The organism is Devosia pacifica, from assembly GCF_014652635.1.
Lineage (GTDB): Bacteria > Pseudomonadota > Alphaproteobacteria > Rhizobiales > Devosiaceae > Devosia > Devosia pacifica.
On record NZ_BMZE01000004.1, the window covers coordinates 229,980 to 286,126 of the forward strand.

Below are 56,147 nucleotides of genomic sequence, written 5' to 3' on the forward strand. Positions count from 1 at the left end.
CGTCATACGCTGCCGGATTATGCGGGCCCGGGAACCAGACATTGGCGTCGGGCAGTTGCATCGAAGCGGGCAGGGAAGCGTTCAGGCGCCGTTGTATGTCATCACGCGCAAACCGGCGGCACGAATTGTGCGCCTCTGCATCGATATAGGTAAAGTTTCCATCTGGCGCCTGCTCGACATATTCGTCCATCATAACCAGAACCAGCGCGCGAAGGCTCTGTGGGTGCCGCGCCAGCCTCTCGGCCATGGCCTTATAGAGCGGGGTAGGGGTGCGGCCGGTGGGGCAGCCGAGCAGATATTTGCGGTTCTCGGAAGTCGCGACGTCCACTGCCTCGAGAATTGTATCAGCGAGTTGGGCCGCGTGTTCCGCAACTGGTCGGATTGAGATGTCTGGCACGGGTGACCTCAGCTTGCTGGCGCGGCGACACTGGCGCGCTTGATAAGGCGGCATTCGAGCTCGACACGTCGCGTTGGCGCCGTCGGATCGAAGGGCTCTATCAGCCGCTCTTCGAGCAGGCGAAGCGCCACGGACCCGATATGATTGACCGGCACTTCCACCGTTGAAAGTGGCGGCGAGCTCATTTCGGCATGCATCACATTGTCGAAGCCGACGAGTGAGACATCCTCCGGCACGCGGATGCCGGCCCTGCGCAGCACGTTTAGCGCGTGTAGCGCTACGTTGTCGGCAGCACAGAAAATCGCAGTGATCTTCTCACGCCGAACAATTTCAACGAGTTTTTCGGACAGCACCTGTTCGGCCAGCGCCAGATCCCAGGTCTGAAAGGAGAGCACCGAGGCCTCGTGCGCGGGTATGCCTACCTGCGCCATGGCATCGTGGAATCCGTCACGCCGCCGCGCGATCGTCGTGCGACCACCCCACGTGACGTGCAGCACCCGCCGATGCCCGAGCTCTGTCAACCAGCGCACCGCGCGACCGGCGGCGAAGCGGTTCTGCGGCGATACCGTATCGAGATTCATGTTCGGGTCTTCGCCGTTGACGAGGACCGTTGGTGGAAGCTGATTGCGAACAGCTGCCAGCGGCTCGAGCAACTCCGGGCGATCGTCGTGCATCAGCATCACGGCGTCGCAGGCATTGCTCGCCGCCGCCTGGACGATACCTTCTGCGGTGAGATTTTCACCGGGAGGAGAGTGTGGCACCAAAGCGATGTTCAGTTCGGCGCAGCGCGTTCTGAATGCCGAGAGGATGTTCCAGAGAAACAGGTTCGCCTCAGTTTGCGCCAGGCCATAAGCTGGCACCGCCAGCAGCAGCTTGGACAGCGTGCCCGTATTGGCCCGCTGCCTGCGCATGCCGAGGTAACCGAGCTCCTGCGCTACCCGCATCACCCTGGCACGCACCTCGTCGGAGATGCGTGCCGTACCGTTCATCACGTGCGAGACCGTGCTGATCGAAACCTCGGCTTCCCGCGCGATCTCTTTGAGACCGACTTTGGCCCGCGGCTTTAGCGCAGCATCGCTGTTGGGTTCGTCCACGGTCACACTCGCTCTACTTGATGCCGGTATTGGCAATACCGGCCGTGATATAGCGTTGCAGGAACACGAAGATCACGGTGACCGGAGCAAGGCTGAGCATGGTCATCGCAAGGATGTAGTGCCACTGCGTCGTAAACTGCCCCTGGAACGCATTGAGGCCGACCTGAAGCGTGAAGTTGTCCGGCCGGATCAAAACAATCAGTGGCCACAGGAAGTCGTTCCAGCGCCAGATCACCGAGAAGATCGCCAGCACCGCGAGGGCAGGGGCCGTCAGCGGCAGTACGACGCGCCAGAAGATACGGAACTCGCTGGCGGCATCGATACGCGCCGCCTCGATCAGTTCATCTGGAATCGTCAGCATGTACTGGCGCAGCAGGAACACCCCCGTTGGCGTAGCAATCGTCGGCAGGATCACGCCCCACAGATTGTCGATCATGTTCAGCCCGACCACCACGAGGAAGGCAGGCACGATCACGACAGAGAGCGGAATCATCAGGGTCGAAATGATGATGATGAACATCGCGTTCCGCCCCCTGAACTTGTACTTCGATAAGGCAAAGGCGGCCATGGAGTTGAGCAACAACGTCAATATCGTCGCCATTGTCGTCACGAAGACAGAGTTCTTCAGGTAGGTCAGAAAGTTGAAGCGCTCGAGAGGGTCCGTATAGTTCGTCGGCGCGATCGACAGGCTTTCGACCGGGGAAATGGCGCTGGTCGGGACGTTAATGGTCTCTCCCGGGTTCTCCGGGTCAACCATCTGCGCCTGAATGCCAATACGACGGATCAGAGCCAGTTCGCGCGTATCCCCGTCGATCTCCGCTTCCCAAAGGCCAAGAGAACTGTCGTAGCCCTCAACCTGGATCTGAACCGGTGCAACCGGCAGGAAACTCGGCGGGAAACGCTGGATCTCGCTCGGCTGCTTGAGCGATGAAACCGCCGCCCATGCGATGGGGATCGCCACGATCAGCGTGCCGACGAGCAGCCAGAACCAGGATAGCCAGTCGGTGAGGTCCGGGCCGTTCTTGCCTCGGGTGCGGCTGAGAAAGTTTACAATGGAAGACATGGATTACTCCGCTTTCTTCGCCAGCCCGAGCTGGATGAGAGTAAGAATGAGCAGCACGACACCCATTGCAACAGAAGCGGCCGAGGCAAGGCCATACAACCTGATGTCGCTGGCAAACGCAGTTTCATAGATGTACTGCACCAGGAAGGTGTTTGCGGTGCCGGGTCCGCCTCCATTGGTAAGCACATAGGCTTCGTCAAACACCTGCACCGAGCGGATCATCAGGAGGACGAGGACGACGACGAGGTTCGGCATCAGCATCGGCAGGGTGATGTTGGTGAACACGCGCCACCGCGGCGTTCCGTCGATGGCGGCAGCTTCATAAATGTCGCGCGGAATTGCCTGCAGACCGGCAAGGATGATGAGAGTGTAAAAGCCCATCTGAAACCAGATCGACACGCCGATCACCCAGAACCTCGACCAGAACACATCGAGCATGAAGATGATGCGCTCCATGCCGATATCGACCAGCAGCGAGTTCAGCAGGCCGTTGGTATCAAGGAACCAGCGCCATACGAGACCAACCACCACCGGCGACAGCAGCACCGGATAAAAGAAGACCGCGCGGAAGAAACCGCGTCCCTTGGTAATCTTGTCGAGCACAAGTGCTGTTATCAGTGACACGGCAAGCATGCCGGAAACGGTAAGCAGCACGTACCAGACGGTATTCTGCACCGCGATCCAGAACATCGACTCCCGGCAGCTATAGGGCGAGAGGAAGTTCTCGCACGAGAACAGCCGAGTGAAATTGTCGAGACCGATGAATGGGCGGTCAGTAAGCACAATCTCTGTACCGCCGGTGAAGGCATAGAACACCAGCAGACCAATCGGCAAGAACGTGAAAACCCCGAAAATCACGAGGTTCGGCAGCATGAACACCCATGGCATTCGCCGACCGCCGATCACGCGCTCGATCAGGTTGAACGGGATTTCGATGATGCTGACGAGCCAGCCAACAAGCGTGCCCAGCAGCGATTTGACCTGGGTCACTGGCTCGCTCCCTTCTGCATGGCCGTCGTCGTGGGAATGCGGTTCTCGTCGGAAGCGCGGAAGACATGAAGCCGTTCGGCAGGCAGGTTGAACGAAAGTTCAACACCGGAATCGGTTTCATAGTGGTGCTGGACGTGCAGCGTGATCAGCTCTTCAACACCGGCAAGACGGCCATAGATGAACGTCTCCGTGCCAAGGCTTTCCTGGTATTCCACCGTCAGCCGGAACGGGCCTTCACCCACCTCCGTATGGGACGGGCGGACACCGATCACCAGCTTTTCGCCGTCCTTGACGCTGTCTGAGGGAATTGGCAGCGCAATCTCGCCGAGCCCGGTGGTATCGGCTGTAACGGTGCCCCCGGACGTGCTCGTCACGGTGGCATCGAAGAAGTTCATCTTCGGCGAGCCGATAAAGCCTGCAACGAACAGATTTGCTGGGGTGTCAAAAAGTTCGAGCGGCGTGCCGACCTGCTCCATGATGCCGTCATGCATGACGACAATCCTGTCGGCCATCGTCATCGCCTCGACCTGGTCGTGGGTGACGTATACCATCGTCGACTTGAGCTGGCGGTGCAGCTTGATGATCTCGCCGCGCGTCTGGACGCGCAGCTTGGCGTCGAGATTCGACAGCGGCTCGTCGAACAGGAACATTGAGGGTTCACGCACGATGGCGCGGCCAATGGCGACGCGCTGGCGCTGGCCGCCCGACAACGCTTTCGGGCGCCGGTCGAGCAGCTTCTCAAGCCCTAGCATGTCAGCCGCGCGCGACACCCGGTCGTTGATTTCCTTGCGGTCCATGCGCAGGTTCTCAAGGCCGAATGCCAGGTTCTTGCGCACCGACATATGCGGATAAAGCGCATAGGACTGGAAGACCATTGCGATACGGCGCTGCGCCGGCGACCTGCGGGTGACGTTTTCGTCGCCAACGAAGATGTCGCCCTTGGTGACATCCTCGAGCCCCGCGATAAGGCGCAGCAGGGTGGATTTGCCGCAACCCGAAGGGCCAACGAGAACGACGAATTCGCCGTCTTTTACCTTCAGGCTGACATCCTTGATGACTTCGACATTGCCGAAGTTCTTGACGACGTGATCAATGCTCAGACTGGCCAATGCTCAGACTCCTGGTCGGTCACGGCCTACTGGCCGGAGGCTGTGGTGTTGCCCCAGACAATTTGCGGGTCGGGGGTCAGTGTTTCGAATGGGGTGGCGACGCCGTTGATGCTGAAGCCGGAGCTCCAGCCAAGCGCCAATTCTGTGCCGTCTTCGGTGCGGACTGCGATCTGGCCGTGCGCATCGGAGATGGTGGGTGTCGCAGCCATGCTAGCAGTGACGAAGTCTTTGAACCCGGAGGCGCCAGCGCCGCTTGAGACGCGAACGACAAATCCGGACCGTGTCCCTTTGGCGCGGAACTCGCGCCCGGCTGTTGCTCCGGCATCGATTGCGACCAGGGGGCGGGAAGCCCATATCGCGGCATAGCCATCGCCACTGCGGGCGAAGAGCCACTGGCCGTCGAGCGTCAGCTCATCAAGCCCATCGGCAGCAGCGAACGCATGGACGAAGTCCATTTCCGGATTATCGCCGAGATCGTAGAGCATCAGCGCGGTATCTCTATACTGGTTCACAAGTGGCAGAATGCCGTTGCCGGACCAGAACGAGGGCCGCTTGACGCCCCATGGGTCGGGCTCACCCGGATGGTTCACCCACAGCCGCGCCATCGGATGCCCGGCCAGCCGCACGTCGACGACATGCTGCTGGTGGCCCTTTTTGCCGGGCGCGTGCTCGACCACGCTCGACAACATCGCGCCGGCATTCTTGTAGAGCACCAGCTTGCCGTTATTGTCGTGGCCCTGCGTATAGCGCGCCTCGATTCCGGTGGCGTTTTCCCAAAGCGCGGCGCGGCTGCCTTCTTCAGGAGCGCTGTAGTCGCTCAGGCAATAGAGCGGCAATGCAGCCACGCCCGGGTTCAACCAGCCTTCGCCGAAGGCCACCCGTGCAAACGGCGCGAGTTCTGTCAGCGGCCCGGCGCGCAGTTCCTTGTCATAGGCGCGGCCCTGTGATCCTGCCGGAACGCCCTTGAGTGTGTGGAGGCCGGTCATGATGAACAGCTTGTCGAGGAGCTTGCGGCAGCGCTCCCTCAGCGTGCCGTCGCACCACTGGTAGAGCCCGAAGATGCCAATGAAGTCGATCGGGTAGTACGCAGCCGAATTCCATTCGACAAAGCCATGCTCTTCGACCGCATCGAACCATAACCCGAGCCGCTCTTCAGCAACTGCCTGCTGCTCGCGACCGGTACGGCCAGAGCAGGTAAAGGTGTCATCGGGGAACAGACCGCCGGCGATATATTGCGACACGTGGAAGCAAAGCGTGTGGTTCTCACTCCAGAACCACATCACATCATTGCCGGGCTCATCCACCCAGTAACGCCAGCCGAGCACCGCGTGCCGGATACGCTGCTGAAACCGGGCGGGAATGTCTTCGCGGAACATCCCCCACGCCCATAGCAAGGGTACCATGATGAAATCGGAGCAGTCTTCGCGCCGTTCGATCGACTCCAGCGTCGCCGTCAGGATCGCCTGAACCGCCACATCGTCGCGCGTGCCGGTGGCAAACAGCGCCAAAAGCCGCCCCATGCGCGGATCGCCATGCTCGGCGGCAAAGGCCAGTGCCTCGGCCTTGCGCTTGGCCTCAGTGTCCGCACCGGCGCCCGGCTTCACGGCGCGCAGGAAGGCGGCATCGATGACGCGCGAAATCGTTACATCGCCAACATGGAATGTCAGCGAAACCCAGTGATAGCCTTCGCGGATATCACGGGCAGGGCCGAGATCGAGCGTCTTCTGCCCGGCCTTGAGAACGAGTTCCTTGTCTAAAAGCGTCGCCCGGTCGTGCTGATGCGAAACCACCTTGACCGCAACCGGCACGTCGAAATCTGGAGCCTCGTCAAAAGCCAGGACGAACGGCTCATCAACGAAATAGTCCCGTGTCGGCCGAACGTCGGCCGCCATGCTGCGAACGCGCGCAATACGCTGCGGATCCGTTTGCGCCGAGATGCCGACTTCGAGCGGCGCTGTGCCGGTGTAGCGCAGTTCGACCAGCCAGTTGGTATCGCGCTCGAAAAGATCTTCCATATGCAGAAGGATCTCATTGTCGCCTTCAGCCAGCGGCAGCTGAATTTCGCACGAGTGCTGGGTGTTGCGTTCGAACGGTTCGAAGCGCGCTATCTCGCGCCCGTTCATCCAGATGCGCGCGCCTCCGCATGTCGATAGCGTAAAGGCATAGTCGCCTGCTTGGCTGGCAGAGATCGTTGTCCTGAGCCAGCGGCGGCAATGCCTGGGCGTATAGCAAAACCCGTTGAACTCGATACGCGGATTGTCGAGCGGAGCATAAAAGCCGTCACGTACCCAGTATTCAGGCGGCGAAATGGCGCGCCCCTTCATCTCGGTCAGAAAAGCAGACCGGCATGGCAAGTGGCCGGTTCCGGTAAAGCCGTTCCGAAAGACGTACTGCACCGGATCATCGGCGGGAGCAGGAAGACCGGAAAAGTCCGCCTCGATCACCGGACCCAGCTCCCACAATGCAACCGGTCCGCCATTTTCGAGGGCGGTCTGATAGCGTGAATGCGACATTCGATGCCTTTACTAAAATAGTTTCATGACAGCCGCCATGAGTGCGGCGCATACAAGTCTTGTTCTAGGCACATGTCAATGCTAGGAAGAGACAGCTAACGAGAGTTTGCTAAAATTTTTGCACTAGCAGTATTGGAGGACTGCATGTCGACCACCTTTAAGCGCGCCCTGATGGGCGCTGCCGCGATCACGGCCATCTCGGCTGCCACTGTTTCCGCTCAGGAAGCACAGCTGACATTCCTGTATACCGACGACAATCCGGCCAACACCGAGCGTGTTGAGGAGCTGACCCAGCAGTTCAACGAGGAACATCCGGACATCAATGTCGAGTTTATCTCGACCGGCTATGACGCCGTGATGCGCCAGCTTCCGATGCAGCTCGCTGTCGGCGAAGGTCCGGATATCGCGAAGGTCGCAGACCGCACGCTGAGCCGCTACGCGCTCGACCTGCGTCCTTACCTCGACGACGCCGACGCCTTCGCCGAGCTTTATGGCCAGGGCCTGTCGACGATGCGTGAAGGCGAGCCTGCCGATTCCGACAGCATCAACGGCATCATCTGGACCCAGACCTTCAACCTGCCGTTCGTCAACGTCACCCTGTTCGAGCAGGCCGGTGTCGAACTGCCGCAGCCCGGCGCGACGCTCGACGAAATCGTTCAGGCATCGGTTGAAGTTGCCGAGGCGACCGGCGTTGCTATCCCGTTCACCCTCGATCGCTCAGGCCACCGTATGGCGGGCCCCTTGCTGTCGTCCGGTTCCGAGATGATCAACGAGAACGGCGAGTATACCTTCCCCGATGAGGCTGCACAGGGCGTTATCGAACAGCTTTACGGCTACACCGAGACCGGTGCGTTCCCGAAGGAAATGTGGGGTGCCGCTGGCGGCGCTGCCTACAAGTCCATGGGTGAAGAGTTTGCCAACGCCAATGCCGTCACCTACCTCGCCGGCAACTGGATGGTCGGTACGTTTGACGACATGATCGGCGACGCCTTCCAGTGGACGGCGATTCAGGCACCTTGCGGCCCAGCAGGCTGCGTTGCGATGCCCGGTGGCACGTCGATCATGGCCTTCGAGCACACCGATTACCCGGAGGCTGCGGCCGAGTTCATGCACTATATCGGTAGCGCAGACGTTCAGCGCCAGCTCGCCGAAGAGTTCATCCTGATCCCGGGTGCCGATGTTGGTGATCTGCAGTACCAGACCGACAACGAGAACGTTCAGAATGCGATGACGGTGTTCAACAACAACCGTGATACGCCGATCCCGCAGGCTTACCAGCTCAACACCGCAACTGGTAACACCGCGTTCTTCAACACCATCGTGCAGCGCATGTCGCAGCTGATCGTCGGGGAGCTCACCCTTGAGCAGACCTACGAGACGCTGGAAAGCGACATGGCCGACATCAACGCCGAAATCTCTTCCGAAGAGTAGTCAGGTGTGTGACCGGGAGCATCGCTCCCGGTCATCTTGTTTTTGGCGTCCACCTTTCGGTGGGCGCATTTTTCTGTGGCGCGGCGCCGCAGCGGAGGCACGATGCAAGAAAAGCTCAGGGTGGCGGTCGTCGGATGCGGGATCGGCGAAGAACACCTGACCGATGGATTTTCACTGGCCCGTGATGTGTTTGACGTTGTCGCACTCTGCGATCTTGACGCGCAGCGGCTGGCAAGTGTGGCCGAGCGTCACGGCATCGATCGAACGACGACGCGCTTTGAAGATCTTCTGGCAATGCCGGATGTCGACGTCATCGATATCTGCACGCCTCCCACCGTTCACTTTGATCAGATCAAGGCTGTGCTTGCAGCCGGCAAGCACGTCATTTGCGAAAAGCCGTTGGTCGGCTCGCTGCGCGAGATCGACGAGATCATCGAGATCGAAAAGGCGTCCGCTGGCGCGTTGATGCCGATCTTCCAATACCGCTTCGGGCAGGGTGTACAGCAGGCCAAGCGCATCATCGATGCCGATTTGGCAGGGCGTCCTTTCTTCGTGTCTGCCGAAACGTTCTGGTCTCGCGATCAGGCATACTATGCCAACCCATGGCGCGGCCGCTGGGCCAGCGAGCTGGGTGGCGTGCTGATGACTCAGGCAATCCATATTCATGACCTCGTGACCTACCTCATGGGGCCGGTCGATCGCCTGTTCGGGCGCATCGCAACACGGGTGAACCAGATCGAGGTGGACGATTGCGCCACCGCGTCGCTGCAGTTCAAGAACGGCGCTCTCGGGTCTTTTAGCGCCACCCTTGGTTCGAGTGATCAGATCAGCCGCATTCGCCTGATGTTCGAGAACGTGACGATTGAAAGCGATCACAATGCCTATCGGCCTGGTCGCCAGCCGTGGCGCTTTCTTCCCAAAACCGCCGAGATCGAGTCGGCGATCGCTTCGGAACTCGAGGGTGTCACCGCCACGCCTGCGGGCTTTGAAGCACAGTTTCGCGGCTTCTTCGATCATGTGGTCAAAGGACGACCATTGCCGGTTACGCTCCGCGATTCCCGTCAGTCGCTCGAGATCGCCAGCGCGTTCTACCATTCAGCATTTGACTGTACCGACATCGTGTTGCCGATTGAGAGAGGGCACGCCGTCTATGACGGGTGGACTCAACAATGGACCGACCGCAAACAGGCCGTCTGATGCCGCACGACAACGCCTTTATCCGCTACATTCACTCTCAACCCAAGATCGTCGCGGAATGCCTCGCTGCAGGTCGCCAGGCCTTCCCCGTCTGGGACCAGAAGCCGCTGCAGCGGATCGCGCTGGTAGGCTCGGGATCGTCTCTTAATGCGCTGATGTGCATTGCACCGTCCTTGTCGACGGGCCGGGATATTGCCTTGCTCAATCCGCTGGATTTTATGGATCGCGTCGAGCGTAAGGCTGGCTATGACCTCGTGGTGGTGCTGTCGCAGTCCGGCAAGAGCGCGACCAGCATTGCCGCCGCACAGGCCGCCGTTGATGCCGGCTTCAACACGATTGTTCTGACAGCGGACGGCAATGCGCCGATCAGTGATGTGGGCGCCAAACTTGTGCCCATGCCCATCGGCGATGAGGCGATTGGTCCAAAGACTGTCGGGTATACGGGCTCGGTCGCGACCCTGATCGCGCTGGTCGAGGCAATGGGCGCGCCTGCGGTGATCAGCCCGGAAGATGTGGAAGCCGCACTGCAAGCGACTTTGGACAGCGCCGGCGCTGCCGTGGACGAAGCGGCATCCGCTCTGGAAGATGTCGACCATCTGATGTTCGCCTCTCGCGGACGGCATCTCGGCACGGCAACAGAAGCGGCGCTCAAGATCGCCGAAACGACCGGTGTGCCGGCTGCAGCCTATCCCACGGAAGAGTTGCTGCATGGCCGGTTGCACATGATGAGCAAAAAGAGCTGTGCCATCCTATTGGCCGACACGCCAATCGATCTTGAAATGGCCGAGCAAACGAGAACAGCACTCGAGAGCTATGATCTGTCCTGCTGGGTGGTTGACCTGACAGCCAGCGGCAAAGGACACGGGCCCGCTCTTTCCAGCACCACGCTGAGTGCCCCGATGGACCTGTTGAGTGCGATCGTGCCATTCCAGTTGTTGGCAAATGCGATGGCGGTGAAGCGAGGGCTAGACCCCTCGGCCATGCCTTATCCGGATATGTCTCAGCGCCTGTCGATCAAGCGGATGTCGCGATGAGCCTTGCGGTTGGGATCGATATCGGGGGCACCGGAATCAAGTACAGCCTCGTCACAGAAGTCGGCGAGGTACGGCGACGCCACTACCATCCTTTGCAACGTGGCGTTGCCTATAGCGAGCTGCTGTCTGAAATGGCTGGCACCGTGGCCAGTCTTGCCGCAGACGCCTCGGACAAGATCATCGGAATCGGATTGGCGACCCCAGGGCATATCGAACGCATCGGCTATACATTCGTCGACGGAGGGGAAAACCTGCCAGCGCTTGGCGAAGGCAGGATCGTACCAGATCTGGCCGATGCCACCGATCTGCCGGTGGCTATCGAAAACGATGGTCTGGCTGCTGCCATGGGAGAGATGATGTTCGGCGCCGGGCAGGGCGTCGAAAATTTCGCCATGCTCACCCTCGGCACCGGGGTCGGAGGCGGGTTGATCTGCGGTGGGCGTCCGAATCACGGTCCCGGACGCCAGCCGCCCGAGTTCGGCGCCATCGTTCTCGATATTGCCGGCCCACCTAACACCCACGGCCAGCCCGGAACGCTCGAGGCGTTCGCCGGCAAGGCCGGTTTCGCTGCCGCTTTCGCCCGGCAAGGGCTGATAGGCGATGACTTGAGGGCACACTTCGCGCTGGCCGGGCAGGGTCATGAACCAGCGGTTCGGGCGGTCGATGCCGTGGCGCTACGAATTGCGCAGGCAATCGGCATCATCACCAACATCGCCAATATTGAGATCTGCATCATCGGTGGTGGAGTTTCGGGTGCCGGCCCGGTGCTGTTCGAGGCGATAGAGCGACATCTGCCGCACTACACTTGGCCGGCTCTCTATCCGAACGTCAGAATCGTCTCAGCGAAGAATGGCAATGACGCCGGCACGCTGGGTGCTGCGGCCTTGGCCTTCGACGCCAATGCACAACCTGGCTGAAGGCTAGATCGCAAGATACTCGTGGCGCAAATCGGCATTGTCCAGCACCTCCTTTGCCGAGCCGGTGAACGCCACTTCCCCCGTATCGAGGATAACCGCGCGATCCGAAAGTCTCAGCGCGGCGACCGCATTCTGCTCGACAATGATCGTCGTGATCCCGAGTGGCTTGATGGCGTTGAGGATGCCTTCTATCTCCTGAACGATAACGGGCGCCAGGCCTTCATAGGGTTCGTCGAGTAGTAGCAGTTTGATATCTCGCGCAAGAGCGCGCGCGATCGCCAGCATCTGCTGCTCGCCGCCTGACAGCGTCACACCGTCTTGTCGCCGTCGCTCCGCAAGGCGCGGAAAGTGCTCGTAGATTCGCTCCAGCGGCCAGCCATGCCCCGGCGCGACCTGCGCCAGTGCGAGGTTTTCTTCAACCGTCAGTCCCTGAATGATCCGGCGATCTTCCGGTACAAGTTGAATACCCGTGCGCGACGCCTCATGCGGCTTCATCTGGTGCACCGGTTTGCCCTCGATCCAGATCTCACCGGATTTCAGCTGCGGCGTACCGGTGCGGGCGATGGTGCGCAGTGTCGATGTCTTGCCGGCGCCATTGCGTCCGAGCAGCGCCAGAATCTCGCCCTTGCGGATCTCGAACGAGATGCCCTGCACGATATAGCTCTCGCCATAATAGGCATGGACATCCCTGACGGAGAAGAAGGCCGCTGATCGGTCGGCGGCAGCACTGTCAGCCACAAATTCGTCCTTCATCGTCATTGCGCTCATCAATGGGCACCCCCGAGATAGGCTTCCTGCACCCGCGGATCGCCGCGCACCGCGTCTGGTGCGCCTTCAGCAATGATCCTGCCGCCCGCGAGAACCGAAATCTTGTCTGCCAGCGAAAACACCACATGCATGTCGTGCTCGATGATCACCTTGGTCATGCCACGGCTCTTGATCTTCTTGAGCAGCTCGATGGTGGTGTTGGTATCGTGCCGGCTCATGCCCGCGGTCGGCTCGTCGAGCAGCAGCAGGCGGGGCTTCTGGATCAGGCACATCGCAAGCTCCAGCCGCCTTTTGTCGCCGCGCGACAGGGATGCGGCGTGAAGATGCCGTCGTTCGATCATCCCGACATCGGCAAGCGCCTCTTCGGCCTCTTCGCGTAAGGCGGCCTCGTTCGCCAGCGGATTCAGCATGCGGATGCGAAACGCACCATCACGCTTTGCGAATGCCGGCGTCATGACGTTTTGAAGCACGGAAAGATCCGGGAAGATTTCAGGGGTCTGGAAAACACGCGCGACCCCCATCTGGTTGATCTCATGTGGCTTCTTGCCTGTCAGCACCTGTCCATCGAACACCACCGCGCCGCTCGAGGGCGCGAGACGGCCCACGATCACGTTGAGAAGTGTCGACTTGCCGGCGCCGTTCGGCCCGATGATCGCATGCGTCTTGCCCTCTTCGACCTCGAGGTCGATATCGGCCAGAGCGTGCAGGCCAGCGAAACGCTTATGGACATCCGCAACGTGCAGAACTGTGTTGTTGGAATACTGCATTGCGCTCTCCTATTCCGCAGCGCTGGTGCTGAAGCGCGTTCGCCGGTTGTCGCGGCGGTTCGCCACGGCGGAGCGGATCCGGCGCACGCCCTCCATGATCCCGCCTGGCAGGAAGACAACGATGAGCACGAACACCAGGCCGAGCGTCAGGTGCCAGCCCTCGCCGACAAACTTCGAGGTCACGGCAACAACGATGTCCTCAACCCCGTCCGGCAGCCATGAGAACGTTGCGTGCAGCATTCCCTCGTTGAAGGCGGAGAAGATGTTTTCGAGGTATTTGATCAGCCACGCGCCGATCACCGGGCCCACCAGTGTGCCAACGCCACCAAGAATGGTCATCAGCACCACTTCGCCGGATGCGGTCCATTCCATCCGTTCCGCGCCAGCCAGCGGGTCCGTCACCGCCAGTAGGCCCCCGGCGAGACCCGCGTACATGCCCGAAATCACAAAGGCGGTGAGGGCATAGGGCCGCGTGTTGAAGCCTGTGTAACTCATGCGCGTCTGGTTGGACTTGATGGCACGCAACATCATGCCGAACGGCGAGGCGAACACTTTCTGTGCAATGAAGAATGCGACGAGCAGCAGCACGGCACAGAGATAGAATCCGCCAATACCGCCAAGCGGCTGGCCGAAGATACTGGGCGAGGGGAGTCCGGCAGTCCGTTCCATGAACATCATGTCGATCACGCGCGGATCGTTGTTCGTCAGTTGCAGTGCCGTCTCGCCGTTGGTGATGGGCGTCAGCACCGAGTAGGCGAGGTTGTAGCTCATCTGCGCAAAAGCGAGGGTGAGAATGGCGAAGTAGATTCCTGATCGCCTCAGGCTCACGAAGCCGATGCCGAGCGCGAACACCCCCGACATCAGCACCGCAAAGATCAGCGCCGGGATCGCATCCATGGTGAACAGCTTGAACGACCAGACAGCGGTGTAGGAACCGACGCCCAGGAACGCCGCATGGCCGAAGCTGAGATACCCCGTCAGCCCAAACAGGATGTTGAACCCCACGGCGAAGATCGCAAAGATCGCGAACTTCTGCATCAGCCCGGGATAGGCCGCACCGAATGGGGTCAGCCAGATCGGCATTGTCAGCACCACGATGGCAAAGACCGCGAACAGGATGACGTCCTGGCGGGGAAGACGAAGCACGTTCATCGCTCAAGACTCCATGACGCCGCGGCGGCCCATCAGTCCGCGCGGGCGAACCAGTAGAATGACCACTGCCAGCAGGTAGATGATGATCTGGTCGATGCCGGGTATGAGGTTTTTGATCGCCGTCATCGAGGCAAAGGACTGCAATATGCCGAGCAGGAACCCGGCAGCGACAGCGCCCGGCAGCGATCCCATGCCGCCGACCACCACAACGACGAAAGACAGCACCAGAAATTCCATGCCGAGGTGATAGTTTGGCGGCAGGAGCGGCGTGTACATCACGCCCGCGAGGCCCGCGACCACTGCGGCCAAGCCGAACATCAGGGTGAAACGCCTGTCTATGTCGATCCCCAGCAGCCGCACCGTTTCACGGTCCGCCATGCCGGCGCGCACCACCATTCCGAAGGTTGTGAAGCGAAGAAAGGCAAAGACCGCAGAGAGAATGCCGATCGAAAACAGGAAGTAGACCAGCCGCCACCAGGGATATGTCACGGCCCCGGGCGTGAGGCCCAGCCACGAGCCCACATCCGCCGCGCCGCGAAACGTACTCGGCATTGGCTGCGGGATCGGGTTGGGCCCGAAGAAGGTCTTGACCAGCTCCTGCAGAACGATCGCCAGACCGAACGTGACGAGGATCTGCTCGGCATGCGGACGGTTATAGAAATGCTTGATCAGCCCGCGTTCCATGACGATGCCGATGATCAGCATCACCGGGATCGCCAGCAGGATCGATAGCGGCACCGAATAGTCGATGATCACCGCGCCCCAGTCACCGAGGTATTGCTGTGCAATCGGTGTCCGGATCTCGAGCGGCGAGCCCCAGGGCGAAAGTTGCTCCGGGTCTGTTGTGACGATCTCGTAAGTAATCAGTTCGCGAAACGCCACGGCACAGAAAGCGCCAAGCATGAACAGCGCGCCATGCGCGAAATTGACGACCCCGAGCGTGCCGAACACCAGGGTAAGCCCGAGGGCAATCAGCGCATAGGCACCGCCCTTGTCGAGGCCGTTGAGCAATTGAGCGAAGATCGCTTCCATCCGCCACTCCACTGAGAGAAATTACCCGGCCGCCATGGCAGCCGGGCAGTCAGCTTCTACTTGAGGATCAGCACATTGCCGGATCGTAAGGCCCAAGCTCGCCCTCGAAGAAATCGGGCGCATAGGTAACGTTGTCCCGTGAGGCGGTGGAGACGACTTCGAGCAGATCGAATTCGTTTGACGGGTTCTCCTTGCCCTGCACCACGAAGACGTCCTTGAAGCACTGATGGTCGGCGCCGCGATAGAGCGTCGGCCCATTGCCGAGCCCGTCGAATTCGTAGTCCTCGAGCGCGCGGATCACTTCGGGCGGGTAGAACGTGCCGGCCCGTTCCGCAGCATCGGCATAGAGCAGCGTCTGCACGTAGGATGTATGCGCGGCCTGTGATGGTGGCCGGCCATACTTTGCGCCGAACGAGTTGGTGAAAGCCTTGCTGCCTTCATCCTGCTGGCTCCAGTACCAGTTCGAGGTACCAAAAACGCCCTGCATGGCGTTGCCGGCGCCGGCCGCCATCAGGTCGGACACCAGCGGCAGCACGATCTGGAAGTTCTTGCCGTTTGCCTGGCGGTCCTTGAGGCCGAATTGCACCGCCTGCGTCAGCGAGTTGACGCCATCAAACCCGTAATGGTTGAGGATCAGCACGTCGGCGCCCGAATTAAGCACGGGTGTGATGTATTGCGAGAAGTCGCCGGCGCCGACAGGCGTGCGGACGGTCTCTGCAGTTTCCCAGCCGAGCGCCTCGGTAGCGGCGATCATCGATTCTTCCTGGGTCCAGCCCCAGGTATAATCGGCAGTCAAATGGTAGGCGCGTCGATCGGTGCCGTATGCATCGCCGAGCTGCGGCCCGAGGCCGATACCGGACTGATAGGCGTTGAAGAAATGCCGGAAGCCATAGCGGCGGCGATCCTTGCCGGTGGTATCGTTCGAGTGCGTCAGCGCCGCCATGAAGATCACGCCCATTTCCTGGCAGAGACCCTGTACGGCAATGGCAACACCGGATGAGGACCCGCCCGATATCATCAGCGCCCCGTCGCGCTCGATCATGCGGCGGGCAGAGTCACGGGCCGCATCGGACTGGGTCTGCGTGTCACCCGTCACATAAGCGACGCGCTTGCCGAGAATGCCGTTGCCGGTCAGCGCATCGGACGAGAAATGCGGGATCATCCCGCCATCGCCTTCGCCGTTGAGATGCTCGACCGCCAGTTCGAACGCGCGCAGCTCGTCGGCGCCCTCATCGGCATAGGCGCCGGTCAGTGGCACGTTGAAACCGAGCGTTACAGTGTCCCCGGTTGGGGCGTTGCAGAATTCCTGAGCGAAGGCACTACGTGAAAAGATATAGGGGGAAACTCCGGTCGCCAGCACGCCGGCAAGGCCGGTCTTGATGAGCCGGCGACGGCTGATGCCCTTCTTGAAATTCGTCATATGGTCCTCCTCCAAAAGCCGATGCGGTCCGTTCTTGTCGGGACTCGCACTGCTGGACCAACTATTCGCCTGTCAGATAATCCATTCAACAGGTCATTGTGAAACAACGATAATTTTGTAAACACTTGCACTTTCACGCGCCTTGTGTTGTCAATATCTTTACAAGAAGTAAGGGGAATACATGCGTGCGCCGATCGGGCTGAGGATCAGCACGCGTCGCAAGGCGCTGGAGCAATCGCAGGCCGGGTTAGCGCGGCAGGTGGGAATATCGCCGAGTTATCTGAACCTGATCGAAGCCAACAAGCGCGAGGTCGGTGGCACGCTGTTGCGTCGCATCGCCGAACATCTTGGGATCGACGTCGGCGACCTGACAGGCGAGAGCGAGCATCGCCTCATTCACGAACTCGAGGAGGCGCTGGCGGATCCGGTTCTTCGCAATGCCGGCCTTCCGCATGACGCTGCCCACGCGCTCGTTGCACAAAACCCCGCCGTCGCCCAGGCTTTGGTGACGCTTTATCGTGCCTACGCCTCTGCCAGCGCCACCGCGGACGCCTATGCGCACCGCCTGCGCACCGATCCGCTTCTGTCCGAGTTGTTGCATCAGGTGCTCTCGGGCATCACCGGCGTGCGTTCCAGCGCCGAGATCCTTGAAGACGTGCCGGATCTCGATGAGCCCGAGCGGGATCGCTTCATTGCCGCGATCGGGCGTGAAACCCGCACTCTGAGCGAAGTGGCGCGCAATCTCATCGGCCAGTTCGACAACGCGAGCGAAACAAGCCGCTCGGCTTTGCCGCGTCGTGAACTCGACGATCTGATTTTTGCCAGCGACAACCACTTTCCGGCTCTCGAAGCCGCCGCGGAATCCTTGCGAGCCGAAATCGACGCTACGGGGCCCTTTGGCGAGGAGACTCTGGTTGGCATGCTTGAGGCGCAGCATGGCATTTGTGTGGTCCGCGGAGTGCGCGAGGGCAGGGATGCGCGCGGCTATCCGGCTCAGTACGGCTTCGATGAAGACAGCCGCGCCTTCTGGTTCCGCAACACCACTACCTACGCTACACGCCAATTCCAGTTGGCGCGTCTCTTCGGTGAAATAAGGAGCCCAGGCGTTCTCGATCAGGCGATTCAGTCGCCGATCCTGACTTCGAACGCGTCACGAAGCGCCGCGCGACGGGCACTGAGTTCCTACCTCGCCGGGGCCCTTGTGTTTCCGTATCTCGATTTCTTTCAGTCTGCAGAAGCTGCGCGCTACGACATCGACACCCTGCGCGAGCGCTACAGCGCCAGCTTTGAGCAGGTCGCGCATCGCCTTGTGACTCTCAGGCATCCCCGGGGGGCGGGTGTTCCATTCGGTTTTCTGCGCTCGGACCCTGCCGGGCGGCTGACCAAGCACTTTCCGCTGCCCGGGCTGCTCTTGCCGAGCAGCGGCCACGCATGCCCGCTCTGGGCGATCTTCACCGCCTTCCGAACGCCTGATAGCACCGTGCGTCAGGTCGTGCAGTTCTCCAGCGGCTCCCGCTACATGTTCATTGCCCGCACCACCTCAAAGCGTGTGGCCGGCTTCTCGGATCAGGCAATGCCGATCTCGGTGATGCTGGCATGCGACGTTCTGCATGCCGATCGCACTGTTTATGGCGACGGTCTCGATCTTGCGGACGCGCGTGCAGATGTTCCTGTTGGTCCCGCCTGTCGCCTCTGCACCCGCATTGACTGCCCGAGCCGGCAGGAGCCTGCACTGACCCCATCCGGAGCGGACGAGGGACGCCTTTAGAGCATGAGGCTTGGAGTTTGATTGAGTTTGCGCTTTTATGCAGCGGTCTGCGGGTTGGAGGATCCGGCGGACAAAGGGGGGAAATTGGCAGTAGACGTTCTCATTGCAGAGGACGAGCCGAGCATATTGGAGGCGCTCGACTTCATTCTGCGGCGCGCGGGTTGGACCATCCGCTCCGTTACCGATGGTGAAGCCGTACTCGAGGCGGTGCGCCGCGAGCGGCCACGCATGCTCCTGCTCGATGTGATGTTGCCCAAGCGCAGCGGCTTCGAAGTGCTTAAGCAGATCCGCGCAACCGACGATCTCAAGCGCATTCCCGTACTGGTGCTGACCGCCAAGGGACAGGCGCAGGATCGCCGGGTGGCGGAGGAATTGCAGGCCGACGCCTTCGTCACCAAGCCCTACGCGAATGCCGAGGTAATCGAAACCGTGCGCCGATTGCTCGATAGCTCGAACATCTGGCAATAAGCGCATGCGGGGAAAGCTGGAAAGCACAGCCCTGCTGCTGACCCTCGCAAGCATTCTGCTCATCATGCCGCCCATCGCCTATCTGTTTCAGTGGCAGGCGCGACTGTTCGGCGTACCCGTCGAGGTGATCTATCTGTTCACGGTCTGGGGCGGGCTAGTCCTCTGTTCGGCGCTGCTGTCCCGCCGGTTGCCGCCGCAGACACCACCGTCCGGCGATGATGACGGAGGCAGCGGCTGATGCTGTCCGCGGACCTCGTTATCGCGACAGCTATCGGCTATGTCGGGCTGCTCTTCCTCATCGCCTATTTCGGCGACCGCCAGTCGCGCAAGGGCGCGGGCGGGTTCCTGCGCTCTCCCTTCGTTTATACGCTGTCGATCTCGGTCTATTGCACCAGCTGGACCTTTTACGGCGCGGTAGGCTCGGCTGCTCGCAACGGTCTCGAATTTCTCGCAATCTACCTCGGGCCAACCGTTTTCTTTGTCGGCTGGTGGTTCATGCTGCGCCGGCTGGTGCGCATAAGTCATGATCAGCGGATCACCTCGGTCGCCGACCTGTTGTCCTCGCGCTTTGGTAAATCCAGCCGCCTTGCGGTGCTCGTTACCGTCATCGCGCTGATCGCGATCGCGCCATACATCGCGCTGCAGCTCAAGGCTGTGACATCGTCAATCCAGGCCATCGCCGGTGCATCCGAGTTCTCGCAGGGTCGCCTGCGGGGCATAGACGAGGCCGGTCTGGCGCTCGCGGTGGCTGCCGGCATGGCAGTCTTCACCATTCTCTTCGGCACCCGCAATGTCGATGCCAAGGAGCAGCACCATGGCGTTGTGGCGGCCATCGCGTTCGAAGCCATCGTCAAGCTGACAGCCCTGGTCGCCGTCGGCATCTTCGTCGTCTATGTCGGTGGCGGGCTCGAATCCATTTTCTCGAACGCCGAGCAGGCTGGCGTTGAAATCTATTCGGCCAACACCTTCGATAGCCGCTGGTTCGTCATGAATCTCTTGGCGTTTTCCGCGATCATTTGTCTGCCCAGACAGTTCCAGATTACCGTTGTCGAGAACTCCGACGAGAACCATCTGCGCACCGCGGCGTGGGCCTTCCCGCTCTACATGCTGGCGATGAGCCTGTTCATCCTGCCGATCGCTATTTACGGGCTGACTGCCATGCCCGCAGGCGCCAACCCTGATATGTTCGTTCTGACACTGCCCCTTTCCGAAGGGCACGAAGGGCTGGCGCTGTTCGCCTTCATCGGCGGGTTCTCATCCGCCACATCGATGATCATCGTCGAGTCGATCGCGCTGTCCATTATGGTCTCGAACCACATCGTTATGCCCATCGTATTGCGCTGGGTGCCTGGCGAGGGCGCTGCCGACGGGCGGGGCGTCAGCCGCCTTCTGCTGAACTCGCGGCGTTTCTCGATCATCCTTATACTCGGGCTCGGGTTCCTCTACTTCTACCTGACACGCGATTCTGACGCGCTGGCGCCTATTGGCCTGATCTCTTTTTGCGGCGTGGCCCAATTCCTGCCGTCAATCCTCGCGGCGCTGTTCTGGCGGGAGGCATCGATTAGGGCGGCCACCGCGGCAGTCGCCGTTGGCTTCATTGTCTGGGCCTGGTCGAGCTTCATGCCCTCGTTCCAGAGTTCGTCGCCTGCCGTGGCCGCGATCATGGCGGAAGGTCCTTGGGGCCTGTGGTGGCTGCGGCCGGAAGCTCTGTTCGGTCTCGACGGTCTCGATCCGCTGGTCCACGCCGTATTCTGGAGCCTCTTCCTCAATAGCGCGACCCTGGCGATAGGCTCCCTGATGACCAATCAGTCAGCCTTGGAACGGATACAGGCCAACCTGTTCGTCAATGTCTTTGCCAGTGCTGGGCGCGGACCAACCTTCATGCGCGGGTCAGCAGCCGCAAACGATCTGTTCTTCGTCGCGCAGCGTGTTCTCGGCGACGAACGCGCAATCTCGATTTTCGAGACCGAGGCAAAGGAGCAGGGGCGAACCTGGCAAAGCCTTGAACCCAGCCCCACTTTCATCTCCCGGCTTGAGCGCGAGCTTGCCGGCTCGATCGGCGCAGCGTCCGCGCACGTGATGCTGTCGAAAGTGGTCTCGGGCGGCTCTGTGTCGCTCGAAGAGGTGATGCAGATGGCCGATGAGACGCAGCAGGCCATCGAATATTCGCAAGAGCTTGAACGGACATCTGCAGAATTGCGCTCCACCGCCAACCAGCTCGCTGTCGCCAACCGTCAGTTGCGCGAGGTCGATCAGCAAAAGGATGAGTTCCTCAGCCAGGTCAGCCATGAAGTGCGTACCCCAATGACAGCAATCAGGGCCTTCTCGGAGATCCTTCTCGACAACAATGGGCTCGACACTGACGACAAGGGCCGGTTCATCTCGACCATTCATAAGGAAAGCCTGCGCCTGACCACGCTACTCGATGAAATCCTTGATCTTTCGGCGCTCGAGCGCGGCGAGCGAAACTGGGAAAACCGCCCGATCGATGGTGAAGCCGTGCTCGAACAGGCAATCGAGGTCTGCAGTGCCCTCGCAAGGCAACGCGGGGTGGGCATTGTCTCGGCAGGACGCGCCGGCGCGGCCATCGTCGCCGCGGACCCGGATCGATTGAGCCAGGTGCTGATCAATCTCATCAGCAATGGCGTGAAGTACAACATCGCAGCCAAGCCACTCGTCAGCGTCACCTCGCATACTAGCGAGAGGACTTACGTCATCGAGGTGTCAGACAACGGCCCGGGCGTTGCCGAGGCCGAGCGCAACAAGATCTTCGACAAGTTTTATCGCGGTGAAGGTGTTGGTGCTTCAAGAACCGGCGCCGGCCTCGGTCTCGCCATCAGCCGTGAGATCATGCTGCGTATGAACGGCCAACTCGAACTGGTTGCGACGGGCGGGCAGGGCGCCTGCTTCCGCATCACACTGCCAGTCCTGGAAACGCATACAGCAACACGCGCCGGTTAGCGCCAGACTGCCCGCGCAACGCCGCGCAATTCTGCCAGGCCCTTGAGCCGGCCGATCAGCGGGTAGCCCGGCTGCGCCTGGCGTGTCAGGTCATCGAGTATGTCCTGCCCGTGGTCGGGCCGCATCGGGATCGACGCGTCGCTGCGGCCTTCCGCGCGGCGGCGCCCCTCCTCGTCCGCGACTGCTTGCAGCAAGGCGACCATGTCGACGGATCCATCGAGATGCTCGCACTCGTGAAAGGAGCTTCCCACAGTGTCGCCCTCAAGACGCACGTTGCGCAAATGCAGGAAATGCACGCGATGTCCCAGCCGGCGCATCATGCCTGGCAGGTCATTGTCAGGTCTCGCACCAAGAGCCCCTGAGCACAGCGTGATGCCGTTTGCCGGATCATCGATCTGCTCGATCAGCGCACGATAATCTTCCTCTGTCGACATGATCCGTGGCAGGCCCATCAGCGGAAACGGCGGATCGTCGGGGTGGCAGCACAGGCGAATGCCGAGCCGCGCTGCAGTCGGCACGACCTCCGACAAGAAATCCAAAAGATGTGTGCGTAGACGGTCGGCAGAGATGTCGCCATAGCGCGCGAGATGCGTGTGGATCGTATCGACCGAAAGCGCCTCGGCGGCTCCGGGTAATCCGGCCATTACATTGGCAGCCAGTTGAGACTTGCGGGTATCATCCATCTCGCGGATGCGCTCGTCCGCGGCGCATGCCACGGCCTCGGGAAGTGCCTCGCGCGCTCCGTGCCGTTTGAGAACGTGTACATCGAATGCAGCAAAATCGATTGCGTCAAAACGCATGCACGTGCCGCCATGCGGCAACCGCCACGCCAGATCGGTGCGTGTCCAGTCGATCACCGGCATGAAATTATAGCAGACCGTCTCGATACCGGCTGCTGCGAGGTTCTCGAGGCTGGTCTTGTACGCCTCAATATGCAAGCGCCAGTCGCCGGTCTGCTGTTTGATATCCTCGGAAACCGGCAGGCTTTCGACCACCAGCCATTCGAGCCCGGACGGTGTCCCATCTGCTCTCGCGGCAATCTCGCGCTGGCGGCGGGCGATCTCGTCCGGCGTCCACACGAGACCATCGGGGATATGATGCAGGGCAGAGACAATGCCTTGCGCCCCTGTCTGCATGACGTCGGAAATTGTGGTGATGTCGTTCGGGCCGAACCAGCGCCAGGTCTCGATCATGCGGTTTACCGGTGCGCGAGTGCGAGACCATCGGCGCCGAACAGGTGCCAGTGGTTTTCCCGTGCTTTGACATAAAGCGTATCGCCACGTCGCGCCGTGCTTTGCCCGGCTTCATGGATCAACACGGGGATGTCGCCGGGGAGCGTCCCATGCAGATAGCTGTTGGCGCCATACTGCTCGGTGACGCCGATCGATACCGGCCACCCACCGGTCTCCTCCCGCGCGACAGAGAAGTCTTCTGGGCGTATGCCCAGCGTCACCGCTTCGCCGACCTTTGCGGTGCTGGCAATCTTGCCCGGCAATTGCATTGGCGGCAGGCCAGGAGCCTCGAACGTCGAGCCGGTCTCTGCGATTTCGGTCAGCTTGCCTTCGACGAAGTTCATGCGGGGCGAGCCGATGAAACCCGCAACGAACAAATTATGCGGATTGTTATAAAGGTCGAGCGGCGCCCCATACTGCTCGATGATGCCACCACGCAGCACCACGATCTTGTCAGCCATGGTCATGGCCTCGATCTGGTCGTGCGTCACATAGATCATCGTGTTGCCCAGCCGCTCGTGAAGCCGGGTGATCTCCACTCGCATCAGCACGCGAAGCTCGGCGTCGAGGTTCGACAGCGGCTCGTCGAACAGGAAGATCTTCGGATCACGGGTGATCGCACGCCCAATCGCTACGCGTTGCCGTTGCCCACCCGAAAGCTGTTTCGGCCGACGCTCCAGCAATTGCTCGATCTGCAGCAACCGTGCGGCATCACCCACGCGCCGTTCGATCTCCGGCTTCGCCATGCGGATGTTCTCGAGCCCGAAACTCAGGTTCTCGCGCACCGTCATGTGCGGATAGAGTGCATAGGACTGGAACACCATGGCGACGCCACGGTCTGCAGCCGGCACATTGACGACACTGTCATCATCGATGCGGATATCGCCGTCGGAGACGTCTTCGAGACCGGCGATCAGGCGCAGCAGGGTCGACTTTCCGCAACCCGAGGGACCGACGAACACCACGAACTCGCCGTCCTTGATGTCGAGGTCGACGCCCGGGATCACTTCGACCGCGCCGAATGACTTCTTGACGTTGTCGAGAACAAGATTAGCCATCTCAATATTCCTTACTTGATACCGGTCGATGCGATGCCGCTGGTGATGTAGCGCTGCAAGAAGATGAAGGCGCAGGCGAGCGGCAGTGCGGTCAGGGTGGTCATTGCCAGCAGCAGTTCATAGCGAATGCCATACTCTGTCTGGAATGAAGCCAGTGCCAACTGCAGCGTGTAGGACTGGCGTTCGGTCAGAACCACAAGCGGCAGCAGGAAGTCGTTCCAGCGCGACAGGATCGAGAAGATCGCGACGACGGCAAGCGCCGGGGACGACAATGGCAGGATGATCCGCCAGAAGATCCGCCACTCGCTGGCATGATCCATGCGCGCGGCTTCGATCAGTTCATCCGGGATCGTCAGCATGTACTGGCGCAGCAGGAACACGCCCGTCGGCGTTGCGACCGTCGGCAGGATCACGCCCCAAAGGTTAGCCACAAGTCCCAGTTGCGCGACAATCATGTAGGTCGGCACCAGCACAACAGTTGCGGGGATCATCAGCGTGGCGAGGATCGAAACCAGCGCTACGTTCGAGCCGCGAAAGCGATACTTCGACAGGGCAAAGGCTGCCATGGCGTTCATCACCAGCGTGATCAGCGTTGCCACCACCGTGATGAACAGGCTGTTGTAGACGTAACGCCAGATGTTGCCGCCGGTGTCGGAAAGCAGATTGCTGTAATTCTCGAACGCCAGGTAGAACTTGCGCACTGGTGTGGCGTTCTCGATCGGCACAACGATGCGCTCGTCCGGGTTGGCCGGATCGACCATCTGCGCCTGAATGCCGACGCGCCGCAACTGTGCCAGTTGCACCGTATCCCCGTCCTCAGTCACCACATCGAACAGCGGCAGCGGCTCGTCATAGCCCTCAACCATTATCGTCTCGGACGAAAACGGCACGAGGGTGGGCGGAAACTCGGCCAGATTGGCGGGCGTCTTGAACGAGGAGACGACCACCCACAGCACCGGAACGAACATCACCAGAAGCCCGAACACCAGGTAGGCGTAGGTCAGCCAATCCGTCCAGTGCAGGCCCTTGCGCCCGCGGCGGCGTGAGATGAAGCCGCGGATCGATGTGCCGCTTTTGGCCATGCTCAAATCAGTCATTATTGCCACCCCGCGAGATGCGCATCTGGATTGCGGTGAAGACCAGCAGCGCCAGCCCCAGCAGCAGGGATGCGGCGGCGGCGAGGCCGAAATTGCGTGGTTGAGCGGCAAAGCCCACTTCATAGATGTACTGCACCATCAGCATGGTAGCGGACCCTGGCCCGCCGCCGGTCAGCACATAGAGTTCATCGAAGGTCTGCACGGACCGGATAACGGCGAGAATGAACACAACCAGCAGAACCGGCTTCAGCAACGGCAGAGTGATCCGCGTGAACGAACGCCATGGCGTGGCGCTATCCATGCGCGCCGCCTCATAGACATCGCGCGGGATGGACTGCAGCCCTGCCAGCAGAATGATGGTGTAAAAGCCCATATGTGCCCACACCGTCACGAACACTGACCAGAAGAACGCGGTGTTGGGGAACACCAGCCAGTTGAGGGTCGGAAGGCCGGTGGCGGAGAGCAGCCCGTTGAGGGCGCCATTGCGCTGCAGGATCCATTGCCACGTCAGCGCAACGACGACTGGCGAGAGCATCACTGGGAAAAAGAAGATTCCGCGGAAAAAGCCGCGGCCACGAATTTCGCGGTTGAGGCAAACCGCTGTCAGCAAGGCAATGGTGATCATCACTGTCACCTGCACCGGTACGAACACCATGGTGTTGCCGAGTGCGCGCCAGAACAGATCGCGCGAACAGGTCGCAGGATCGAGGTAATTGGTGCAATCGAACAGTGTCTGGTAGTTCGCACCGCCGATAAAGGGGCGGTCCCACGGGAAAAGCCGGTCGCTGCCACTGACCGAATAGAAGACGTTGATGAACACCGGCAGCAGGGCGAAAAGAACCACCGCCGTCAGGTTCGGAATGAGAAAGACCCAAGGCATGCGCTTGATGCCAAGCACACGCTGAAGTCCCGACATTAGCGGCTCTACGGCTCGCGCGGGAAACATCGCCACTTGACCGGCCGCATGCGCGACCTGGCTTTTTGCACTCATTGTCGGTCCTCGTGGAACTGCTGCCTGAATGGCCGCCCCGGCATCGCCGGGACGGCCTCATCTTCGATCAGGAGTTGGTCTGAGCAGCTTCGATAGCCAGGTTGACGTCCTGCTCGATACGTTCGAGCGCTGCGTCGACGCTGAGCTCGTTGTTGAGCACCTGGCTGATGCGGGTGGTCAGCGAGTTCATCATCGCACGCTGATAACGCCAGCCCTGGAAGCGATAGGCAGCATCCGCCATCTTCGGGATCTGGGCGGAGAACACCGCAAGCGCATCCTGAGTGTTCTCGGAAGCGCTCGGGTAGTCGACGCCGTTCTCGATCTGGGAGGCAGCGGACGGAATCTCGACTTCCTGGGAGATGTAGAAGTCGAGGTTCTCCGGCTGAGCGAAGAAGTTGATCAGCTCGCCGACCAGCTCCGGATGATCGGTATGGGAGAATCCGACCATGGCGCCGCCGCCGGGCATGACTGTGCAGGACGAGGGCCCACACGGTGCTGGCACAACTGCCCAATCGAACAGGTCGCCAACTTCGGTGTCCATCTGCGCCAGCGTCCAGGAGCCACCGAAATAAAGGACGACGTTGGCGTTCAGGAAGTCCGAGAACAGCTCGCGGTGAGTCGAGCCGCCGACAGCGCCCCAAAGGTCCATCGGCATCGTGCCATTCTCGTGCCATTCGACAAATTGTTCGATGGCAGCGCGAAGCCCGTCATCGACAACCGGGTTGCCTTCCTCGTCAACCAGTTCTGCGCCGTAGCTGATCGCAAGGCTGGCGAAACGGTGGCCCGAACGGTCCATCTCCATCGGGAAGTCAGTGCCGGTGGCCTCAGCAACCTGGCGTGTCGCTTCAGCCCATTCCTGCCAGGTTGCGCCTTCCTCGGGGACTTCGACGCCTGCCTGCTCGAACAGGGTCAGGTTCACGTAGGCGCCGTTCACAGTAAGCGTTGTGGGCATGCCGTAAATGGCACTGCTTTCTGTGTCTCCGCCGCGCAACCATTGCAGGGTCTGGCCCCACTCCTGCTCGAAATAATCAGCGTCCACATAGTCGGTAATGTCTTCATAGAACGGGCTGAGCCCGCCCAGATCAGTGATGATGGCAATGTCCGGACCTTCGCCGGCCTGCAGCTGAACCGGCAGGCTTTCGACGATGGTTTGGTAGCTGACTTCTTCGATCACGACGTCGACGCCGGGATGCTCTTCTTCGAACGTCGCCGCCATCTCCTCGAACAGGGTGCCGCCAGTGCCGGTATCGCCGACCAGCATGCGAATTTCCTGCCCGATCGCGCCTGTCGCCGGCAACGCCGCCAACACGAGTGCCAGGGCAGTGGTCGTCTTCATCGATGCAAGTTTCATCCGAGTCCTCCTCCACTTGAATGCTTGTGAGGTCACACTAGGCATTCCTCGCGCAAACCGTCTTCTGGTAAGACCAAAATGTCAAGCGTTTGGTAAGACCAAAGTTTCAGAGATCTCGTAAATAACGGAAAGATCATGATATTCTGACACGAGGGAATTGGACCAAAGCGCGAATTGGTCAGCCAATGGCTTGACATTGGCATGATCAAGGGGTTTGTGATGGGCCGAAATTCGGACCGGAAGCGGTCTGTCTGCGCTCAAGAGGAGACATCTCGTATGCTCAGATTTGCAGTGGTTGGCATCGACCACGGTCACATCTTCGATCACATCAAGGGACTGACACGCGCGGGTGCCGAGTTTGTCGGCTTCTGTCCGAAATCATCTGTGCCCGCCCTGGTGGAAAAAGTCGCCGAGGCTTACCCCGATGCACCACAGATCCCGCGCGAGCAGTTGTTCGCCGATGAGAGCATCGATGTTATCTGCACCGCTGCAATTCCACGGGATCGGGCCGGTATCGCCATTGAGGCGATGCGCGCCGGAAAGGACGTGATCACCGACAAGCCCGGCGTCACGACTTTCCAGCAACTTGAAGACATCAAGAAGACTGTTGCCGAGACCGGCAAGATATTCTCGATCTGCTTCACCGAGCGCCTATGCGTCCGCTCTGCCGTGAAAGCCGGCAAGCTCGTCAAGGATGGTGCTATCGGCAAGGTGGTACAGACCATGGGTATGGGGCCGCACCGCCTTGGCGGCACGCGCCCGGACTGGTTCTGGGAGTTCGATGCTTTCGGCGGCATCATCGTCGATATCGCATCGCATCAGATAGACCAGTTCCTGTTCTATACCGGCTCGACCTCCGGTGAAGTCGTGGCCTCCTCGGTCGGCAACTTTGCCTCGCCCGAAAAGACCGAGTTCCAGGATTTCGGTGAAGTCATGCTGCGCAGTGACAAGGGCTCCGGCTATGTCCGCGTCGATTGGTTCACGCCCGACGGCCTGCCCACCTGGGGCGATGGCCGTCTCACCATCCTCGGGACCGAAGGCTATATCGAGCTGCGCAAATACGTCGACATCGCTGGCCGCGAGGGCAAGGATCACCTGTTCCTCGTGAACAAGGACGGCGTCGAGTACATCGATTGCTCGGATGAGACGCTTGAGTACTTCACTCAGTTCATCGCTGACGTGCGCGATCGCACAGAGACGGCGATGAGCCAGGAACACGTCTACGAAGTGTGCAGGCTCTCGCTGGAAGCGCAAACGAACGCCAGCAATCTGACAAGTCGCTAAGCGGACAAGGAAAGACCAATGACGGAAAAGCTCAGGGTCGGCATCGTCGGAGCGGGCATCGCCCAGCGCCACCTGACCGGCTACAAGTGGAACTCGGAACTGTTCGATGTGAAGGTCTTGTGCTCGCTCGATGAAGAGCGCGGCAAGCCGGCCTGCGAGGAGTTCGGAATCCCCGAATACACCCAGGATATCGAGACCCTCTTTGCCCGGGACGATCTCGACATCATCGATGTCTGCACCCCACCGGATTCGCACTTCGAGTTCTCCAAGCGCGCCATCGAAGCCGGCAAGCACGTCATCTGCGAAAAGCCGCTATTCGGCTCGATCGCCGAGGTCGACGAGATGATGGAGATCGTTTCGAAGACCGATCGCAAATTCATGCCGATCTTCCAGTACCGCTATGGCACTGGCCTTCAGAAACTGAAGCGCCTGATCGAACTCGGTCTCACCGGCAAGCCGTTCCTGACCACCATCGAGACCCATTGGTGGCGCGGCCCGGATTATTACGCGGTGCCGTGGCGCGGCAAATGGGCGACCGAACTGGGCGGCGGGCTGCTTGGCCACGCCATCCATGCCCACGACATGCTGAACTACGTGCACGGCGCTTGCGCCGAGGTGTTCTCGCATGGCGCGACCCTAGTCAACGACATCGAAGTCGAGGACACCTCGACACTATCCGTGCGTATGAAGAACGGCTCGCTGGCTGCATTGTCGATGACGCTCGGTTCGCGCAAGGAAATCTCGCGGTTGCGCTTCTGCTTCCATGATCTCGTCGCCGAGAGCATTCTCGAGCCCTACACCATGGGCCGTGACCCGTGGACGTTCACTGCCGGCACACCCGAGCATCAGGCGAAAATTGACGCCGCGCTTGCCGACTACGAAGTCAAGGAAGACGGCTATACCCGTCAGTTCGAGCTGTTCCACGCCGCGATCACCGGCAACACCGAACCGCCGGTGACCTTGCAGGACGCCCGCAATTCGCTGGAGCTGGTGACGGCTGCTTACCACTCACAGCGCACCGGTGAACGGACGCCGCTGCCAATTCAGGCGCAGCACCCGCTATACCGGTCCTGGCTCCCGTAGGCTCGGTACCATGCAAAGCGAGAGGCCAGCCCGGCCACAAGGGGAGCGGCTCTACCAGGCCGTTGCCCGCCGGATTGCCCGGCTGATCGAGACCCACGCCGGTGACAAGAGCTGGCGGATGCCATCCGAGCGTGAGCTGGCAGAGGAACTCGAGGTCAGCCGGCCCGTCATCCGAGAGGCGGTGATCGCGCTTGAAATGCGCGGCGTCGTCGAAGTCCGTGGCCGGGCTGGTATTGTCGTTTTGCCTTCGCGTGCCGCGCAGGTGAATTTCGATCTTGCCGAGTCCGATATCGGTCCCGGCCCGTTCGAATTGCTCGAGGCGCGGCTGGCAATCGAATCGAGTGCCGCCAGCCTCGCGGCCGAACGCGCCACCAGCTACGACATCATGGTGCTTGAAGAGTGCATCGCCCAGATGGAGCAGGAGACGAATGTCGTGCTGCTGCAGGAAAAGGGCGATCGCGATTTTCACATGACGATCGCGCGCATGACCAACAACGCCATCATCGTCTCGATGATCGAAACGCTGTGGGCTCAGCGTGACGAGTCGGTGATGTGGAAGAAACTGCACGAACACATCCACGCCGAGAACGTCCGGCCGCTCTGGATCGGCGACCATCACTCGATCGTCTCTGCGCTGCGCATGCGTCATCCGGATGCTGCCTACAAGGCCATGGCTCGCCACATTCGCAACGTCATCAATGAACTGCTCGAGGCCGACGAGCGCGGACGCTTCGCCCCGGAAGAGACCGAAGAGCAATCATCGCGCGGTTGAACTTCGCGTCGATTATCGATTCTGTTTCAGCCGTTTGGCTCAGTTGCCGGACTCAGTTTGTCAGCCGATTTTGTGGCCTTCCCGCCACGTTCTGTCGCTGACCGGCATGCGCCGCTGAGCCGAAGATTGCGCTCGATAGCGCCACTGGCCATAGTCTCTTCCACACGAAGGCCTGAGGGAGACCACCATGAAAACCAAGCTGTCCATCACGAAAGGAGACACATCCCACAAGGACACATTGATTCATGGACGTTCGAGTTCCGCCCTCCAACGCTGCCAAAGCGCGCCTGCACGAGACCTCTAGCCAGTTAGGTGCCTCTCCGCACCAGCAAAGCCGCTGGCGAAAATTCCTGAGCTATTATCGCCCGCATCTGCCGCTTCTGGTGGCGGATCTGCTCTGCGCGATTCTGGTCGCCGCCACCGCCGTCGCGCTGCCGCTCTGCGCAAATTACCTGACAACGCACCTCGCGTCTCTCGCGGAAGGTCGCGAGGCCATTGAGCTGATTCTGGCGATGGGCGCAGTCATGCTGCTCATCCTCGCAATACAGGTCGTCGCCATCTACTTCGTCGATTATCGCGGCCATGTCATGGGCGCGCGGATCGAAGCCGCGGTTCGTCAGGAGCTCTTCGAGCACTGTCAGAAGCTCTCCTTCAGCTTTTATGACCGGCAGCGCACCGGCCAGCTGATGAGCCGCATCACCGACGATTCCCTCTGGCTCGGCGAGCTGTTTCACCATGGCCCGGAGGATCTGGCGATCGGGCTGCTGAAATATCTCGGTGCGCTCGCTGTGCTGATCTACATCGATCCGCTTCTGGCTGGTCTCATTGCGCTTTTGACTCCGCCCGCAGTGCTTTACGCGCTGCACTTCAACCGCCGTATGGGGCTGGCGCTCGATCGTAGCAAGCAGGAGATCGCCGCGGTCAACGAGCGCGTCGAAGACTCCCTGTCCGGCATCCGCGTGGTGCAATCCTTCGGCAATGAGACGCTGGAACGGGATCGTTTCGTTGATCACAACCAGCGCTTTCTCGATAGCCGCGCCGATGGGTATCGCAGCGAGGCCTGGTTCTCCGTCGGCACGGAAACCTTCGCGCAGCTGATCACCATCCTCGTCATCGTCGCCGGGGCCTGGCGCATTACGTCCGGCGCACTAACCGTACCGGAGATGCTGACGTTCCTGCTCTGTGTCGCTGTGCTGGTAGACCCGGTTCAGCGCCTCGCCAATTTCGTCAGGCTCTGGCAGGAAGGCTATACTGGCTTCAAGCGCGCCATGGATCTGCTTGAGATCGGCCCCGAAATTGTCGATCGCCCGAACGCGGTCGATATGCCTGAACCCAAGGGGCACATAAAATTTGAGGATGTGTCCTTCGGCTATACGCAGGATGCGCCGGTGCTGCACCATCTAGGTCTCGAAGTGAAAGCCGGCGAATTTGTCGCGCTCGTTGGCCCGTCAGGTGTGGGCAAGAGTACGCTGTGTGCGCTTATCCCGCGGTTTTACGACGTGAGCACTGGCGCGATCCTCATTGACGGCACCGATATCCGCGATGTCACCCTGTCGTCACTGCGCCGTCACGTTGGCCTCGTTCAGCAGGACGTCTATCTGTTCTCGGGCACCGTGGCGGAAAACCTGCGCTATGGCAGGCCGGATGCCAGTCACGAGGACATTGTCGCCGCTGCACGAGCGGCCAACGCCCACGCGTTCATATCGGCTCTGCCGCTGGGCTACGATACGGACATTGGCCAGCGTGGCGTCAGGTTGTCGGGCGGTCAGAAGCAACGGCTGACGATTGCCCGCGCTTTCCTGAAAAATCCGCCAATTCTGATCTTCGACGAGGCCACCAGCGCCCTCGATAACGAGAGCGAACGTGCTGTCCAACAGGCTCTCCTTAGCCTGGCGAAAGGCCGCACCACCATCGTCATCGCTCATCGGCTGTCGACCGTTCGTCACGCTGATCGCATCGTTGTGCTGACAGGCGACGGCATAGCGGAGGAGGGGACGCATGATCAGCTGATGGCGGGCAATGGGGTTTATGCCGGGCTGCACACGGTTCAGGCCAGTATCTGAGCGTCGCGCGACGGGCAGCTTTGGCGGTCCGTCCCGCGCCTTTCGATTGTCAGCCCCCTTCGTCATCCCTATGGTCGTTGCAAGTGGAAATTCGGGTACTGCAGATGAACCGCCCCAATCCCTATCTCAACGATCATTGGCACGTAGTCGCCGGCAATGAAGCGGTGGCCTCCGGCCAGCCGTTCCGCACAGTGCTGTTCGATGTGCCGATCATCATTCAACGTCTGGCTGACGGCCTGCGCGTCACTGCAGCATTAGCGCCGGAAAAGCCGCTGCCGGTTCTTGAGCGATACGGCTTCATCTGGACCAGCCTTGGCACCCCTATGCCGCTGTTCGAAATTCCGGAATACGACGAAGCTGACCGGCGCAACATGAATGCCGGCTCGCTCGGCGTCGCCGTATCCGCCCCACGCGCCATCGAGAATTTCCTCGATATGGGGCACTTCCCTTATGTCCACACCGATATCCTGGGGGCTGAGCCGCACACCGAGGTGAAGGAATACGATGTCGAAGTTTCCGCCGAGCGCGGCGAGGTTCTCGCGACTCGCTGCCGGTTTTTTCAACCCCGCGCCGCGACCTCATCTGCCGGTGGGCAGGAAGTGGAGTACGTCTACCGCGTGCCGCATCCGTATTGCTCAGTGCTATACAAATCCTGCCCCTCGGATGAAAACCGCCGGGATGTCATCGCCATCTTCTGCCAGCCGGTCGGCGAGGAGCGGATCGTCGCGCACATGCTGCAGTCGCTGATCGACGATGTCAGCACCATCACCGATATGCGCCGCTTCCAGCAGACCATTTTTGGGCAGGACAAGCCGATCCTTGAAAATCAGTATCCCAAGAAACTGCCGCTCGATCCGCGTGCCGAAACCCCCATCCGCGCCGACAAGTCGGCTATTGCCTATCGCCGCTGGCTCAGCCAGATGGGCGTCAATTACGGTGTCATACCGCTAGTGCCTAGAGTCGCCGATGTCTGAACTGTCCGCCGCCTGGCATCCAATCGCTTCGAGTGAGGATCTGCCATATCGCCATGTCTTCCATGGCCAGTTGCTGGGGCGTGAGTTCGCCGTCTGGCGCGCCGATGATGGCAACGTCAATGTCTGGGAAAATCGCTGCTTGCATCGCGGCGTCCGCCTGTCCATCGGCATCAATGAAGGCGCCGAACTCAAGTGCCAGTATCACGGTTGGCGCTATGCCAATCGCACTGCCGGCTGCACCTATATCCCGGCCCATCCCGCCGATGCGCCGGCGCGCCGTATCACCAACCGGACCTATCCGGTCATCGAGTTTGCGGGGCTCGTCTGGTCCGCTGCCGGCGCTGCCGATGCCTTTGTGGAACCGCTGCAAGAGGCCGACTGGTTCGCCCTGCGCCCCATTCCTGTCACCGCCACACCCGAGATGGTGCGCGATAAGGTTGTCGCAGCCGCAGAGCCTGGAAGTGAACCGGTCCGGCTTACGGAGTTCGGCTACAGCATGAAGCTCGCTGGCGGCCGTGGTGAAGACGCCGCTGTCTTTATTCAGCCGGTTGATGCGGGCAGGGCTGTTATCCGCGCCCTGTTGCCAGAAACGCCCGCGCAGCCTCTCGCAACCTTGCGCCACTACAACGCTTTGCTGAATGCTCTGCGCGAACAGATCGAGCGCACGGCGCGCGAGGCTCCGGCACCTGAACCGATCGAGCCGGAATACGAGCCGGTATCGCTGGAACTGGCGACTATGCCGGAACTGCGCCTTGGGACCCGAACCAGCATTCGCGTTCGCGTTGCACGCAAATACGATGCCGGCGAAGGTGTCATCGGCCTCGATCTGGCAGCCCTCGAAGGGCATCTGCCAACCTTTCAGCCCGGTGCGCATATAGATGTGCACCTGCCCAACGGCCTTGTCCGCCAATACTCGATCACCAATGGCCCGGGCGAACAGCTCCACTACGGCATCGGCGTCAAGCGCGAGCCGGAATCGCGCGGCGGCTCCTCCACCATTGCAGAGGCTGTGCGCGAGGGCGACCTGTTGGCGATTTCCGAACCGCGCAACAACTTTCCCCTTCGCCGCGACGCCACCCGTACCACGCTTATTGCCGGCGGTATCGGCATCACGCCGCTGCTGGCAATGGCGAAAAACCTGTTCGGCTCGCGGCTCGAGTTCGATTTTCATGTCTTCGCGCGCTCACAGCAGCACCTGCCGTTCGCCGATGCCCTTGAACGGTTCGGCGATCACGTCTCTCCACATATCGGCCTCGACGCGGCTGAGACCGGGCGAACGCTGGAAGAAATCGTCGGCAGCTATAGCTTTGCCCGGCATCTTTACGTATGCGGGCCGGCGCCAATGCTCGAACTCGTACGCGCGCTCGCTGCCCGCAATGGCTGGCCGGACGAGGCGGTGCATTTCGAGTACTTCAAGAACACGCGCGAAATCGATCAGAGCTCAAGCTTCACGGTAGAGCTTGCACGTTCTGCGCTGACGCTCGAAGTGCCCGCAGGCCGCACAATCCTTGAGGTATTGCGCGAGAATGGCGTCGAGGCGCCGTCTTCATGCGAGCAGGGCGCCTGCGGCACGTGCCTGACGAAAGTGCTTGAGGGCACACCCGACCATCAGGACGTCTACCTCAACGAGACCGAGAAGCAGGCCAATGCCTCGATGCTGACCTGCGTCTCCCGCTCTCTCTCCGACAAGCTGGTTCTCGATATCTGATGATTACCCTTTATGACTTCGAGCTCTCGGGCAATTGCTACAAGCCGCGACTGCTGATGAGCATTCTCGGGCTCACCTATGAGACCGTCCCTGTCGATTTCTACCCGGGGCGCGAGCACAAGTCCGAAGCTTTCCTAAAGCTCAACCCGTTCGGAGAGCTACCGGTTCTCGTCGATGATGGTCTGGTTTTGCGCGATAGTCAGGCCATTCTGATCTACCTTGCCAGCAAGTACGACAAGACCGGACAATGGTATCCGCTCTCTGACCCAGCGGTGCTGGCCGAGATCGCCATCTGGCATGATTTCGCCAATCGGATCACGGCCACTGCATCTGCGGCGCGCTTGGGGCTCAGCATGTTCTATGATGTTGATATCGAAGCGGCCCAGGCAGGCGCGCACCAATTGTTTCGTCTTTTGGATGAGCATTTGTGGTTTGGAGAAAGGGAAGGGCGCGATTGGCTCTGCGCGCCCTCTCATCCTACGACTGCCGATATTGCCTGCTTCCCCTATGTCGCGCTTTCGGAAGAGGCAGGGGTTCCGCGCCAGGATTACCCGGCAATTCGCCGCTGGCTGGATCGTGTAAAGCGTATTCCGGGGTTCACGGTCATGTCCGGAGTCTTTCCGGCTGGCCCGGCCATCGAGGCCTAGATGCTATCTGCTGCGCGTGGTCCCGAAGGCCCACCTTCGAAACTACCGGACAGCACTTCGCGGGGTCCGTCTTTCGGGTATTCCGCACCTTCTATCAACTGCACCGAATAGAGATGACTGTCGCGAAAAGCGCTGGCCATAACCTGCGTAGTCGCGATGTTGGGGTCTTTGCCCGCTGCCGCCGCCTCAGCTTCTGAAGCGACGACGCGCGCATCGCCGGAAGATGATGCGCGCACGATAATTTCGCCCTGATCCGTTGCACGATCCCAGTTGGAATCGGTGGGACCGGCCAGTGGCGTGAGCTTATAGATGCCGTTTGCCATGCTCGATCTCCTTATGATCCAGCGCGCTTGCCGACGGTATCGGCGACGTATGCACCTCGCTCGCCGAGCGGAACCTCGGGTCCGGTCGTGGTGTCACGCGCAGTTTGGTGTTCGATCTCTGAATCGACCTCGGCACCCAGGATCACGATGATCGTTGAAATCCAGGTCCAGGTCAGAAGGCCGATCAAGGCGCCGAGAGACCCATAGGTGGCATTGTAATTGCCAAAATTGGCCACATACCAGGAGAACAGAACCGACACGACAAGCGTCAGGAGAACTGCGAGCGCAGCACCGGGCGTAATCCAGCGCCAACGGGCCTGCGAGCGGCTCGGTCCGAACCGGTAAAGCATTGCAAGTCCGATCAGCACCACCGCGACCAGCAGTGCAAAACTTGCAATACGGATCAGCCATTCGCTCAACCCGCCCAGCGGAAAGATCGAAAGGATTGATGGGATAACAACCACGATGCCGACGACCAGAACGGCTGTCACTGCAAAGGCAAGCGTGAATAGCAGCGCAAGGCCATTGAAGATGAGGAAGTTTCGTCTTTCTTCCTCGCCATAGGCAATGTTCATAGCCTGGAACATGCCCTTAACCCCGGCGCTCGAACTCCATAGAGCGATCGCTAGAGAAATAAGCAGGCTCCAGCTCAGTGCAGTATTGCCTTCACCAGCGACGCGTTCCAGTTGATCAGAAATCAACTGCAGACCATCAGCCGGAATGACGCCTGAGAGCAGGCTGACATGATCGACTACGGTCGCCCGATCGGCAAACAGCCCATAGATGGACACAAACGCCGTCAAGGTCGGCACCAGTGCCAACAGGACGAAGAACGTCACACCAGCGGCTGTGAATGGGACCCGGTCGGTGTTGAAGCTGCCCAACACGCGCATCGCGATGTCGCGCCAGCCTTTGACGGGTATGTGTTGGGGAGCGGACGCGGTACGACCGCGCCCGTTTTCGTTAGCTGCCATTATGTCAGCCTCGTTTCCCTTCATAGCCGGCTCGTGGTCGAGTCCCGGTTGTCAGATCCGGACACCGAAGACTTGGCGTCGTCGTACAGGCGCTCAGCCTTCTCGCTGGCATCGCCATAAGCGGATTTCACGGTTTCTCGGCCCTGCTCATATAGACCTTCTGCCTCAGTGGCAGCGCGATCCTTGAGAGCATCCGATTGTTCGCCAAACGCTTCGTCTTCCTGGCGGGTATGTGGCAGTGACGCCCCGATGGCCGCTCCAACTGCAAAGGCCAGTGCCCCGGCAACCAGTGGCTGCTCGCGAAGGAAGGACTCGAGCCCCCGTCCGGCAACCGCTGCTTGGTGCTGGATATCGCGCCCGGTCTGCGAAGCCTGATCCTGCAGATCCCGGCCGGCCTGAGCTGCCCGGTCGCGTGCATGATCAATGCCCTCGCCAACAGCCCGCTGTGCATCAGCGGCACGCTCGCGAGCGAGCGTCCAGTTGTGCGAAGCCCAGCCGGAGGCGTCGTCGAGCCGCTTGCCGGTTTCGTCCCGGAAATCCGAGATACGATTGCCGGTTTCATCGACAAAACCGCGATAGGTCTTGCCTGTTTCGTCGACGAAATGCCCGGCGCGGTTACCAGCTTCGTCGGCGACGGCGTGGTACTTCTTGCCGGCGTCATCGAGCCATTCGCTGCGATGCTTGCCATCATCCTGCCGCGCGTGAGCCGAGCGCTTGAATGTTGTCGTCTTCACCGTGGCGACCGGGTAGGGGTCTGGGGTGACCACAGCCGGCACGCGTGCATCGGAATGATGCTCTGGGATACGCTGTCCGGAGGCGGGGCGCGCCATCAGCCAGGCAAGGCCAACGCCAACCAGCGCCACTGGCAGCGGATTGTTCTTCACGCTGCGACCCAGATTATTCACATAGTCCGCGCCGGCGCCGCTGCGGGTATAGCGCAACGCCTCGTCGATGAACTGTCCGGGCGAAAGCCGATCCTGAAGTGCATCGAGGCGGGTTTCGATCCGACTGCGCTGTGCGTCGACTTCACGCTCGAGATTTTCTGCGCGATCATGTGCGTTGGTCATCAGAACCTCTCCTTGACGGCGGCGGCATCATGGCCGAGCGCGTCTGTTGTGCGGTGCATATCGAAGCTTGCGCGCTTCATGCTTTTCATTCCGGCGCGCACCATGCTCATGGCGATAAGGCCCACCACGATGGCGACGATCAGGCCGGAGATGCTGTTGGCGACCAATGGGGACATCCCCATCGCGGTCAGCGCTGCACCGATGATTGTTACGATAGCTGCAAGGAGAACGCCCAGGGCGCCAATGCCGAGCACGGCACCGATGGCGATCATCCGACCACCTTCGGCTGCGTAGGCGGTCTTCTCGTTGAGTTCTGCCTTGGCGAGATTGACCTCTTTACGGAAAAGCCCCGTAATATCGTCGATCAGTCCGCGTACGAGGTGCGGCAGGGACTCTTGGTTTTGCGGGTCTGCGCGGGTGTCCATGTCGCTTCTCCTAATATGTATTCGTGTTGCGTGGGTTCGCCGGCACCGCAGGGGTTTCTACGGTCCGCTGGCGGTGTGACGAGGCTGTCACGAACCGGCTTGCGGCAAAGCCAAGCAGTGCAGCGGCACCAAGAAATGCAGCCGGGTTCTGCCGGCCGAAGCGCTCTGCCCGGTGTGTGAGTTCATCGATGCTGCTGTCGCGTGTCGCATCGGCGACATTGCGTACACCGTTAGCGAGGTCGGCGGCGTAACGCGACATCGTCGGCTGGTCGCCCTTGATGTCGTCCGCTACGCGATTGACAGCGTCGGCAACGCTGCCGAGTTGTTCTGCCGCATAGTTCTTCTGATCAGTCGCAAAGCTGCGCGCCTGGCCCTTGGCGTTCTCAGCCTCGTTGCCGATATACTCACGCGCCTTGTTGTACTGGTTCTTGGCTTCGTGCTCTGCGGCATGAAGCTGGTTGTCAGCTTCAGACTTCACCCTGTCGAAATCCGCATTAGCCTTGTTCTGAGTGCGCGAGGTGGCTTCTGCTGCGGTGTTGGGCTGATTGGGATTTTTATTCGGATCATCAACCATCTCTGTACCCTCTCTGATACCCCCGTTTCTAAATGCGGGGCCTGATCGAGGACGCGGATGTGCCAAGATTTTGCCGCACCAGCGCCCGTTTCGTGTTCGTGATCGGGATAAGCAATGACTGCCGGGCTAGGTTCCATCTTCGTCGCGCAGCGCGACCGGCGCTGTAAAAAATTGCTGCGCGGCAAGCTGGTTGAACCAATGGAGCAGGCGCGAGTTATCCCGGCTTATGGGGCATCACATGAAAACACAGCGCTACTACGTCATTCTCAATGCGCGCTCGGGCACGGCGGAAAGCGCCGGCGTGACGCCAATTGGGCTTGAGCAAAGCTTCTCCGCCATTGGGGCCGAGGCAACGATCGACGTCGATTTTGACGCGCCGCTGGTACAGCGTATCGATAATGCCATCGCCAGTGGCGCACCTTGCATCGTAGCCGCAGGCGGCGATGGAACGGTCACTGCCGTGGCGGAAAAAGTCGCGCGTACAGATCGCGTCATGGCGATCCTGCCGTTGGGTACGCTCAACGCCCTGGCACGCGACCTCGAAATCCCTTTCCAAATCGACGCCTGGTTTGCCGCTTTAGGGGATATGCAGCCGCACCGCATCGATGTCGGCTGGGTCAACGGGCGGGTTTTCCTGCACAAGGTATTTATCGGCGTGGTGCCGAGCATTGCAGCAGCGCGCGAACGAATGCGAGGGCGCAAGGGAATCGGCGCCTTCGTCGGCTTCACGCGCTATCTGTTCAGGCGGCTCTGGCGGGCCCGTCGGATGGTGGTTGAAATCGCGCCACAAGAGGGGGAACCGCATCTCGAGCGCGTCCATGCCCTGGCGGTCTCCAACAACGCTTACGCAGAAGGTGCAATGCGGGTCTTCTCGCGCCAGAGCCTCGATGGCGGCAGCCTCATGGTCTACGCCATCCGGCATTTGCGAATCATGGATTTTCTTCGGTTGGGGACCGGCATGCTGCTGGGCCACTGGCAGCAGGATCGTGAATTGCGGATTGAATCCGTCCGAGCCGTGACGATCAAAGCGCGCAACAAGCGGCTGCATGTCATGCTGGATGGCGAAATCGAGAGCCTTCAAACGCCACTGGAATTCTCGATCACGCCCCGTGCGCTTGCCATCCTCGCACCGCCTTCGCAGATGGTGCACGACCAAGACCCCGATAGCGACCAACTGGAAACGGTAGCCTGAGCATGCGAATAACCCACCTCTCCGATCTCCATTTCGGCCATCACGACGAAGATCTGGCAGCAGGTCTGGCGCATGACCTGTCCAGCCAGAATCCGGATCTGGTGGTTGTCAGCGGTGATTTCACGCAGCTTGGCTCGCGGCGCGAGTTCATGGCGGCCCATGCCTTTTTGAAAGAACTGACTGTTCCGTTTCTCGCCGTACCAGGCAACCATGATGTGCCCGCCTATAATCTCTTCAAGCGCTTCACTGATCCATATGCGCGCTATCGAAAATTCGTCTCCGACGAGGTCGAGCCTTTTGTCGAGATGGAGGGCGTTGCCATTGCCGGTCTCAAGACTGCACGCCGCGTTCGAGCGGGATTGAACTGGGCGCATGGCTCCATCAGCAAGTCGCAGCTGCGCGAGCTGCGCCAGCGCTTCCGGCAGGCGGATCCGAACTCGGTTAGAGTGGTGGTTGCACACCATCCGCTGCTCTGGCCGGAAGAGCAGATGATGAAGCCTATGCCCCTGGTCAAGCGCGCCGATCTTGCATTGCGCACCTTCGGCGAACTTGGCGTCCGGCTGGTGCTCTCAGGGCACTTCCACATGTCCTATGTGCGCCGTCACGAGAACCCGGGCGAGGTGAGGGTTGCCCAGCCCAGCGGTGCACGACGGCCGACAGCCGCGCCCATCCTGGTCGCTCAGACCTCATCGACCATTTCGACCCGGTTGCGTGGGCACGCCAATGCATACAATCTCATCGATATTGCCAATGGCTATATCACGGTCACCGTTCGGGAGTGGCAAGACAACGCCTGGGTTACGCGGGAGACTGCTTCAGAAAAAGCGGTTCTCAATCACGAGTAATCGCGGACCGCATTGGCGTCCCAAACAACAAAAAGGCCGGTGATGCGTCACCGGCCTTTTTATTTGGTAGCGTAGCTGCAGCGCTAGTCGATCCGTGTGCCGTTCTTGTCGAACAGATGCACCACGGAAAGGTCTGGAGTGACCTTGATGCTGGAGCCGGGTGTCGCCGTCACACGTTCGCGGAACACGCCGACAACCTGCTGACCGCCAATGCGACCAAGGACCTGCGTCTCCGAGCCTGTTGGCTCGATAACGCTGACCTCGAACGGAATTCCGTTATCATCGAGCTGCATATGCTCGGGCCGGATGCCGTAGGTTTTTGCGTGGGAAGCGGGCTTTGGTACCGGCAGCACCACACCACCAGCCGTCTTGAAACCAGCATCTGTCATCTCGCCCTCGAGGAAGTTCATCGATGGGCTGCCGATGAAGCCGGCAACAAACACGTTGTTGGGGCGATCATAAAGATCGAGTGGCGAGCCGATTTGCTCGATGACGCCGTCGCGCATCACCACGATCTTGTCGGCCATGGTCATGGCTTCAATCTGATCGTGCGTCACGTAAATGGTCGTCGTCTTCAGGCGCTGATGCAGTTCCTTGATTTCGGCGCGCATCTGCACACGCAGCTTCGCATCAAGGTTGGAAAGCGGCTCGTCGAAGAGGAACACTGCCGGATCGCGCACGATGGCGCGGCCCATTGCAACGCGTTGGCGCTGGCCACCGGACAACTGGCGCGGCTGGCGATCCAGAAGGCTCTCAAGCCCCAGGATGGCGGCGGCCTTTTGCACTTTTTCCTGTATCTCGGCTTTGGGCGTGCCCTTGAGCCGCAGCGAAAAGCCCATGTTCTGGGCGACAGTCATATGCGGATAAAGCGCGTAGTTCTGGAACACCATGGCGATGTCGCGCTGCTTCGGCGCGAGGTCGTTGACCACGCGCTCGCCGATTTCGATCTCGCCGTCAGTGATATCTTCGAGCCCGGCAATCATGCGAAGAAGCGTAGACTTCCCGCACCCTGAAGGGCCGACCAGAATGACAAACTCACCATCCTGGATGTCGACTGACACCCCTTTGAGCGCATGGAAACTGCCGTAGAACTTCTCGGCCTTGTTGATCGTAACGCTCGCCATCTGGTTCCTCTCCCAAGCTGTGCACTACACCCGATCCTCCACGGGTGACCTCACCGGTCTGACCAGAGAAGTACGCCCCGTGGCAGGCGGTGTCAATTCTGGGGAGAGGGTTCAGGACGCCTAGAAAATCGCTGCGATACCCAGGACCCCGAGGATGAGAAGGATCACGATACCGGCGAGAATAACGAAAAAGACGATCTTTGCGAGATTTGCTGCACCTGCCGCGATACCGCTGAAGCCCAGCGCGCCGGCAACGACGGCGATGACGACGAGTGCGATGAGAAGTTCAAGCATGAATAGTATCCTTTAGTGTTGCGCTAATAAGCGATCAGGCCGCCGGCTGTGGATCTTCTGGGCCGGGGGGCGGCTCATTGGGGTCGTGCTGCGGTGGCGGTACCGGGTCCGGCTCGGGAAAAGGTTCGGGTGGCGGAGGCGGTACGGGCTGTGGGTCAGGCTGCGGAAAAGGCTCCGGTGGCCGAGGGTCAGGTTCGGGACGGGGAGGTTCGGCGGGCGGAATGTATGCCGCTTGCATTGTATTTGCCTTCGTCGATACAGCTGTGTTTTGAACGGCCTTGCATCAGCGGAGTTCCGCAACAGACCTTGATTGCCTGTGCGTCAGCACGCAAACTTATCCTGACCAACACCTGGAGAGATCGAAATGCCGATTCTGCTGCTTATTCTTCTGGCCATCCTGATCGCCCAGGTGGGGTTCTGGGATGCCTTCGTCGCAGTCCTCGGGGCGGCGGGCATGATCATCCTGTTCGTGATCATCCTGATCGCGGCGCTGGGCATCGCAGGCTTTCTGGCAGTGCGGCGTATGGGCAGGCGCTAGCGCAGGTCCGCGCACGCATCTAGCAACTGCACTGCCACGCCGGCGTAAAGCACTGCGAGAATGGATAATCCATTCAAAAACCGCATCACAAACAGCATGAGCGGTTGTTGATCTCCGGGCATCTTGGCTCCGGAAAGCGTCTTGTAGACAGGGTGGGGCCAGATCAGCAGCGCAAGCAGCAGGCCCAGAACGAGGACCGTGCCGGCAATGACGCTGGCGGAGGCGAGCGTGTTGCTTCCGGAGGGGCCGGTGCCCACAGCAAAGCCACACAAGGCTGACTGGCTACCATAGATCAGCGTCAGGTGCGCCGCCCACAGTATGGGCCCGGCCATCAGGAAAACGAGTGTGCCGATAGGCCGGGGTGTAGTCTTTGCCTCTCCCATCGATCAGCCTCCGATCAACCGGGGAAATCCGTGGATCAGCAGCAGCCCGAATAGTCCCTGGCCGGCTGTGTAGTAGTAGAGCAGGGCGGCATTGTCGAAGGTCACCCGCCGCTTCGCATCGAGTTGCGCGGTAATCACGCGGCCCACCGCAAACAGGCACATGATGATGGTTGCAAACGCCGCCTGTCCGGTGAGTATCGGCGCCATGTAGACCATTGCGCCATAGGATGATGCGGTCGGCGACAGCCCGGTGCTCATATGCCCGAGAATCTCCAGCGCCACCGCTCCGCCGAGCGCTGCGGCACCGAGTGTCAGCAACCCGGCGACCCTAAGGCTCATATGGCGCGGTTTCGGCAACAGCTTGCCGGCGATGAACACGACGGCGCTGCCGCCGATGAACAGCAAGGCCGAGCCGATCGGCCAGAGCAGCGGCGGCGGCGGCGGTGATCCTGCCGGCGCCCATACGTCGGGCGAGACGGTCCACAAATAGAGATAGGAGAAGAAGTAGGACACATAGAGCGAGGACGCGACCAGCATCAAAACGACCATCGCCCACCAGCTGTGCGACATTGGTCCGGTCATGTAGGTCGGAAGTTTTATGCCATGGCCAATCTCGACCTCACCCTGTTCTGGCTTGTCGAGCTGCCACGTCCAGATGATGCAGGCAACGATCGCTAGCACACCACAGGCAATGGCAATCTCCACCTGCTTAATCGTCAGCAGCAGGAAAAACGCCGCAGTGAACGCTGCGGCCCCAAGGTGCGTCCAGCTCGGGCCGGGCATTTGCAGCACATATTGCGGCTTCGCCTCGATGGCGGAGGTGACGATGGTCTCGCGACCGCCCGTCGGTGCATTTGGCAGGTAATGCAGGCCCTCTTCGACTTCCTTTGCGAGGCTCGGCCGGTCCCATTGCGGCTCGAGGCTCGTCACATGCGGAATGCTGCGCGTAGAATACGTGTCATTCGGCAGGAATTCGAGCGTCCCCGCGCCCCAGGGATTATCGGGTCCACCTTCGCCGAACCGGAAGTTCTTGGCCAGATCGACCAGGAACACCAGGACGCCCGCCGCCATGGTGAAGGCGCCAACGGTCGAGATCGTGTTCAGCAGGTCCCAGCCCATATTTCCGGGATACGTCCAAACGCGCCTTGGCATACCTGCAAGGCCGGTGAAGTGCATCGGAAAGAACGCGACATTGAAACCGATGAACATCAGCCAGAACGCCCACCGCCCCAGCCGCTCGGACAGCATCTTCTTGCTGACCATCGGCACCCAGTAATAAAACGTCGCAAACAGCGGAAACACCATCCCGCCCACCAGCACGTAGTGAAAGTGCGCGACGATGAAATAGCTGTCGTGCGCCTGCCAGTCGAACGGCACGATGGCAACCATCACGCCGGTCAACCCGCCGAGCGTGAAGATGAACAGAAACCCGAGGATGAACAGCGACGGCACCGTAATCCGGAACCGCTTGCGCCCGGCGGCAATCGTCGCGATCCACGAAAATACCTGAATGCCCGAGGGAATCGCCACGGCCATGCTCGCGGCGGAAAAGAACGCCAGGCTCATCCCCGGGATGCCGGTGGTGAACATGTGGTGCACCCACAGCCCGAAGCTGAAAAAGCCCGTGGCGATCAGCGCCACGACGATCAGCCGGTAGCCGACCAGCGGCGTCTGCGCCATGGTCGGGATCATCATCGAAACCAGCCCTGCCGCAGGCAGGAAGATGATGTAGACCTCCGGGTGCCCGAAGAACCAGAACAGGTGCTGCCACAACAGCGAGTCACCGCCGAGTTCTGCTGTAAAGAACGGCCAGCCGAAAGCGCGCTCGATCTCCAGAAGCATCGTTGCAAGGATCACTGCCGGAAAGGCGAAAATGATCATTGCCGCGAACACCAGCATCGACCACGCGAAAATCGGCATGCGCGCCAGCGTCATTCCCGGCGGGCGCGTGCGCAGTACGCCAACGACAATTTCGATCGCACCGGCTATGGCCGATATCTCGATGAAGCCAATGCCCAGCAGCCAGAAATCGGCGTTATCGCCCGGCGAGTATTCCAGCAGCGTCATCGGCGGATACATGAACCATCCGCCCTTCGGCGCCAGGTCGTAGAAAACCGTCGAAAAGAACACCAATCCGCCGATGATATAGGCCCAGATCGCAAAGGCGCTGAGCCGCGGGAAGGGCAGGTCGCGCGCCGCCAGCATCTGCGGCAACAGCATCACCCCCAGCGCTTCCACCGCTGGCACGGCGAACAGGAACATCATCGTCGTGCCGTGAACGGTGAAGATCTGGTTGTAGAGATCCTGGCTGAGAAAATTGTTGTCGCCGACCGCCAGTTGCGTGCGCATCAGCAACGCCAGCACACCCGCCATCAGGAAGAACAGCAGCGCCGCCCCGATATAGAGCACGCCGATAACGGTATTGTTGACCGCCGTCGGCAGTCTCCAACCGGTCGGCGTCGCCCAGATGCGCTTCAGATCTTCCAGCTCGTGCGCCGGCCGGGGGCCTTTGTTGGGAAGCTCATCAAGCTCGTGGGTCGACATAAGCGCTCCAGCTCAGCGAAGAAAGAAGAGGATCACGAGGCCGGCGCAATAGCACAGCAACACCGCGAGCGAATCGAGCCCCAGCCTTAGCACCGTCTTGTCGGCGCGCTCGGCCATGCCGATCATGAACAGCGCAGTCACAGCAATGCCGAGCAGGGCCCCGAACGCTGCGAACGAATCTGCCTGGCTCAGGATCGGCTCACCCTGCGCCACGAGGTCGATGACGAACACCAGCCCGACATTGATCAGATTGGTCCCGAGGATGTCGGAGACAGCCAGCGTCAGAAGCCCGGCCTTGGCCGCCGTGATCGTGGTGGCCAGCTCCGGCAGCGAGGTGGCAAAAGCCAGTAGCACGAAGCCGACGAAGCTGCCGCCAAGCCCCGTCTGCTCCGAGAGCGCATCCCCGGTGCGCGACAGGGTATAACCGGCAATCAGGATCACGAGGCCCAGCCCCGCCGTCCACAGCACCAGTCGTCTCAGGCTCTCGCCCTCGAAAGCCTTGTTGGCTTCGCGTTCCGCCTTGTCCTGCTGCTCGTCGAGCGTGTGATCGACCTTGCCGCCATAAGCGACCAGCCATGAGCGGCGGCCCTGCGATTGCGCCAGGAGATAGACGCTGAAGGCATACGCCAGAATACTGAACCACGCCCACGCGCCGATCCCGAGAATGGCGACATCCCCAACGACCGCACCGGCGGTGATGATGGCGAGCAGCAGGATATTCAGCCCACCCTGCAGGAACACCATCGGATCGGGAATCGATGAGGTCAGGGCCCGCTCTCGGATAAAGGCATCGACAAGCGCCAGGATCGCCACTTGTGCGGCGATCGAGCCCAGCAGGTTGTTCAGCGCCAGATCAGGCGCGCCGCTCGCTGCCGAAGTCACCGTGGCGCCGATCTCCGGCAGGGAGGTGATACCCCCGAGCAGCAACAGGCCGATCGTCGCCTGTCCGATGCCGGTCTGGTAGCTGATCGCATTGGCATAGTGCGTAATCCGGGCGCCCGCAGCCCACACCACGCCGGCCGCCACCAGAAAGATCGCGAAATTGACGAACACGTTGAACTGGCTGAACTGCAGGATCATTCGAGACTGTCCAGATAGATGGAAAGGTCGTCGAGCTGCTCTTCCGTGAAGATCTCGTAAGCCGGCATCTTGTTCTCCGGCTTGATGTGCTGGTTGTTGACGATCCAGTCGGAAAAGGCCTGCGAATTGTTGGGCATGGTCGCGGCGGCAAGCGACAGCCTGCCGCCCACATGCGTCAGGTCCGGCCCGATCACGCCGTCAGCCTCTGTACCGCGAACCGCGTGGCAGGAACCGCACCCTGCTTGCTGGAAAAGCTCGGCCCCGTGCTGCTCCTGGGCGGTCGCGGGCTCGTGTGCCGGTGATGCGGCGTGCGCCAGCCATGCCTCGAATTCCTGCGGCGGATGCGCCACGACGTGAAATGCCATCAGCGCATGTGCGCCGCCGCAATATTCCGCGCATTGCCCGCGCGTTACACCGGCCCTGGTGGCCGTGACCGTCAGTGTGTTCTCGCGCCCCGGTATCATGTCGAGCTTTCCCGCAAGGGTAGGGGCCCAGAAGCTGTGGATGACGTTATCGCTGGTCAGCGCCAGCTCCACCGGCGTGCCGACCGGCAAGTGCAGTTCGTTGGCGCTGGTAATCCGGTTACCCTCGCCATCGAGATAGGTGACGCGCCACCACCACAACTCGCCTTCGATCGCGACCCGCAGCTGGCCGTCCTCCGGCGCCTGGCTTTGCGCGCCCGCGCGCATGACGAACAGCCCGTAGACCAGCAGCACCGTCAGCACCACCACCGGAAAGAACAGCCCTAGCCCGGTAATAAAGCGCTCATTGGCAAACCGGCTGCGCAAAGACTGCGAGCCGAACAGCGCAAGCCCCGTTAACACCACAACCAACGCCAGGATTATGCCGCTGCCGATGGTCATGATCCAGAACAGCAAATGCACCCGCTCGGCCTCGACCCCGCCCGGCGAGAGCACTGATTGCGTACCCGTGCACCCGGCAAGCAGCAGAGCGACAAGAACAATCAGGCCGGTCCTCGCCAGCGTACCGCTCATCTTTGAGTCTCCGCCTCAAAAGCCGGTAGGCTTGCATAATAGGCGCTCACGGCCTCAATCTGGTCTGGCTCCAGCCGGCTGCCAGCGACAGCCATGATCTGCGCGTAGGCGGAGCCGCTTCTTTGGTTCGCGGCCCACAATTTCAGCTGTGTCGCGAGGTAGCGTGCCGACTGGCCGGCCAGCCCCGGAAAGTCCGGATCGCGCCCGGCGCCGTGGCACGACTCACACGAGGGTAGGTCGTCATCTGGCACGCCTTGCTTTGCGATCTGTTCTCCAGTGGCGATCAAGTCCGGATCGAGTGGCCTTTCGCTTTCAGGCGTGTCGAGTGACGCATAGTACAAGGCAAGTTCAGAAATCTCGTCATCCGTCATATGGTAGGCGATCGGCGCCATGATGCCGCTATTGCGTTCCCCCGAACGGTATTCTGCAAGAGCGCGCGCCATGTAATCCGCCCCGAGTCCATCGAGACGCGGGACGAGCGTACTAACCGGCGGTGTGTCAGTGTCGCCGTGGCAGCGCACGCAGTTTTCTGTAGCCGCAAACGTCAGGCCTTCGGCATCCCGTCGCGCCGGCACATCTGGATCGGGAAATGTCCGAGTCGGAAATTGCTCGGCTTGCGGCTCGAGACTGTCGAGGTATGCAACCACAGACCACACTTCATCAGAGCGGGCCTCGGCGGGCCATGCTGGCATGCCTGTGTATTTAAGCCCGCTGGCGATGATCCAGAAGAGGCTGCTCGAATTGTAGTCCTCTTTGGCCCGCAGAAGCGGCGGCGGATGCGGAAGCATGGCCTCGTAAACCGGGTTGATTTCACCGCCCGGCATGGCATGGCATTCGGCGCAGCTGGTGCGGTAGTGTTCGGCGCCTAGACGCACCATGTCCTCGTCGAACTCGGGGACGTCGATGCTATCGGAGTGTGCGCGTATCGATTGATCGCGCACCACTGTCAGCAACCAGGTAGTCACGTCGAGATGCGCGCGATTAGCCCCGACATTGTAATAGCCTGACCAGACGAAAACCGCGCCCCCGCCAATGCCCAGGGCGACGAGTATGAGCATGGCCACCCCGATCCGCTGCCATCGGGTCAGCCGTCGGACCTTGACGACTTCCCTGTCAGCCATGCAACCGTGCCTCTGCCTCCAGTGCTAGGAACCAGCGTGCCGAAATGACGATACCAATTGCGACATAGGTCAGCGGGCAGGCAATAAGCATGATCAGACCTGCAAGCTGCTGATCAGCCAGGGAGCTTGCGCCCATGGAGTGGCCGGCATGCGCCATTCCGCCAAACAGTGTCCTTGGGGAAAACACCATCAGAGCGCCTAAAAGGCAGAACAGCTTGCCGGTGATCAGAAGCGCCAGAATCGAACGCCACTTGCCGGTGGCCGGCATCGTGAACATTGCAAGCCAGAACCACGCGGCGGCGGCAATCAGGCTGATATGCATGCCGAGCATTAGCAGCCCGCTCTGGCTCGCCGCGGACAACGCCGGGGGCGAGTGCCAACCCCAGAGAAGAACCAGCTGCGCAGTTGTCGCCCAGGGCCAACTCCTCCAGATTTCTCTCTTCGGCTGTGGTTTTAACAGCAGCAACAGCGCAGGAACTGCCACGTTCATCAACACGATGTGCTGAATCATGTGCATGCTGAGAGGCCCGAATGCGGCTTCCATCGCTACTTGTCCCCCTGGATGCGAATGCTGGCGCGCTTCTGCGCCGAACAATATCGGATGTCGAAACCGCGGGATTGGTTCCGCAGCAGTTGCAAGTGCAACCAGTGCAAATCTTTGTGCTCAAAGCAACAGCACAGGCACCATGGCGTTAGGCCCTCACCACAATGGCTAGGGAGGCGCGCATGCCCGCAAAATCCAAGTCCCAGCAGAAAGCCGCAGGAGCGGCTCTTTCCGCGAAGCGCGGCGATACCAAGGTCAGTGATCTGCAAGGCGCATCGAAGCAGATGTACGAGTCGATGAGCGAGAAAGAACTCGACGACATGGCATCGACCGAGCGCGAGGGAAAGCCCGAGCACAACTCCAAGAGTTAGGTCTCGAGGCCGGGGCCTGCATACTCTGTCCGAGGGCGGATCAGGCCCCCGGTCTCCGATTGCTCGATCGCGTGAGCAAGCCAGCCAACACATCGCGCCATGCTGAACAGCATGAACGGCGCCCCCGGCGGCAGCCGATGAATCACAGACACTGCTGTGAGCGCGAAATCGATATTCGGCTTCTCCCCCGTCAGAGTCTCGCCCATCTCCAGCACGTCCCGCAGATATGGCGGTAGTTCTAGCGCATCCAACAGAACGGCTGCGCGTATATCTCCGTCGGGGTACAATGGGTGGCCGAAAGCCGGGAGCCTCTGCCCTTGCGCCAGGATTGAGCGCAACGCAGCATCTGCGCCTGACATCTCCGCATCGCGCAACAACAGAGCTACCGCATGCCAAGCGCCGCCATGCAACGGCCCTGTCAGCGTCGACAGTCCCGATAGCAGGCACGCGGAAAGAGGCGCCCCTGTAGACGCTGCAACCCGTGCGGCGAATGTCGATGCATTGAGTTCGTGTTCTGCCAAAAGCACCAGCGTCTTACGCAGCGTCTCTGCAGCCTGCGGACAGCTCCAACGCTCCGCGAGTTCCAGATGTACCGCGCCACCATCGTAGCCGAAGAAGGCGTTCAACGTATTGGCGAGAAGAGATTCAGCCTCAAGCTGAAGAGATTGTGTCGATCGCCCCAGGGAGGGCACGTCGTTTAGCGCGCACGTGGCGAGGTATTGCATCGCGACTGTCGAGCCGAACGCGGCTGTCTCAGATCGACGAGGAGAAGGGAGCTTGGTGAGTTGGGTCCCCCAGAGTAAGGCGATGACGTCTTCGAACGGGGTGTCAACGGCTAGCCTGGCGGCATCTCGTCCGCGATAGAAGAGCCGGCCGCCTTCTACGGTCGATATCGAGGAGGTCAGCACCGGATCGCCCCAGCGCATCGTCTGCGCCGCGATAGTGTTGGCACTGCGCCGGCCGCGAGCGCGTGATGCCAGCCGCTCCACGTCCGCGGCAGCATAAAGGCTGCGGCGTGTGTCGGCTTCGTCAACGCGTGTTCGGATCCGTCCGCGGCTGACGCTGGCATAAAGGCTCTGCGGCTTTGTTCCGAGAATGGCCAGAGCCTGTTCGCGAGTTAACCACTGCATAGGTTGATCAATTTCATCAAGATTGACGTCAACCAAATTAGTCCTGAAATCTCTCGCCAGCAAGGAGAGTTAGGATGAAGATTGGACTCGATGACGTCATCGCGGCTGAAACACGGTTGTCAGAAGTAGATGGCGCGGCCGGTAAACTGACAATCGCGAGCTATCCGCTGGAGATCCTGAGCCAGCAATTCTCGTTCGAACAGGTTTGCGCGATGCTGCTGCAAGTCGGTTATGCGCAAGAGCTCGACACTACGACTATCGGTTTCAAGATGGCAGCGGCACGCCCGCGCGTCGCCAGATACATTGATCATATTGATCAACAGCTCGCGCGGCATAGCGTGGTGGACGCAATGCGTGCAGCCATTGCGTACATCCCCGATGCGGACGATGTGACCACGGCTCTCGATCTTGCAGTGGCGCCGGCAGTATTTCTGCCCGCAGCGATTCGGCTCTCAGCCGACCAGGCTGCAATTCCGCCGGACGCATCGCTGTCTCACGCCGCCGATATGTACAGGATGCTGCACGGCGAGATGCCGAGTGCCGCTCAGGAAAAGGCGCTCGATACCTATCTGCTGACGGTATCCGACCACGGCCTGAATGCCTCCACTTTTGCTGCGCGCGTCGTTGCCTCGACGGGGGCCGGGCTGACCTCTTCCGTACTCGCCGCTTTGGGAGCGCTCAAAGGCCCTCTTCATGGCGGTGCGCCCGGTCCGGTGCTCGATATGCTGGACGCGGTGCGGTCTCCAGAGAATGCGCAGGAATGGCTGTCGGCCGCGTTGGCGCGTGGCGAGCGTCTCATGGGGTTCGGCCATCGCATCTACCGCGTTCGCGATCCACGCGCCGACGCGCTCAGCGCGGCATTGTCGACGCTGCAAGCTGCGGGAGATATCGATCAAGCAAGGTCCGCTGTTGCGACTGCCGTGGAGCGCGAGGCTCTTGCCTTGCTCAAACAGCATAAGCCCGATCGGCCCCTGCACACCAATGTCGAGTTCTTTACGGCGCTGTTGCTGGAAGCCTTGGGCTTTCCCCGTTCGGCCTTCACCGGGGTTTTTGCAGCGGGTCGCACGGTCGGCTGGGTCGCCCACGCACGAGAGCAGGCTCTTCATGGCCGTCTCATTCGGCCCCAATCGCACTATGTTGGAGAGAGGCGCCAGGTCGCCGATAATGAGTGGCTGGCGGCGTAATACCGCCAGCGCTTCGCTTAGCTTGCCTCGGCCATCGCGGGCGAGGACTCTAGCACTGCGGGCACATCCTGCTGGTCGTCGGTGCCGAGCATGTGTGCAATCCGCTCGAGCGATGCCACCAGCATGGCCTGCTCCCATTCCTCGAGAGCCATGAATTCGCTGTGGAATTTCGCGTGGACACCGTCCGGCGCAATCTGCAGCACCTGTCGGCCGCGCGGCGTCAGCGAAAGCCAAACCTGGCGCCGGTCACTCTGACCTTTGCGCCGGGCGATCATGCCGATCGACTCCAACTTGTGAATCAGCGCGGTGGCTGTTGCCTGCGTGATCCCCATGCGTCCCGCCACGTTGCCGGCAGTTTGTTCCTGCCCTTCGTCGAGCAGCTGCATGAAGATGAGCTGAGACGGCGTCAGCCCGGTCTCGCGCATCAGCGCCTTACTGTTCAGTTCGGTCTTGCGAAGGATTTTCCGCATCGCGGTGAGGGCTTGCTTGGTCCGATTTTCCAAGTGGGGCGTTCCCGTCATAACCATGGCAGTGTCCTCTACCTTCATATCTGCTCGCGCGGGCCCGGCAAGTGCCGAACGATCAGCGATGCAGAATTATAAGTTTTATAGAACTAACTAAATCGTAACGCCTTTGGCAAGGGTAGGTTCGTTTCCACAAATCGAGAAAATTAATGGCTGTGAATGCAACCGCCTGAATTGGCTTAGAAAATGCGTTTTCTCGCGCGAGGCAACCGAATAGGGGGCATTGACATTTAGTTTGTGCGGGCTAATTAGTTGCCCGACGCCAAACGGGAGAAACCGCTATGCATCTCGCAGCCGTAGGAAACCGCAGCACCGCTAAGTCAGACGATCTGGTCATCCGCGCTCCAAAGCGCGAGGACGGCTCCGGTGTCTGGGATCTGGTGCGCGCCACGAGCTCGCTCGATGACAACTCGATGTACTGCAACCTGCTTCAATGCTCGCACTTCTCGCAGACCTGCGCGCTTGCCGAGCTTGACGGCGAGGTCGTCGGCTGGCTCTCGGGTTACATCCCACCCGAAACACCGGACGTGTTCTTCGTCTGGCAGGTGTGCGTGAGCGAGAAGGCCCGAGGCCGCGGTCTCGCCAAGCGCCTGATCAATGCCGTGCTGGCCCGTCGCGTCTGCAAAGGCGTCGAGCGGCTGCAGAGCACGATCACGGGCGACAACAAGGCCTCCTGGGCACTGTTCGGTTCGATTGCCGATCAGCTCGAAACGGAGCTGACCCGCAAGCCGCACTTCGAGCGTGACGAGCACTTCGATGGCCGCCACGCGACAGAATTCCTCGTCAATATCGGCCCGTTCGAGCGCAAGGCAGTCGATATGCCTTCAGCTGCTTGATCATCAGCCGATTAGCAAATGCAACCGTCCCAAGGGAGACGAGTTATCTTGACCATGAGTGACACAGAAAAAACAGATTCTGCCATTTTCGATCGCGTCGAGAGCCAGGTTCGTTCCTATTCTCGCAGCTTTCCGAAAACCTTCAACAAAGCTGTTGGCGCGACCATCTATGATCGCGACGGCACTGAATACACCGACTTTCTGGCCGGATGTTCGACGCTCAACTATGGGCACAACGATCCCGACCTGAAAGCCGCGCTTATTGATTATATCTCCGCCGATGGCATTGCGCACGGCCTTGATATGTTCACCGACGCCAAGGAAAAGTTCCTTGAAGCGTTCGAGCGGATCATCCTCAAGCCGCGCAACATGGACTACAAGCTCATGTTCATGGGGCCGACTGGCACCAATGCCGTCGAAGCTGCGCTCAAGCTTGCCCGCAAGGTTACTGGCCGAAACACGGTGATCTCGTTCACCAACGGGTTTCACGGCGTGACGCTGGGCTCGCTTGCCGCCACAGGCGCATCGAGCCACCGCAAAGCCTTCAATGCTGGCCTCAGCGGTGTTCAGCGCGCAGCTTACGACGCCTATTTCGGCGATATCGACACTGCCGACATGCTCGACAAGCAGCTTTCGGATGCATCGAGCGGCTTTGACGCTCCGGCTGCGATCATCGTCGAGACGGTGCAGGGCGAGGGCGGCCTAAACGCCGCGTCCGGTGCCTGGCTGAAGAAGATCGAGGAAATCGCCAAGAAGCACGGCGCGCTGTTCATCATCGATGATATCCAGGCCGGCATAGGCCGCACGGGCACATTCTTCTCGTTTGAGGAAATGGGCCTTGATCCCGATATCGTCACGATGGCCAAGTCGCTTTCGGGCATGGGGCTTCCCTTCGCTTCAGTCATGTTGAAGCCGGAACACGACATTTGGGGACCTGCCGAGCACAATGGCACGTTCCGCGGCAACAACCACGCATTCGTCACCGGGCGCGCTGCGCTTGAGAAGTTCTGGGCCGACAAGTCGTTCGAGACAGAGGTCAAGAAGAAGGGCGAATATCTCGGTCAGCGCCTCAAGGCTATTGCCGACGCTCACGGCTTTACACTGCGCGGCCGCGGCATGATGCAGGGCATTAACGCCGTCACTGGAGAGCGTGCAGAGGCAATCTGCAAGGCCTGCTTTGAGCAGAACCTGATCATCGAGACGTCGGGCCCCGACAGCGAGATCGTGAAGGTTCTTTGCCCGCTGACCATTGAAATGGATCAGTTCACCAAGGGTCTGGATATCCTCGAGAACGCTTTCGAACGTGTCATGGGCTCACGTCGCGCGGCTGCAGAATAATAATAAGAGGACGAAGCAATGATTGTCAGAGATCTGAACTCGGCGCGTGAGACCGATCGCCTGGTCAATTCTACTGGGTGGGACAGTACCCGCCTGCTCTTGGCCGGCGATAATATGGGGTTCTCGTTCCATATCACGCGTATTCACGCGAATACCGAGCACGTATTTCACTACAAGCATCACTTTGAGAGCGTTTACTGCATCTCTGGTGAGGGGTCGATCGAGGATCTCGCCACGGGCGAGGTTCACAAGATCACCCCAGGCGTCATGTACGCCTTGAACGACCATGACAAGCACCGCCTGAAGGCGGAATCGGAGTTGGTCATGGCGTGTTGTTTCAATCCGCCTGTCACGGGTAACGAGGTTCATCGTGAAGATGGCTCGTACGCCCCGAACGACG

54 protein-coding genes (2 of these 54 cut by a window edge) are annotated in these 56,147 nt (G+C 60.5%); 23 read left to right on the forward strand and 31 right to left on the reverse strand.

The features are described from left to right. The 6 genes in view from IE127_RS17425 to IE127_RS17450 are tightly spaced (at most 26 nt apart) and all read right to left on the reverse strand, a layout consistent with a single transcriptional unit that may run on beyond the window. On the reverse strand, nt 1-397 hold the 5' portion of the coding sequence (locus IE127_RS17425) for a 6-phosphogluconolactonase (RefSeq protein ID WP_189427058.1). 395 nt of this gene lie to the left of the window's left edge; only the first 397 of its 792 coding nucleotides appear in the window; the start codon lies at nt 395-397; its stop codon lies off the left edge, out of view. An 8-nt stretch (nt 398-405) separates the two neighbouring features. Then, the gene (locus IE127_RS17430; RefSeq protein WP_189427059.1) at nt 406-1,491 is read right to left on the reverse strand and encodes a LacI family DNA-binding transcriptional regulator; all 1,086 of its coding nucleotides are present in this window, start codon (nt 1,489-1,491) and stop codon (nt 406-408) included. A gap of 13 nt (nt 1,492-1,504) precedes the next feature. Then, nucleotides 1,505-2,554, reverse strand: a complete 1,050-nt coding sequence (locus IE127_RS17435; protein WP_189427060.1) for a carbohydrate ABC transporter permease — start codon at nt 2,552-2,554, stop codon at nt 1,505-1,507. Nucleotides 2,555-2,557: 3 nt separating this feature from the next. After that, nucleotides 2,558-3,544, reverse strand: coding sequence for a carbohydrate ABC transporter permease (locus IE127_RS17440; RefSeq protein WP_244640306.1), 987 nt, complete (start codon nt 3,542-3,544; stop codon nt 2,558-2,560). Then, a complete protein-coding gene (locus IE127_RS17445; RefSeq protein ID WP_189427061.1) occupies nt 3,541-4,653 on the reverse strand; it encodes an ABC transporter ATP-binding protein in 1,113 nt (370 codons plus the stop codon). The genes IE127_RS17440 and IE127_RS17445 overlap by 4 nt, the downstream gene beginning before the upstream one ends. A gap of 26 nt (nt 4,654-4,679) precedes the next feature. Continuing rightward, nucleotides 4,680-7,166 carry a hypothetical protein gene (locus tag IE127_RS17450; RefSeq protein WP_189427062.1) on the reverse strand — a complete coding sequence of 829 codons (2,487 nt, stop codon included), beginning with the start codon at nt 7,164-7,166 and terminating at the stop codon, nt 4,680-4,682. Between the two features lie 144 nt (nt 7,167-7,310). Here IE127_RS17450 and IE127_RS17455 point away from each other — a divergent pair, with 144 nt between their 5' ends. The 4 genes from IE127_RS17455 (at nt 7,311) to IE127_RS17470 (ending at nt 11,745) form a co-directional block, all read left to right on the forward strand. After that, nucleotides 7,311-8,597 (forward strand): ABC transporter substrate-binding protein, encoded by a 1,287-nt coding sequence (locus tag IE127_RS17455; protein WP_189427063.1) that lies wholly within the window; start codon nt 7,311-7,313, stop codon nt 8,595-8,597. Between the two features lie 102 nt (nt 8,598-8,699). After that, nucleotides 8,700-9,794: a Gfo/Idh/MocA family protein gene (locus IE127_RS17460; protein WP_189427064.1), complete on the forward strand. Its 1,095-nt coding sequence runs from the start codon at nt 8,700-8,702 to the stop codon at nt 9,792-9,794. After that, entirely contained in the window at nt 9,767-10,828 is a 1,062-nt protein-coding gene (locus IE127_RS17465) for an SIS domain-containing protein (protein ID WP_189427065.1), read from the forward strand. Before IE127_RS17460 ends, IE127_RS17465 begins: the two co-directional genes overlap by 28 nt. Then, nucleotides 10,825-11,745: an ROK family protein gene (locus tag IE127_RS17470; protein WP_189427066.1), complete on the forward strand. Its 921-nt coding sequence runs from the start codon at nt 10,825-10,827 to the stop codon at nt 11,743-11,745. The genes IE127_RS17465 and IE127_RS17470 overlap by 4 nt, the downstream gene beginning before the upstream one ends. Before the next feature lie 3 nt (nt 11,746-11,748). Here IE127_RS17470 and IE127_RS17475 read toward each other — a convergent pair whose 3' ends face one another. From IE127_RS17475 to IE127_RS17495, 5 genes are all read right to left on the reverse strand, one after another. Beyond that, a complete protein-coding gene (locus IE127_RS17475; RefSeq protein ID WP_211198864.1) occupies nt 11,749-12,504 on the reverse strand; it encodes an ABC transporter ATP-binding protein in 756 nt (251 codons plus the stop codon). 8 nt (nt 12,505-12,512) lie between these two features. Continuing rightward, nucleotides 12,513-13,280 carry an ABC transporter ATP-binding protein gene (locus IE127_RS17480; RefSeq protein WP_189427068.1) on the reverse strand — a complete coding sequence of 256 codons (768 nt, stop codon included), beginning with the start codon at nt 13,278-13,280 and terminating at the stop codon, nt 12,513-12,515. 9 nt (nt 13,281-13,289) lie between these two features. After that, nucleotides 13,290-14,432, reverse strand: coding sequence for a branched-chain amino acid ABC transporter permease (locus IE127_RS17485; protein ID WP_189427069.1), 1,143 nt, complete (start codon nt 14,430-14,432; stop codon nt 13,290-13,292). Nucleotides 14,433-14,435: 3 nt separating this feature from the next. Next, a complete protein-coding gene (locus tag IE127_RS17490) occupies nt 14,436-15,464 on the reverse strand; it encodes a branched-chain amino acid ABC transporter permease (protein ID WP_189427070.1) in 1,029 nt (342 codons plus the stop codon). Nucleotides 15,465-15,531: 67 nt separating this feature from the next. Then, complete coding sequence (locus IE127_RS17495; RefSeq protein WP_189427071.1) at nt 15,532-16,884, reverse strand: substrate-binding protein; 1,353 nt, start codon at nt 16,882-16,884, stop codon at nt 15,532-15,534. A gap of 181 nt (nt 16,885-17,065) precedes the next feature. Between IE127_RS17495 and IE127_RS17500 the strand changes: the two genes are divergently transcribed. The 4 genes from IE127_RS17500 to IE127_RS17515 all read left to right on the forward strand — a co-directional run bounded on the left by IE127_RS17500 (nt 17,066) and on the right by IE127_RS17515 (nt 22,081). Further along, nucleotides 17,066-18,652 carry a helix-turn-helix domain-containing protein gene (locus IE127_RS17500; RefSeq protein WP_189427072.1) on the forward strand — a complete coding sequence of 529 codons (1,587 nt, stop codon included), beginning with the start codon at nt 17,066-17,068 and terminating at the stop codon, nt 18,650-18,652. 84 nt (nt 18,653-18,736) lie between these two features. After that, complete coding sequence (locus tag IE127_RS17505; protein ID WP_189427073.1) at nt 18,737-19,120, forward strand: response regulator transcription factor; 384 nt, start codon at nt 18,737-18,739, stop codon at nt 19,118-19,120. Between the two features lie 4 nt (nt 19,121-19,124). After that, a complete protein-coding gene (locus IE127_RS17510) occupies nt 19,125-19,358 on the forward strand; it encodes a hypothetical protein (protein WP_189427074.1) in 234 nt (77 codons plus the stop codon). Further along, complete coding sequence (locus IE127_RS17515) at nt 19,358-22,081, forward strand: sensor histidine kinase (RefSeq protein WP_189427075.1); 2,724 nt, start codon at nt 19,358-19,360, stop codon at nt 22,079-22,081. Before IE127_RS17510 ends, IE127_RS17515 begins: the two co-directional genes overlap by 1 nt. Here IE127_RS17515 and uxuA read toward each other — a convergent pair. From uxuA to IE127_RS17540, 5 genes are all read right to left on the reverse strand, one after another. Further along, nucleotides 22,078-23,274: a mannonate dehydratase gene (uxuA, locus tag IE127_RS17520; RefSeq protein WP_189427076.1), complete on the reverse strand. Its 1,197-nt coding sequence runs from the start codon at nt 23,272-23,274 to the stop codon at nt 22,078-22,080. The genes IE127_RS17515 and uxuA overlap by 4 nt on opposite strands. Nucleotides 23,275-23,279: 5 nt before the next feature. Next, entirely contained in the window at nt 23,280-24,371 is a 1,092-nt protein-coding gene (locus IE127_RS17525) for an ABC transporter ATP-binding protein (protein WP_189427077.1), read from the reverse strand. 11 nt (nt 24,372-24,382) lie between these two features. Then, a complete protein-coding gene (locus tag IE127_RS17530) occupies nt 24,383-25,468 on the reverse strand; it encodes a carbohydrate ABC transporter permease (RefSeq protein WP_189427078.1) in 1,086 nt (361 codons plus the stop codon). After that, nucleotides 25,461-26,414 carry a carbohydrate ABC transporter permease gene (locus IE127_RS17535; protein WP_373297340.1) on the reverse strand — a complete coding sequence of 318 codons (954 nt, stop codon included), beginning with the start codon at nt 26,412-26,414 and terminating at the stop codon, nt 25,461-25,463. The genes IE127_RS17530 and IE127_RS17535 overlap by 8 nt, the downstream gene beginning before the upstream one ends. A gap of 112 nt (nt 26,415-26,526) precedes the next feature. Beyond that, nucleotides 26,527-27,810, reverse strand: coding sequence for an ABC transporter substrate-binding protein (locus IE127_RS17540; protein WP_189427079.1), 1,284 nt, complete (start codon nt 27,808-27,810; stop codon nt 26,527-26,529). 276 nt (nt 27,811-28,086) lie between these two features. Here IE127_RS17540 and IE127_RS17545 point away from each other — a divergent pair, with 276 nt between their 5' ends. The 7 genes from IE127_RS17545 to IE127_RS17575 all read left to right on the forward strand — a co-directional run bounded on the left by IE127_RS17545 (nt 28,087) and on the right by IE127_RS17575 (nt 36,341). Beyond that, the gene (locus IE127_RS17545) at nt 28,087-29,094 is read left to right on the forward strand and encodes a Gfo/Idh/MocA family protein (protein ID WP_189427080.1); all 1,008 of its coding nucleotides are present in this window, start codon (nt 28,087-28,089) and stop codon (nt 29,092-29,094) included. 18 nt (nt 29,095-29,112) lie between these two features. Further along, the gene (locus IE127_RS17550) at nt 29,113-30,177 is read left to right on the forward strand and encodes a Gfo/Idh/MocA family protein (protein ID WP_189427081.1); all 1,065 of its coding nucleotides are present in this window, start codon (nt 29,113-29,115) and stop codon (nt 30,175-30,177) included. A gap of 10 nt (nt 30,178-30,187) precedes the next feature. Next, entirely contained in the window at nt 30,188-30,949 is a 762-nt protein-coding gene (locus IE127_RS17555) for a FadR/GntR family transcriptional regulator (RefSeq protein ID WP_189427082.1), read from the forward strand. Nucleotides 30,950-31,194: 245 nt separating this feature from the next. Next, nucleotides 31,195-33,012, forward strand: coding sequence for an ABC transporter ATP-binding protein (locus IE127_RS17560; RefSeq protein WP_189427083.1), 1,818 nt, complete (start codon nt 31,195-31,197; stop codon nt 33,010-33,012). A gap of 104 nt (nt 33,013-33,116) precedes the next feature. Continuing rightward, nucleotides 33,117-33,986: an aromatic ring-hydroxylating oxygenase subunit alpha gene (locus IE127_RS17565; protein ID WP_189427084.1), complete on the forward strand. Its 870-nt coding sequence runs from the start codon at nt 33,117-33,119 to the stop codon at nt 33,984-33,986. Continuing rightward, a complete protein-coding gene (locus tag IE127_RS17570; protein ID WP_189427085.1) occupies nt 33,979-35,694 on the forward strand; it encodes a Rieske 2Fe-2S domain-containing protein in 1,716 nt (571 codons plus the stop codon). The genes IE127_RS17565 and IE127_RS17570 overlap by 8 nt, the downstream gene beginning before the upstream one ends. Continuing rightward, the gene (locus tag IE127_RS17575) at nt 35,694-36,341 is read left to right on the forward strand and encodes a glutathione S-transferase family protein (RefSeq protein WP_189427086.1); all 648 of its coding nucleotides are present in this window, start codon (nt 35,694-35,696) and stop codon (nt 36,339-36,341) included. Before IE127_RS17570 ends, IE127_RS17575 begins: the two co-directional genes overlap by 1 nt. Here the strand turns inward: IE127_RS17575 and IE127_RS17580 are convergent. From IE127_RS17580 to IE127_RS17600, 5 genes are read right to left on the reverse strand one after another with little or no spacing between them, the layout of a single operon-like run. Beyond that, entirely contained in the window at nt 36,338-36,664 is a 327-nt protein-coding gene (locus IE127_RS17580; RefSeq protein WP_189427087.1) for a hypothetical protein, read from the reverse strand. The two genes, IE127_RS17575 and IE127_RS17580, sit on opposite strands and share 4 nt — an antisense overlap. Nucleotides 36,665-36,675: 11 nt before the next feature. Next, nucleotides 36,676-37,638 (reverse strand): YihY/virulence factor BrkB family protein, encoded by a 963-nt coding sequence (locus IE127_RS17585; protein WP_189427088.1) that lies wholly within the window; start codon nt 37,636-37,638, stop codon nt 36,676-36,678. Nucleotides 37,639-37,658: 20 nt separating this feature from the next. Further along, nucleotides 37,659-38,705, reverse strand: coding sequence for a DUF3618 domain-containing protein (locus IE127_RS17590; RefSeq protein WP_189427089.1), 1,047 nt, complete (start codon nt 38,703-38,705; stop codon nt 37,659-37,661). Continuing rightward, complete coding sequence (locus tag IE127_RS17595; protein ID WP_189427090.1) at nt 38,705-39,130, reverse strand: phage holin family protein; 426 nt, start codon at nt 39,128-39,130, stop codon at nt 38,705-38,707. Before IE127_RS17595 ends, IE127_RS17590 begins: the two co-directional genes overlap by 1 nt. A 10-nt stretch (nt 39,131-39,140) precedes the next feature. Next, nucleotides 39,141-39,704: a hypothetical protein gene (locus IE127_RS17600; RefSeq protein ID WP_189427091.1), complete on the reverse strand. Its 564-nt coding sequence runs from the start codon at nt 39,702-39,704 to the stop codon at nt 39,141-39,143. Nucleotides 39,705-39,942: 238 nt separating this feature from the next. Here IE127_RS17600 and IE127_RS17605 point away from each other — a divergent pair, with 238 nt between their 5' ends. Together IE127_RS17605 and IE127_RS17610 are read left to right on the forward strand one after the other, a co-directional pair. Continuing rightward, nucleotides 39,943-40,896, forward strand: coding sequence for a diacylglycerol/lipid kinase family protein (locus IE127_RS17605; protein WP_189427092.1), 954 nt, complete (start codon nt 39,943-39,945; stop codon nt 40,894-40,896). Nucleotides 40,897-40,898: 2 nt separating this feature from the next. Beyond that, nucleotides 40,899-41,741: a metallophosphoesterase family protein gene (locus tag IE127_RS17610; protein WP_189427093.1), complete on the forward strand. Its 843-nt coding sequence runs from the start codon at nt 40,899-40,901 to the stop codon at nt 41,739-41,741. 83 nt (nt 41,742-41,824) lie between these two features. Here the strand turns inward: IE127_RS17610 and IE127_RS17615 are convergent, their stop codons facing one another. After that, nucleotides 41,825-42,865: an ABC transporter ATP-binding protein gene (locus IE127_RS17615; protein ID WP_189427094.1), complete on the reverse strand. Its 1,041-nt coding sequence runs from the start codon at nt 42,863-42,865 to the stop codon at nt 41,825-41,827. A gap of 120 nt (nt 42,866-42,985) precedes the next feature. Continuing rightward, nucleotides 42,986-43,159, reverse strand: a complete 174-nt coding sequence (locus tag IE127_RS17620; protein ID WP_189427095.1) for a DUF1328 domain-containing protein — start codon at nt 43,157-43,159, stop codon at nt 42,986-42,988. A 364-nt stretch (nt 43,160-43,523) separates the two neighbouring features. Here IE127_RS17620 and IE127_RS17625 point away from each other — a divergent pair, with 364 nt between their 5' ends. Further along, nucleotides 43,524-43,697: a hypothetical protein gene (locus IE127_RS17625; protein ID WP_189427096.1), complete on the forward strand. Its 174-nt coding sequence runs from the start codon at nt 43,524-43,526 to the stop codon at nt 43,695-43,697. Here IE127_RS17625 and IE127_RS17630 read toward each other — a convergent pair. Genes IE127_RS17630 through IE127_RS17655 form a run of 6 tightly spaced genes read right to left on the reverse strand, consistent with a single transcriptional unit; the run spans nt 43,694 to nt 50,364 of the window. Beyond that, nucleotides 43,694-44,080, reverse strand: a complete 387-nt coding sequence (locus tag IE127_RS17630; protein WP_189427097.1) for a hypothetical protein — start codon at nt 44,078-44,080, stop codon at nt 43,694-43,696. The genes IE127_RS17625 and IE127_RS17630 overlap by 4 nt on opposite strands. Before the next feature lie 3 nt (nt 44,081-44,083). After that, nucleotides 44,084-46,624, reverse strand: a complete 2,541-nt coding sequence (gene ctaD / locus IE127_RS17635; RefSeq protein ID WP_189427098.1) for a cytochrome c oxidase subunit I — start codon at nt 46,622-46,624, stop codon at nt 44,084-44,086. 12 nt (nt 46,625-46,636) lie between these two features. Beyond that, nucleotides 46,637-47,704 carry a sodium:calcium antiporter gene (locus IE127_RS17640; protein WP_244640308.1) on the reverse strand — a complete coding sequence of 356 codons (1,068 nt, stop codon included), beginning with the start codon at nt 47,702-47,704 and terminating at the stop codon, nt 46,637-46,639. Further along, complete coding sequence (locus tag IE127_RS17645; RefSeq protein WP_189427099.1) at nt 47,701-48,699, reverse strand: cytochrome c oxidase subunit II; 999 nt, start codon at nt 48,697-48,699, stop codon at nt 47,701-47,703. The genes IE127_RS17640 and IE127_RS17645 overlap by 4 nt, the downstream gene beginning before the upstream one ends. After that, nucleotides 48,696-49,820: a c-type cytochrome gene (locus tag IE127_RS17650; RefSeq protein WP_189427100.1), complete on the reverse strand. Its 1,125-nt coding sequence runs from the start codon at nt 49,818-49,820 to the stop codon at nt 48,696-48,698. Before IE127_RS17650 ends, IE127_RS17645 begins: the two co-directional genes overlap by 4 nt. Next, nucleotides 49,813-50,364, reverse strand: a complete 552-nt coding sequence (locus IE127_RS17655; protein WP_189427101.1) for a cytochrome c oxidase assembly protein — start codon at nt 50,362-50,364, stop codon at nt 49,813-49,815. Before IE127_RS17655 ends, IE127_RS17650 begins: the two co-directional genes overlap by 8 nt. Nucleotides 50,365-50,546: 182 nt before the next feature. Between IE127_RS17655 and IE127_RS17660 the strand changes: the two genes are divergently transcribed. Further along, nucleotides 50,547-50,735, forward strand: coding sequence for a DUF3008 family protein (locus tag IE127_RS17660; RefSeq protein ID WP_189427102.1), 189 nt, complete (start codon nt 50,547-50,549; stop codon nt 50,733-50,735). Here the strand turns inward: IE127_RS17660 and IE127_RS17665 are convergent. Beyond that, entirely contained in the window at nt 50,732-51,865 is a 1,134-nt protein-coding gene (locus IE127_RS17665) for a citrate synthase (protein ID WP_189427103.1), read from the reverse strand. The two genes, IE127_RS17660 and IE127_RS17665, sit on opposite strands and share 4 nt — an antisense overlap. Before the next feature lie 74 nt (nt 51,866-51,939). Between IE127_RS17665 and IE127_RS17670 the strand changes: the two genes are divergently transcribed. Then, complete coding sequence (locus IE127_RS17670) at nt 51,940-53,049, forward strand: citrate synthase/methylcitrate synthase (RefSeq protein WP_189427104.1); 1,110 nt, start codon at nt 51,940-51,942, stop codon at nt 53,047-53,049. 17 nt (nt 53,050-53,066) lie between these two features. Here the strand turns inward: IE127_RS17670 and IE127_RS17675 are convergent, their stop codons facing one another. Further along, nucleotides 53,067-53,552, reverse strand: coding sequence for a MarR family winged helix-turn-helix transcriptional regulator (locus IE127_RS17675; RefSeq protein ID WP_189427105.1), 486 nt, complete (start codon nt 53,550-53,552; stop codon nt 53,067-53,069). 302 nt (nt 53,553-53,854) lie between these two features. Here IE127_RS17675 and ectA point away from each other — a divergent pair, with 302 nt between their 5' ends. The 3 genes in view from ectA to IE127_RS17690 are tightly spaced (at most 54 nt apart) and all read left to right on the forward strand, a layout consistent with a single transcriptional unit that may run on beyond the window. Then, a complete protein-coding gene (ectA, locus tag IE127_RS17680) occupies nt 53,855-54,409 on the forward strand; it encodes a diaminobutyrate acetyltransferase (RefSeq protein WP_189427106.1) in 555 nt (184 codons plus the stop codon). Nucleotides 54,410-54,463: 54 nt separating this feature from the next. Continuing rightward, nucleotides 54,464-55,747, forward strand: a complete 1,284-nt coding sequence (gene ectB / locus IE127_RS17685; RefSeq protein ID WP_189427107.1) for a diaminobutyrate--2-oxoglutarate transaminase — start codon at nt 54,464-54,466, stop codon at nt 55,745-55,747. A gap of 18 nt (nt 55,748-55,765) precedes the next feature. Continuing rightward, nucleotides 55,766-56,147, forward strand: the 5' portion of a protein-coding gene (locus IE127_RS17690; RefSeq protein ID WP_189427108.1) for an ectoine synthase. 23 nt of this gene lie beyond the right edge of the window; the window shows 382 of its 405 coding nt (coding positions 1-382); it begins with the start codon at nt 55,766-55,768; its stop codon lies beyond the right edge, outside the window.

What these genes read in the sequence shown, in the direction of transcription:
- IE127_RS17485 (WP_189427069.1), bottom strand. Translation starts at nt 14,432, where the DNA reads ATGAACGTGCTTCGTCTTCCCCGCCAGGACGTCATCCTGTTCGCGGTC.
- uxuA (WP_189427076.1), bottom strand. Translation starts at nt 23,274, where the DNA reads ATGATCGAGACCTGGCGCTGGTTCGGCCCGAACGACATCACCACAATT.
- IE127_RS17590 (WP_189427089.1), bottom strand. Translation starts at nt 38,705, where the DNA reads ATGACCAACGCACATGATCGCGCAGAAAATCTCGAGCGTGAAGTCGAC.
- ectA (WP_189427106.1), top strand. Translation starts at nt 53,855, where the DNA reads ATGCATCTCGCAGCCGTAGGAAACCGCAGCACCGCTAAGTCAGACGAT.
- IE127_RS17665 (WP_189427103.1), bottom strand. Translation starts at nt 51,865, where the DNA reads ATGCAGTGGTTAACTCGCGAACAGGCTCTGGCCATTCTCGGAACAAAG.
- IE127_RS17475 (WP_211198864.1), bottom strand. Translation starts at nt 12,504, where the DNA reads ATGACGATGAAGGACGAATTTGTGGCTGACAGTGCTGCCGCCGACCGA.
- IE127_RS17640 (WP_244640308.1), bottom strand. Translation starts at nt 47,704, where the DNA reads ATGATCCTGCAGTTCAGCCAGTTCAACGTGTTCGTCAATTTCGCGATC.
- IE127_RS17660 (WP_189427102.1), top strand. Translation starts at nt 50,547, where the DNA reads ATGCCCGCAAAATCCAAGTCCCAGCAGAAAGCCGCAGGAGCGGCTCTT.
- IE127_RS17515 (WP_189427075.1), top strand. Translation starts at nt 19,358, where the DNA reads ATGCTGTCCGCGGACCTCGTTATCGCGACAGCTATCGGCTATGTCGGG.
- ectB (WP_189427107.1), top strand. Translation starts at nt 54,464, where the DNA reads ATGAGTGACACAGAAAAAACAGATTCTGCCATTTTCGATCGCGTCGAG.
- ctaD (WP_189427098.1), bottom strand. Translation starts at nt 46,624, where the DNA reads ATGTCGACCCACGAGCTTGATGAGCTTCCCAACAAAGGCCCCCGGCCG.
- IE127_RS17450 (WP_189427062.1), bottom strand. Translation starts at nt 7,166, where the DNA reads ATGTCGCATTCACGCTATCAGACCGCCCTCGAAAATGGCGGACCGGTT.
- IE127_RS17620 (WP_189427095.1), bottom strand. Translation starts at nt 43,159, where the DNA reads ATGCTTGAACTTCTCATCGCACTCGTCGTCATCGCCGTCGTTGCCGGC.
- IE127_RS17510 (WP_189427074.1), top strand. Translation starts at nt 19,125, where the DNA reads ATGCGGGGAAAGCTGGAAAGCACAGCCCTGCTGCTGACCCTCGCAAGC.
- IE127_RS17650 (WP_189427100.1), bottom strand. Translation starts at nt 49,820, where the DNA reads ATGGCTGACAGGGAAGTCGTCAAGGTCCGACGGCTGACCCGATGGCAG.
- IE127_RS17575 (WP_189427086.1), top strand. Translation starts at nt 35,694, where the DNA reads ATGATTACCCTTTATGACTTCGAGCTCTCGGGCAATTGCTACAAGCCG.
- IE127_RS17535 (WP_373297340.1), bottom strand. Translation starts at nt 26,414, where the DNA reads ATGTTTCCCGCGCGAGCCGTAGAGCCGCTAATGTCGGGACTTCAGCGT.
- IE127_RS17455 (WP_189427063.1), top strand. Translation starts at nt 7,311, where the DNA reads ATGTCGACCACCTTTAAGCGCGCCCTGATGGGCGCTGCCGCGATCACG.
- IE127_RS17580 (WP_189427087.1), bottom strand. Translation starts at nt 36,664, where the DNA reads ATGGCAAACGGCATCTATAAGCTCACGCCACTGGCCGGTCCCACCGAT.
- IE127_RS17670 (WP_189427104.1), top strand. Translation starts at nt 51,940, where the DNA reads ATGAAGATTGGACTCGATGACGTCATCGCGGCTGAAACACGGTTGTCA.
- IE127_RS17525 (WP_189427077.1), bottom strand. Translation starts at nt 24,371, where the DNA reads ATGGCTAATCTTGTTCTCGACAACGTCAAGAAGTCATTCGGCGCGGTC.
- IE127_RS17565 (WP_189427084.1), top strand. Translation starts at nt 33,117, where the DNA reads ATGAACCGCCCCAATCCCTATCTCAACGATCATTGGCACGTAGTCGCC.
- IE127_RS17435 (WP_189427060.1), bottom strand. Translation starts at nt 2,554, where the DNA reads ATGTCTTCCATTGTAAACTTTCTCAGCCGCACCCGAGGCAAGAACGGC.
- IE127_RS17495 (WP_189427071.1), bottom strand. Translation starts at nt 16,884, where the DNA reads ATGACGAATTTCAAGAAGGGCATCAGCCGTCGCCGGCTCATCAAGACC.
- IE127_RS17550 (WP_189427081.1), top strand. Translation starts at nt 29,113, where the DNA reads ATGACGGAAAAGCTCAGGGTCGGCATCGTCGGAGCGGGCATCGCCCAG.
- IE127_RS17610 (WP_189427093.1), top strand. Translation starts at nt 40,899, where the DNA reads ATGCGAATAACCCACCTCTCCGATCTCCATTTCGGCCATCACGACGAA.
- IE127_RS17480 (WP_189427068.1), bottom strand. Translation starts at nt 13,280, where the DNA reads ATGCAGTATTCCAACAACACAGTTCTGCACGTTGCGGATGTCCATAAG.
- IE127_RS17630 (WP_189427097.1), bottom strand. Translation starts at nt 44,080, where the DNA reads ATGGGAGAGGCAAAGACTACACCCCGGCCTATCGGCACACTCGTTTTC.
- IE127_RS17500 (WP_189427072.1), top strand. Translation starts at nt 17,066, where the DNA reads ATGCGTGCGCCGATCGGGCTGAGGATCAGCACGCGTCGCAAGGCGCTG.
- IE127_RS17595 (WP_189427090.1), bottom strand. Translation starts at nt 39,130, where the DNA reads ATGGACACCCGCGCAGACCCGCAAAACCAAGAGTCCCTGCCGCACCTC.
- IE127_RS17645 (WP_189427099.1), bottom strand. Translation starts at nt 48,699, where the DNA reads ATGAGCGGTACGCTGGCGAGGACCGGCCTGATTGTTCTTGTCGCTCTG.
- IE127_RS17460 (WP_189427064.1), top strand. Translation starts at nt 8,700, where the DNA reads ATGCAAGAAAAGCTCAGGGTGGCGGTCGTCGGATGCGGGATCGGCGAA.
- IE127_RS17570 (WP_189427085.1), top strand. Translation starts at nt 33,979, where the DNA reads ATGTCTGAACTGTCCGCCGCCTGGCATCCAATCGCTTCGAGTGAGGAT.
- IE127_RS17555 (WP_189427082.1), top strand. Translation starts at nt 30,188, where the DNA reads ATGCAAAGCGAGAGGCCAGCCCGGCCACAAGGGGAGCGGCTCTACCAG.
- IE127_RS17540 (WP_189427079.1), bottom strand. Translation starts at nt 27,810, where the DNA reads ATGAAACTTGCATCGATGAAGACGACCACTGCCCTGGCACTCGTGTTG.
- IE127_RS17465 (WP_189427065.1), top strand. Translation starts at nt 9,767, where the DNA reads ATGGACCGACCGCAAACAGGCCGTCTGATGCCGCACGACAACGCCTTT.
- IE127_RS17585 (WP_189427088.1), bottom strand. Translation starts at nt 37,638, where the DNA reads ATGGCAGCTAACGAAAACGGGCGCGGTCGTACCGCGTCCGCTCCCCAA.
- IE127_RS17530 (WP_189427078.1), bottom strand. Translation starts at nt 25,468, where the DNA reads ATGACTGATTTGAGCATGGCCAAAAGCGGCACATCGATCCGCGGCTTC.
- IE127_RS17490 (WP_189427070.1), bottom strand. Translation starts at nt 15,464, where the DNA reads ATGGAAGCGATCTTCGCTCAATTGCTCAACGGCCTCGACAAGGGCGGT.
- IE127_RS17615 (WP_189427094.1), bottom strand. Translation starts at nt 42,865, where the DNA reads ATGGCGAGCGTTACGATCAACAAGGCCGAGAAGTTCTACGGCAGTTTC.
- IE127_RS17545 (WP_189427080.1), top strand. Translation starts at nt 28,087, where the DNA reads ATGCTCAGATTTGCAGTGGTTGGCATCGACCACGGTCACATCTTCGAT.
- IE127_RS17625 (WP_189427096.1), top strand. Translation starts at nt 43,524, where the DNA reads ATGCCGATTCTGCTGCTTATTCTTCTGGCCATCCTGATCGCCCAGGTG.
- IE127_RS17605 (WP_189427092.1), top strand. Translation starts at nt 39,943, where the DNA reads ATGAAAACACAGCGCTACTACGTCATTCTCAATGCGCGCTCGGGCACG.
- IE127_RS17600 (WP_189427091.1), bottom strand. Translation starts at nt 39,704, where the DNA reads ATGGTTGATGATCCGAATAAAAATCCCAATCAGCCCAACACCGCAGCA.
- IE127_RS17470 (WP_189427066.1), top strand. Translation starts at nt 10,825, where the DNA reads ATGAGCCTTGCGGTTGGGATCGATATCGGGGGCACCGGAATCAAGTAC.
- IE127_RS17560 (WP_189427083.1), top strand. Translation starts at nt 31,195, where the DNA reads ATGGACGTTCGAGTTCCGCCCTCCAACGCTGCCAAAGCGCGCCTGCAC.
- IE127_RS17655 (WP_189427101.1), bottom strand. Translation starts at nt 50,364, where the DNA reads ATGGAAGCCGCATTCGGGCCTCTCAGCATGCACATGATTCAGCACATC.